The organism is Candidatus Zymogenaceae bacterium (genome assembly GCA_016931225.1).
GTDB lineage: Bacteria > Desulfobacterota > Zymogenia > Zymogenales > Zymogenaceae > JAFGFE01.
Genome location: JAFGFE010000004.1, coordinates 1 through 53,433, shown reverse-complemented (window position 1 = coordinate 53,433; position 53,433 = coordinate 1). Strand labels below are relative to the sequence as shown.

47 protein-coding genes are annotated in these 53,433 nt (G+C 52.4%); 22 read left to right on the top strand and 25 right to left on the bottom strand.

Going from position 1 to position 53,433, the window contains the following annotated elements; genetic code table 11:
* Positions 1-557: 557 nt before the first annotated feature.
* From JW885_01325 to JW885_01295, 7 genes are all read right to left on the bottom strand, one after another.
* Positions 558-1,865, bottom strand: a complete 1,308-nt coding sequence (locus JW885_01325; protein ID MBN1880787.1) for a 4-hydroxybutyrate CoA-transferase — start codon at positions 1,863-1,865, stop codon at positions 558-560.
* Between the two features lie 156 nt (positions 1,866-2,021).
* The gene (locus tag JW885_01320; GenBank protein MBN1880786.1) at positions 2,022-3,350 is read right to left on the bottom strand and encodes a 4-hydroxybutyrate CoA-transferase; all 1,329 of its coding nucleotides are present in this window, start codon (positions 3,348-3,350) and stop codon (positions 2,022-2,024) included.
* A gap of 22 nt (positions 3,351-3,372) precedes the next feature.
* A complete protein-coding gene (locus JW885_01315; protein MBN1880785.1) occupies positions 3,373-3,675 on the bottom strand; it encodes a hypothetical protein in 303 nt (100 codons plus the stop codon).
* A gap of 206 nt (positions 3,676-3,881) precedes the next feature.
* Positions 3,882-5,270: a sigma-54-dependent Fis family transcriptional regulator gene (locus JW885_01310; protein ID MBN1880784.1), complete on the bottom strand. Its 1,389-nt coding sequence runs from the start codon at positions 5,268-5,270 to the stop codon at positions 3,882-3,884.
* Positions 5,271-5,778: 508 nt separating this feature from the next.
* Positions 5,779-6,618, bottom strand: coding sequence for a sulfite exporter TauE/SafE family protein (locus tag JW885_01305; GenBank protein MBN1880783.1), 840 nt, complete (start codon positions 6,616-6,618; stop codon positions 5,779-5,781).
* Between the two features lie 85 nt (positions 6,619-6,703).
* Positions 6,704-7,105, bottom strand: coding sequence for an Rrf2 family transcriptional regulator (locus JW885_01300; GenBank protein ID MBN1880782.1), 402 nt, complete (start codon positions 7,103-7,105; stop codon positions 6,704-6,706).
* 255 nt (positions 7,106-7,360) lie between these two features.
* A complete protein-coding gene (locus JW885_01295) occupies positions 7,361-7,909 on the bottom strand; it encodes an ECF transporter S component (protein MBN1880781.1) in 549 nt (182 codons plus the stop codon).
* Between the two features lie 207 nt (positions 7,910-8,116).
* Between JW885_01295 and JW885_01290 the strand changes: the two genes are divergently transcribed.
* The 8 genes from JW885_01290 (at position 8,117) to JW885_01255 (ending at position 17,276) form a co-directional block, all read left to right on the top strand.
* A complete protein-coding gene (locus JW885_01290; protein ID MBN1880780.1) occupies positions 8,117-8,752 on the top strand; it encodes a redox-sensing transcriptional repressor Rex in 636 nt (211 codons plus the stop codon).
* Positions 8,736-9,230, top strand: coding sequence for an NADH-quinone oxidoreductase subunit NuoE (gene nuoE, locus JW885_01285; protein ID MBN1880779.1), 495 nt, complete (start codon positions 8,736-8,738; stop codon positions 9,228-9,230). The genes JW885_01290 and nuoE overlap by 17 nt, the downstream gene beginning before the upstream one ends.
* Positions 9,223-11,241 (top strand): NADH-quinone oxidoreductase subunit NuoF, encoded by a 2,019-nt coding sequence (gene nuoF / locus JW885_01280; GenBank protein ID MBN1880778.1) that lies wholly within the window; start codon positions 9,223-9,225, stop codon positions 11,239-11,241. Before nuoE ends, nuoF begins: the two co-directional genes overlap by 8 nt.
* The gene (locus JW885_01275; GenBank protein ID MBN1880777.1) at positions 11,234-12,949 is read left to right on the top strand and encodes an iron hydrogenase small subunit; all 1,716 of its coding nucleotides are present in this window, start codon (positions 11,234-11,236) and stop codon (positions 12,947-12,949) included. Before nuoF ends, JW885_01275 begins: the two co-directional genes overlap by 8 nt.
* 8 nt (positions 12,950-12,957) lie before the next feature.
* Positions 12,958-14,976 carry a 4Fe-4S binding protein gene (locus JW885_01270; protein MBN1880776.1) on the top strand — a complete coding sequence of 673 codons (2,019 nt, stop codon included), beginning with the start codon at positions 12,958-12,960 and terminating at the stop codon, positions 14,974-14,976.
* Between the two features lie 147 nt (positions 14,977-15,123).
* The gene (locus tag JW885_01265) at positions 15,124-15,513 is read left to right on the top strand and encodes a response regulator (GenBank protein ID MBN1880775.1); all 390 of its coding nucleotides are present in this window, start codon (positions 15,124-15,126) and stop codon (positions 15,511-15,513) included.
* Between the two features lie 11 nt (positions 15,514-15,524).
* Positions 15,525-16,691, top strand: a complete 1,167-nt coding sequence (locus tag JW885_01260; protein ID MBN1880774.1) for a response regulator — start codon at positions 15,525-15,527, stop codon at positions 16,689-16,691.
* 210 nt (positions 16,692-16,901) lie between these two features.
* Positions 16,902-17,276 carry a response regulator gene (locus tag JW885_01255; GenBank protein ID MBN1880773.1) on the top strand — a complete coding sequence of 125 codons (375 nt, stop codon included), beginning with the start codon at positions 16,902-16,904 and terminating at the stop codon, positions 17,274-17,276.
* Between the two features lie 163 nt (positions 17,277-17,439).
* On the opposite strand, the gene JW885_01250 is transcribed toward JW885_01255, so the two are convergent.
* Positions 17,440-18,507, bottom strand: a complete 1,068-nt coding sequence (locus JW885_01250) for a HAMP domain-containing histidine kinase (GenBank protein ID MBN1880772.1) — start codon at positions 18,505-18,507, stop codon at positions 17,440-17,442.
* Between the two features lie 436 nt (positions 18,508-18,943).
* Between JW885_01250 and JW885_01245 the strand changes: the two genes are divergently transcribed.
* Genes JW885_01245 through JW885_01235 form a run of 3 tightly spaced genes read left to right on the top strand, consistent with a single transcriptional unit; the run spans position 18,944 to position 22,036 of the window.
* Positions 18,944-19,483 (top strand): cytochrome c family protein, encoded by a 540-nt coding sequence (locus JW885_01245; GenBank protein MBN1880771.1) that lies wholly within the window; start codon positions 18,944-18,946, stop codon positions 19,481-19,483.
* Positions 19,484-19,523: 40 nt separating this feature from the next.
* Positions 19,524-20,423, top strand: coding sequence for an HlyD family secretion protein (locus JW885_01240; protein MBN1880770.1), 900 nt, complete (start codon positions 19,524-19,526; stop codon positions 20,421-20,423).
* Complete coding sequence (locus JW885_01235; protein ID MBN1880769.1) at positions 20,423-22,036, top strand: DHA2 family efflux MFS transporter permease subunit; 1,614 nt, start codon at positions 20,423-20,425, stop codon at positions 22,034-22,036. The genes JW885_01240 and JW885_01235 overlap by 1 nt, the downstream gene beginning before the upstream one ends.
* Positions 22,037-22,265: 229 nt before the next feature.
* On the opposite strand, the gene JW885_01230 is transcribed toward JW885_01235, so the two are convergent.
* The 3 genes from JW885_01230 to JW885_01220 form a co-directional block, all read right to left on the bottom strand.
* The gene (locus JW885_01230) at positions 22,266-22,802 is read right to left on the bottom strand and encodes a hypothetical protein (protein ID MBN1880768.1); all 537 of its coding nucleotides are present in this window, start codon (positions 22,800-22,802) and stop codon (positions 22,266-22,268) included.
* Positions 22,803-23,294: 492 nt separating this feature from the next.
* Entirely contained in the window at positions 23,295-25,688 is a 2,394-nt protein-coding gene (locus JW885_01225; GenBank protein ID MBN1880767.1) for a penicillin acylase family protein, read from the bottom strand.
* Between the two features lie 310 nt (positions 25,689-25,998).
* Complete coding sequence (locus JW885_01220) at positions 25,999-26,787, bottom strand: SDR family oxidoreductase (protein ID MBN1880766.1); 789 nt, start codon at positions 26,785-26,787, stop codon at positions 25,999-26,001.
* Between the two features lie 120 nt (positions 26,788-26,907).
* Between JW885_01220 and JW885_01215 the strand changes: the two genes are divergently transcribed.
* Positions 26,908-27,051 (top strand): hypothetical protein, encoded by a 144-nt coding sequence (locus JW885_01215; protein ID MBN1880765.1) that lies wholly within the window; start codon positions 26,908-26,910, stop codon positions 27,049-27,051.
* Positions 27,052-27,109: 58 nt separating this feature from the next.
* Here JW885_01215 and JW885_01210 read toward each other — a convergent pair whose 3' ends face one another.
* On the bottom strand, positions 27,110-27,559 hold the full coding sequence (locus tag JW885_01210) for a hypothetical protein (protein MBN1880764.1): 450 nt from the start codon (positions 27,557-27,559) through the stop codon (positions 27,110-27,112).
* A 250-nt stretch (positions 27,560-27,809) separates the two neighbouring features.
* Positions 27,810-28,448 (bottom strand): TetR/AcrR family transcriptional regulator, encoded by a 639-nt coding sequence (locus JW885_01205; GenBank protein MBN1880763.1) that lies wholly within the window; start codon positions 28,446-28,448, stop codon positions 27,810-27,812.
* 368 nt (positions 28,449-28,816) lie between these two features.
* Between JW885_01205 and JW885_01200 the strand changes: the two genes are divergently transcribed.
* Positions 28,817-30,019: an alpha/beta hydrolase gene (locus JW885_01200; protein MBN1880762.1), complete on the top strand. Its 1,203-nt coding sequence runs from the start codon at positions 28,817-28,819 to the stop codon at positions 30,017-30,019.
* Between the two features lie 661 nt (positions 30,020-30,680).
* The gene (locus JW885_01195; GenBank protein ID MBN1880761.1) at positions 30,681-31,955 is read left to right on the top strand and encodes an aspartate aminotransferase family protein; all 1,275 of its coding nucleotides are present in this window, start codon (positions 30,681-30,683) and stop codon (positions 31,953-31,955) included.
* A gap of 177 nt (positions 31,956-32,132) precedes the next feature.
* Here JW885_01195 and JW885_01190 read toward each other — a convergent pair whose 3' ends face one another.
* Entirely contained in the window at positions 32,133-32,375 is a 243-nt protein-coding gene (locus JW885_01190) for a DUF378 domain-containing protein (protein MBN1880760.1), read from the bottom strand.
* A gap of 387 nt (positions 32,376-32,762) precedes the next feature.
* On the opposite strand from JW885_01190, the gene JW885_01185 reads away from it, so the two are divergent.
* Positions 32,763-34,190: a PAS domain S-box protein gene (locus JW885_01185; protein MBN1880759.1), complete on the top strand. Its 1,428-nt coding sequence runs from the start codon at positions 32,763-32,765 to the stop codon at positions 34,188-34,190.
* Between the two features lie 314 nt (positions 34,191-34,504).
* Here JW885_01185 and JW885_01180 read toward each other — a convergent pair whose 3' ends face one another.
* Positions 34,505-34,705 (bottom strand): hypothetical protein, encoded by a 201-nt coding sequence (locus JW885_01180; GenBank protein ID MBN1880758.1) that lies wholly within the window; start codon positions 34,703-34,705, stop codon positions 34,505-34,507.
* A gap of 955 nt (positions 34,706-35,660) precedes the next feature.
* On the opposite strand from JW885_01180, the gene JW885_01175 reads away from it, so the two are divergent.
* On the top strand, positions 35,661-36,059 hold the full coding sequence (locus tag JW885_01175) for a hypothetical protein (GenBank protein ID MBN1880757.1): 399 nt from the start codon (positions 35,661-35,663) through the stop codon (positions 36,057-36,059).
* 561 nt (positions 36,060-36,620) lie between these two features.
* Here JW885_01175 and JW885_01170 read toward each other — a convergent pair.
* Positions 36,621-37,991 carry an MFS transporter gene (locus tag JW885_01170; GenBank protein MBN1880756.1) on the bottom strand — a complete coding sequence of 457 codons (1,371 nt, stop codon included), beginning with the start codon at positions 37,989-37,991 and terminating at the stop codon, positions 36,621-36,623.
* 324 nt (positions 37,992-38,315) lie between these two features.
* Here JW885_01170 and JW885_01165 point away from each other — a divergent pair, with 324 nt between their 5' ends.
* Complete coding sequence (locus JW885_01165; protein MBN1880755.1) at positions 38,316-38,801, top strand: hypothetical protein; 486 nt, start codon at positions 38,316-38,318, stop codon at positions 38,799-38,801.
* A gap of 137 nt (positions 38,802-38,938) precedes the next feature.
* Here the strand turns inward: JW885_01165 and JW885_01160 are convergent, their stop codons facing one another.
* Positions 38,939-39,514 (bottom strand): hypothetical protein, encoded by a 576-nt coding sequence (locus JW885_01160; GenBank protein ID MBN1880754.1) that lies wholly within the window; start codon positions 39,512-39,514, stop codon positions 38,939-38,941.
* Positions 39,515-39,856: 342 nt separating this feature from the next.
* On the opposite strand from JW885_01160, the gene JW885_01155 reads away from it, so the two are divergent.
* Complete coding sequence (locus tag JW885_01155) at positions 39,857-41,164, top strand: MFS transporter (GenBank protein MBN1880753.1); 1,308 nt, start codon at positions 39,857-39,859, stop codon at positions 41,162-41,164.
* A gap of 545 nt (positions 41,165-41,709) precedes the next feature.
* On the opposite strand, the gene JW885_01150 is transcribed toward JW885_01155, so the two are convergent.
* From JW885_01150 to JW885_01135, 4 genes are all read right to left on the bottom strand, one after another.
* Positions 41,710-41,859 carry a hypothetical protein gene (locus JW885_01150; protein ID MBN1880752.1) on the bottom strand — a complete coding sequence of 50 codons (150 nt, stop codon included), beginning with the start codon at positions 41,857-41,859 and terminating at the stop codon, positions 41,710-41,712.
* 13 nt (positions 41,860-41,872) lie between these two features.
* Positions 41,873-43,375: an NAD(P)/FAD-dependent oxidoreductase gene (locus JW885_01145; protein ID MBN1880751.1), complete on the bottom strand. Its 1,503-nt coding sequence runs from the start codon at positions 43,373-43,375 to the stop codon at positions 41,873-41,875.
* Positions 43,376-43,441: 66 nt separating this feature from the next.
* Positions 43,442-44,509 carry a homoserine kinase gene (locus JW885_01140; protein ID MBN1880750.1) on the bottom strand — a complete coding sequence of 356 codons (1,068 nt, stop codon included), beginning with the start codon at positions 44,507-44,509 and terminating at the stop codon, positions 43,442-43,444.
* Positions 44,510-44,640: 131 nt separating this feature from the next.
* The gene (locus tag JW885_01135; GenBank protein MBN1880749.1) at positions 44,641-45,357 is read right to left on the bottom strand and encodes a hypothetical protein; all 717 of its coding nucleotides are present in this window, start codon (positions 45,355-45,357) and stop codon (positions 44,641-44,643) included.
* A 106-nt stretch (positions 45,358-45,463) separates the two neighbouring features.
* Here JW885_01135 and JW885_01130 point away from each other — a divergent pair, with 106 nt between their 5' ends.
* The 3 genes from JW885_01130 to JW885_01120 all read left to right on the top strand — a co-directional run bounded on the left by JW885_01130 (position 45,464) and on the right by JW885_01120 (position 47,377).
* A complete protein-coding gene (locus JW885_01130; GenBank protein ID MBN1880748.1) occupies positions 45,464-45,844 on the top strand; it encodes a tautomerase family protein in 381 nt (126 codons plus the stop codon).
* A gap of 254 nt (positions 45,845-46,098) precedes the next feature.
* Positions 46,099-46,698 carry a hypothetical protein gene (locus JW885_01125; GenBank protein MBN1880747.1) on the top strand — a complete coding sequence of 200 codons (600 nt, stop codon included), beginning with the start codon at positions 46,099-46,101 and terminating at the stop codon, positions 46,696-46,698.
* Between the two features lie 205 nt (positions 46,699-46,903).
* The gene (locus JW885_01120) at positions 46,904-47,377 is read left to right on the top strand and encodes a methylglyoxal synthase (protein MBN1880746.1); all 474 of its coding nucleotides are present in this window, start codon (positions 46,904-46,906) and stop codon (positions 47,375-47,377) included.
* A gap of 133 nt (positions 47,378-47,510) precedes the next feature.
* On the opposite strand, the gene JW885_01115 is transcribed toward JW885_01120, so the two are convergent.
* The 3 genes from JW885_01115 to JW885_01105 form a co-directional block, all read right to left on the bottom strand.
* Positions 47,511-49,382 (bottom strand): acyl-CoA synthetase, encoded by a 1,872-nt coding sequence (locus JW885_01115; protein ID MBN1880745.1) that lies wholly within the window; start codon positions 49,380-49,382, stop codon positions 47,511-47,513.
* Between the two features lie 216 nt (positions 49,383-49,598).
* Positions 49,599-49,961: an HIT family protein gene (locus JW885_01110; GenBank protein ID MBN1880744.1), complete on the bottom strand. Its 363-nt coding sequence runs from the start codon at positions 49,959-49,961 to the stop codon at positions 49,599-49,601.
* 57 nt (positions 49,962-50,018) lie between these two features.
* Positions 50,019-50,990: a DUF523 and DUF1722 domain-containing protein gene (locus JW885_01105; protein ID MBN1880743.1), complete on the bottom strand. Its 972-nt coding sequence runs from the start codon at positions 50,988-50,990 to the stop codon at positions 50,019-50,021.
* A 114-nt stretch (positions 50,991-51,104) separates the two neighbouring features.
* On the opposite strand from JW885_01105, the gene phrB reads away from it, so the two are divergent.
* Entirely contained in the window at positions 51,105-52,463 is a 1,359-nt protein-coding gene (gene phrB / locus JW885_01100) for a deoxyribodipyrimidine photo-lyase (GenBank protein ID MBN1880742.1), read from the top strand.
* A 48-nt stretch (positions 52,464-52,511) separates the two neighbouring features.
* Here phrB and JW885_01095 read toward each other — a convergent pair whose 3' ends face one another.
* The gene (locus JW885_01095; GenBank protein ID MBN1880741.1) at positions 52,512-53,000 is read right to left on the bottom strand and encodes a tryptophan-rich sensory protein; all 489 of its coding nucleotides are present in this window, start codon (positions 52,998-53,000) and stop codon (positions 52,512-52,514) included.
* Positions 53,001-53,433: the final 433 nt, after the last annotated feature.

Genomic DNA, 53,433 nt, shown 5'->3' with positions numbered 1-53,433 from the left:
TCCGTCTGCTGGCTGTTGGAGATCCGGTCAGTGCTGAGTTATCCGGAGGGCAGGTCATGTTCTTCAATCCTCGGTGAATTGACCTGCCCTCGCCCATGTGTGTCCGTCTGCTGGCTGTTGGAGATCCGGTAAATGCTGAGTTATCCGGAGGGCAGGTCATGTTCTTCAATCCTCGAAAAAATATGTTGACCCGCCCTCGCTCATGTGTATCATTCCCTCACTCGTGTGTATCATCTGCTGGCTATTGGAGATCCGGTCAGTGCTGAGTCATCCGGAGGGCAGGTCATGTTTTTCAAACCCGGGAAAATGTAACCTGCCCTCGCTCATGTGTATCATTCCCTCACTCATGTGTATCATCTGCTGGCTATTGGAGGTCCGGTCAGTGCTGAGTCATCCGGAGGGCAGGTCATGTTCTTTAAATCCGGGAAAATGTAACCTGCCCTCACCCATGTGTATCATCCGTCTGCTGGCTGTTGGAGATCCGGTCAATGTTGAGTTGCAGTGCTAAGTTGCTGAGTCTTCCGGAGGGCAGGCCATTTTCTTTTTATTTTAGTTCCTTAGTCTTTTAGTAATCCAACCTCCCTTGCTTCTTTTTCAAGCTGATCGCGGAAATCGGGATGCGCGATACTGATCATCGCCTTGACCCGCTTGGGTATACTCTTGATCCACAGGTCCGCAACACCGAATTCGGTCACGATATATTGGACGTCGGATCGAGGCGTGGTGATGATAGTGCCCGGCTTGAAGGAAGACACGATACGGGAAATGGTGCCGCTCTTGGTCTCGGTTGTTGAGGGAAGCGTAATGAACGCCTTTCCACCCTTGGACTGAGTGGCTCCCCGAACGAAGTCGAGCTGTCCGCCGGTGCCGCTGTACATGGAGAATCCGAGGGACTCAGAGGCGCACTGGCCCGTCAGGTCAACCGTCATCGTGTTGTTGATGGATACCATGTTGTCGTTTTTCGCGATGTTGTTGACGTTGTTGACGTAGTAGATGGGAGCGAATTCGCAAACCGGGTTATGATCAACGAATTTGTACAGATCGGTGTTGCCGATGGCGAAACCGCACACCATCTTTCCGGGGTGGAACGTCTTCTTGCTGCAGTTGATGACTCCCTTGTTGGCGAGATGCATCATGGAGTTGGTCATCATTTCCGTATGGACGCCCAGGTCCTTTTTATCTTTCAGAAGGTTCCCGACCGCATCGGAAACGGCGCCGATGCCGATCTGGATAGTGGCCCCGTCGGGAATGCGTTCCACGACGAGCTCGCCGATCTTCTGTTCCACTTCGCCTATCGGAATTTCGGGTATTTCAGACAGCGGGTGGTGGTTTTCAACGATGTAATCCACCTCGCTGACATGAATCACCGTCTGGCTCCCATTCACAAACGGCGTATGCTCGTTGACCTGTGCGATGACGGTATCCGCCAATTTGGACATCATGTCACCGTTATACACACCCACGGGGCCGAAGCTCATATAACCCCGGGGATCAGGAGCCGAGACCTCGCACATATAGACGTTACACCCGGCGGCCACGCTCATCTGATCTCCAAGCGAAAAGTGATAGGAAATCGGCTCTACATTGCCGTCCTTTAAAAAGGGACGCTCCATCGGCCCGACGAACAGAGAGACGAAGTCTATGTGTCCCTTGAACTCGGCCTTGAAAATCTCATGGGGCCACATCGAGATGCCTGAGTAGACGGTTACCCCGGTCAGCTCGTCCTTGCGTTTTGCGAGTTCGGCGACAATGTCAATAGGCTGACTGCTGCCGCCGGGCATGCCCACGGTGTCCCCGGACTTGATGGACTTGACCGCAACTTCCGCAGAAACGAGTTTCTTCTTGTATTCATCCTCCCATTTCATAGTGTATTTCTCCTTCCTGTCTGTGGTGATGTATAACTTCTGTTGAGAGGAGTGCTCGTTCGTGCCTTGAAATCACGCTTCCAACCTGTTGCTGAGTTCATGAAGCGGTCATGCTGATTTTGTACTCCCCCTGAATAGCATACACGGGCAGGACTATTAGTCCAACAGCCCGTTCTCAACGGCCTCTTTTGTCAACTGATCACGAAAATCAGGATGCGCGATGGCAATCATCGCCTTCACCCGCTCCGGTATGGATCGCATCCTGAGATTTGCAACGCCGTACTCGGTAACGATGTAATGCACATCCGAACGGGGGGTGGTTATAACGGTGCCCGGCATCATGGTGGATACAATCCGGGAGACCGGACCATCCTTCGACTCCCGCACCGACGGCATCGCCAGAAAGCCCATTCCACCCTTAGACATATTGGCGCCGCGAACGAAGTCGAGCTGTCCGCCGGTCCCGCTTATCTGCTGGAACCCTATGGATTCGGACGCGCACTGCCCGGTCAGGTCGGCGTTGAGGATATTATTGACCGAAACAAAATTGTCGTTCTGTGCGATATTGAACACGTTGTTGATCTCGGCGATGGGAGAAAACTCGCACACCGGATTATTGTCAATAAAATCGTACAGGGCCTTCGAGCCGATGGCGAATCCGCACACGATCTTTCCGGGGCGATACGTCTTTTTCTTTCCGGTAACAACCCCCTTCTCGGTCAGATGCATCATGGAATTGGTCAGCATCTCGGAGTGGATCCCCAGGTCTTTTTTGCTTATAAGGAGCTCACCCACGGTGTCGGAAACACCCCCCACGCCGATCTGTATCGTGGCGCCGTTGGGAATGCGCTCGGCAATGAGTTCGCCGATTTTCTGTTCCACGTCGGATATTGGAATCTGCGGAATTTCCGGCAGTGGATGGGACTCCTCGACGATATAATCGACCTCACTGACATGGATGACATTTTTAATACCGTGGACAAAGGGCGTCTCCTTGTTGACCTGGACGGCGATCTTATCAGCGACCGGTACCACGGTATCGTTGTTATGCACGCCATTAGGGCCGTAGCTCATGTATCCCCTGGCATCCGGTTCCGAGACCTCGCACATCATGTAGTCGTATTTCTTCCTGTCGTGCATCTCCAGCATTTCATCGACAATCTCATCGGACTGTGACAAGTGAAACGAGACCGGCTCGATATTCGCCTTCATCTTCATGGCAATACGTTCGGCGGGACCCATAAACAGGCAGCGGAAATTGATATGACCCTTGAATTCCGACTTATAGAATTCGAATGGATAAACGGAGATGCCTGAAATCAGGGTGACATTTTTGAGTTCATCTTTACGTTTGCACAGAGCATCGACCAGGGCGGGCGGTGCACTGCATCCTCCAGACATCATGATGACGTTGTTGGAGGTAATACCGGCAACGGCCTTATCCGCGCTGACGAGTTTCTTTTGATACTCCTTTTCCCAGCTCATAGTTGAGTCCTCCATGGTAGTATTAAATCGCTTCTATTGGTTCAAACGAGATTACCGTTATAGTTCCTCTTTCATCGTCATCGAAATCAATCACCCCAAGTATCTTTACCGGCTCTCGCAAATGGGCGAGGAGTTGATCCCAATACTTGTTTTTGAGAATAAAGAATTCTTCCTCGTCATCTGTCATAATAGCAATCCGTATCACATCGCCTTCCTTATTCCAGTCCGATGCAATCATAATCCCCTGAATGGTCAACAGGTCATTGTGATGGTTTGTGTCGGACATCTCTTCACCTTCCTGCCCGAGAATAATAGCAATATCCATGCCAAAATTTTGTTTGTGTAAATTCAGTATGTTAACCGACCGTACGAATTATATCGGAAATTGAACTTCCGACACAATGTTTTGTGACGCTCTCAATTATGAAGACAAAGGCCTGAAATGATTGAAAAAAAATAATCGGAAAGTAAATTTCCGATATTTCTTAAAACGGAAATGGTATTTCTTCACGGGGGGATGTGGTGGGGGGATTATTTGAAATCTTCTTTTCTAATATTGTGTTTTTGCATGAGATTGAACAATTGACGTGTGGTTATTCCCGCCGTATCCGCGGTTTTCTGAATTGATCCATTGTGTGAGGACAGTGTCTCTATTAGATAACGCCTTTCGGCGTTTCGTACCACCCGTTCTCTGATGGAGGCCAGTTTCTCTCCGGGGTGTATGATCATGTCGTCTTCCAGCGTTGTTTTTTCCGAGAAGAACTCCCTGGGAAAGTGTTCGGGAGAAATCATATCAGTCGTTTCCATCAGATACGCCCGCTCTATGAAGTTTTCCAGCTCTCTTATGTTACCGGGCCACGAATACTGGGTGAACGCTTCAAGCACATCCGGGTGTACGTCGGTAATACTTTTTTCATGAAATCGGTTAAGACGCTCGAGAATGGTGTGCACCATGGTGGGGATGTCTTCGGTTCTGTATTTAAGGGAGGGAATCTCTATCGGAAATACATTGAGGCGATAATAGAGGTCATAGCGAAACAGGTCCTGTTCACAGAGCGTAATGAGGTCGATATTGGTGGCGGCGATGACCCGCGCGGATGAAGACAAGGGCTCCTCGCCGCCGACGCGATAGTACGTGCCGTCCTGGAGAACCTGTAACAGCCGGATCTGGACATGGGGCGAGACGGTTTCTATTTCATCAAGAAATATGGTTCCGTCTGAGGCAAGCTCGAACTTTCCCAATTTCCTGCGAATGGCGCCGGTAAATGAGCCCTTTTCATGTCCAAAGAGCTCGCTTTCGACAAGGGTATCCGGAATCGCCCCCAGGTGTACCTGAATGAACGGCGCGTCTCTGCGGTGGCTGTGCTTATGAATGAGTTGGGACAAAACACCCTTACCGGTTCCGGTCTCACCGATAAGGAGAACGGTGCTCTTGGTTGGGGCCACCGCCTTGATTTTCTTGATCACCTCGATGACGGGGGGGCTTTTCGTGTTGAGAAACGGCTGAGAGGAGATATCCCAGAAGGTATCAGACAGGTAGTCGAGCTTGGATTTTTCCATTGCCGTATCATATATGGACTGTATTACCGTATTCAGCTCATCCTTCTGTATCGGGATGGAGATGTAGTTATCCGCCCCGGCCTTTATTGCCATGATTCCACGGCGGTTATGCTCAATTCTCGTCATAATGGCGATTATTGTGGATCTGGAAATCTCTCGAAACTGGTTGATTACGCTCTTGATGGTTCTTTCCGTCGATAACGTTTCAAGGAGTGTGACATCCAAGAAAAGCAGGTCGTATTTCTTCTTTTCAAACTGGACAAGGCTTTTCGGGATATCCGGGGCGATATCAACGGAAAACTTGTTTTGGAGCAGGGTGACTATTTCCTGGGACGTTATGTGATCTGAAGAAACAACCAGAATATTATAATTCATCGGACTCAACTCCGAGAGAGATTCGAGATGACATCAAGGTTACAACATTACTATTGAATTATATAAAGCCGTGGTATGAATTGTCAATGTCGGCGCAATGGCAACAGGATTTTTTTTCAGTGCGTGTCGGAAGAGGTTGCGGCTTACAATTTCAGTGGGGGCAGGGCGCGGCCATATCCAAAAAACGGGGATATCCCCGGTAGTTGACGGTACGGCATACAAGTATCTATTCCCCGGTTTTCCTTTCTGTATAAAAGCGTGAGAGAGAAACGGGGCCGTGTCACCGGCCCCTATGTGGTATCTTCGGATTCTCGATCTTCGGTATGATTCTCGGCCTTGGAAGATGTCGATGTGTCTCAAAACACACATCAATCCCCCGTGAAAGTCGTCTTGAATGTCAAATCCGATGTCGTATTACGCCGAATACGGATATGACACCGTGAAAACCAAAGAGAGACGCCGTCGGACCCCGATTGTACGACGTCACATGACGTCATATAATTATTTTCAGAATGGTAAAAGCGCCGAGGAAGATCGTGAAAACGCTAATGGCGGTTTTCATTGTCTTCATATTCAGGGATTTCACCGTTATACCGGAAATCGGAACCGAAATGACGGCTCCGATGACAAGATAGGGGGCAAGCGACCAATCTATTATGCTCTTCGTGACGAGGTATGCCGTAACACCGACAAGACACGTACACCCTTCCGCTATCGATGTGATGGCGATGGCGCTTTTTCCGTCGACGCCGGAGATGAGCTGTCCGCCGACGACGACCGGTCCGTAGCCTCCGCCGGAGATGCCCTTGTTGAAAGATGCCACCAATCCAAGGAGTGTGATTTTTTTCCAGGAAAAACCGAACTCCCTGTTGATCGTGCAGAGAAGGACAATGCCGACGACAAAGATTATCGTGCCGATGAAAAGCTTCAGGTAAAATGTGGGAAGGCTCAACGCAACGAATACGGCGAATACGGCCCCGATAATACTCAACACGCTCAGGAGAAAAACCACCTTGAGGCTGCGGGGGAAGTTCGTCCTGAGACTTGTGACAATACCATTACTTTTAAACGCACGAGCAATTTCAACGACATTCATTGTCTTCGGCCTGAAATCCACATTGCCGAGTGCATGGTGTGTGAAGCCCGCGAGAAATCCTGTGATAAGTTCCGATAAAAGGACAGCCGGCACAACCTGAAGAGGTTCAAAGCCAAGCAGGAGAAGAATCGGGGTCAGAGAGGTGCCGTATCCCATACCGAGGGAGGAGTCAAGATATTCCGCGAAGAAGGCAATCACAACGATCAACAGTCCCATTTCAATTCCTAGTTGAAACATGTCGATATCCTTTTCATTCTGTGAGTGAGTAGTCGTAATGCATATATAGCCTATGGATATAGTATGATATCACGGATAAAAAAATCTATATTATATCCGCGAATGTTGTCGTCTCGAGTTTGTTTGAAACATAATCCCGGATCTCCTTGAATATATCAAGCAACGGCTTGTGCTGATTGAGGGGGGTTTCTTCGTGGAAATAGACGCTCACGGATTTGATGGCCGCCAACGGTCCGTCCATCAGCCTGATTACCTCCGCGATGGTGATCTCCGCTGGTGATTTACTGATCCTGTAACCTCCCTCCGATCCACGTTTGCTCCTGATGTAACCGGCTCCCTTCAAGACAAGCAAAATCTGTTCAAGGTACTTCTTCGGAATGTTGAATTCCTCGGAGATCCTTTCGGTGCTGATATAGCCGGAACCATACTTTCTGGAAAGTACGATGAGGGCCAAACATGCGTATTCGCTTTTTGTGGAAAGTTTCATGATACGGCAATGCCCACTATTCAGGTAGAGTATATAGGATAATATGTCGATTGTCAACAAGAAAACGTTTTTACCGGATACTGTATGTTCGATTTCACCCGTCTCGTTTTCGAAAATCGGTGAGGTTGGTATGTTCCGGTATTCGATCAAGGACTGCATACGGATGATAGACATCATCGCTTCCCGGAGAGGGTGTTGAGAATTGAGATCCCTTTGGTACACGGGCGGGGTCAGGAGAAGAGACGTCGCGTGGGATCAGTCGTCGTGTGGAGTTTGTCTTTTGAGAATCCGTATAGCGGCGATATATACAATGCCGCCGGCACATGCCGTGACAAGCTGTGGCCAGGAAAACAAGAAATAGAGAATGCCGGCGGCCTTGGTTTCGACGGTACTGATGTGCAAAAATATGTACACGGAGGCATAGAGGAAGAGAAATTTGGACACCGCACCGAGAATGATTCCCGACACACGTTTTCCCGTAATGTAAAACAATATCACATACATGGCATTGCCGATGGCGATGACCGGAACAAATGGAATCGGTATCGGTGCGCCGGATAACACGGCCGTTATTGGAGCCGCACACGCGATTGCTATCGCTCCCCCTCTGCCGGAATATTCAACGGATATGAGAAGCAGGGCATTTACGAGGGTGCCTATAACGAAAATATTCACGGGTCCGAAAAGGCCGGTCGTATATCTGCCAAGGAATTGAACAAGGATTGTGAGAGAGAGGAGTAGGGCGGTGATTGCGACTTTCCTGTTCCTTGATATTATCGTTTCACTGTTCGTCGGTTGGATCATGTTATCGTTTTATCGTATGTGATGGTGTTAGTGACATTATCTTAAAACTCTCCAAAAACATCCAGAAAAAAAAGTAACAGTCATGGAAGATTTTGTCTGTATTTTCTTGACAGGGGTTTTAAAAAAAAATATACTGTTAGCGCTGTAACAGTGAGGGTGAAAATTATTTCAGTAGTGTTATGTATTTAACGGGCTTATACGTTTTATATGGAAAGAACAGTTGAAAGATTAATTCTATTCAAGCGATACCTGAAAGAAGTGAGTAGAAGAAGGGTAGAGAAAATTCGCTCCCACGAGCTTGCCGAGATAGCCGGTGTGAGTGCGGCACAGGTGAGGCAGGATATAATGAACATAGGTTATTCGGGAAATCAGCAGGGCTATGCTGTGAAACCGTTGACCGAATCAATCGAACACTTTCTCGCCACCTATGAAGTACAGAATGTGGCAATTATCGGTATCGGTAATCTGGGCAGGGCAATTATCGGATATTTTTCCGGATACAGGTCCATGTTCAGGATCATCGCGGGATTCGACAGTAATCAGAATAGGACCGGCAGGGTCATTCATGGATGCAAGTGCTATTTGGTAGAGGATTTCGGACGTGTTGTGGGTGAGGAGGAAATCAGTATCGCTATTATCGCGGTACCCGCCTCTTCCGCTCAATCAGTCGCCGATCTCTGTATACAGTCGGGCATAAAGGGAATCGTCAACTTCACTCCGACGCGCCTGCACGTACCCAAACATATATATGTGTCAGATATGGATATCGCAGTTTCGTTGGAAAAAGTGGCGTTTTTTGTAAAAAATACAGGAAACGAGGCAACATATGGATCCGATAAATGAGACAATCGATCGCGTTCTAGCCGGATACAAAACCGCCGAGCGGAGTGATCTGATTCCGATCCTCCAGGACATACAAGATTCTATTGGGTATGTCCACAAAGATGCCGTAAGTAAAATCGGCACGAAACTCAACCTTCCCCCCAGTAAAATATTCGGGGTACTCACCTTTTACAACCAATTTCGAACCGAACCGCCCGGCAGGTATCATATTATGGTCTGTCGGGGTACAGCGTGTCATGTCAAGGGTTCGGAAAAAATCCTCAAGACCGTCCAGAATACCCTCAAGATTGAACCAGGGCAGACCACGCGCGACGGGTTGTTCAGCCTTGAAATCGTGGCCTGCGTCGGCGCATGCGGCCTTTCACCGGTTATAAATATTTCCGGCGAATTCTATGCCAGGGTTACGCCGGACAGTGTTCGTGAAATTCTCAAGACACTGAAATCCGAGGCGAAAGAGGAGGCAAAGAGAGATGTTTGAAAAATGCTGCGATAAATGTTCACATTCCCCCGACAGTCCGTGTCCAGACCTGATCGCCTGTATCCAGGACGGCCCCCTCTGCCACACGGATGAGCGGTGTAATGATTTCATTCATCAACGGGTGGAACGTCTCAAGAGAAAGAATATTGAAACGCCCGTTATTTTTGTCGGGACCGCAACCTGCGGACTCGGAGCGGGAGCGGAAAAAACAATCACGGAAATTGAAAAATGGTTGTCGGAATCGAAAACGAGCGCGGATATCGTCAGGGTTGGATGCCTGGGTATTTGTGCCCTTGAGCCTCTCGTGGATGTGCAACTCCCGAAGAAATCCCGGATCAGTTTTTATTCCGTGACGGCAGAGAAAGTCCGGGATATACTCCCGGCCGTATTTGACGGCAAACCGCCTGTGGAACATGTTTTGGGCCAGTACCCCCAGGAGGATACCGAAGCATGGAAAAATATACCCCTCATAGGTGATCACCCGTTTTTCAAGCATCAAAAACGCTGGGTGCTGGAAAACTGCGGAATTATCAACCCGGAAGACATCGACGAATACATTGTATGGGGTGGATACTCGTCCCTCTCTCGTGTGTTGAAAAACATGACTCCCCTGGAAGTGGCGGATGTCGTGGAAGACAGCGGCTTGCGGGGACGGGGTGGAGCCGGATTTCCCGCCGGGAAAAAATGGAAATTCGCCCAGCAAGCTGAGGGAGATCAGCGGTATATGATATGCAACGCCGACGAGGGAGACCCGGGCGCGTTCATGGACAGGGCCGTGATCGAAGGGGATCCGCACAGGCTCGTCGAAGGAATCATCATCGCGGCGTATGCCATTCATGCGGATCACGCGTATATCTATATTCGGGCGGAATACCCGCTGGCTATCCGAAGACTTGAGAAAGCCATTGATCAGGCTCATGAGCTGGGACTGCTTGGAAGAAACATCCTTGACAGCGGATTCAGCCTTGATATAAAGCTGAAAAAGGGAGCGGGGGCGTTTGTCTGCGGTGAGGAAACGGCGCTTATCGCAAGTATTGAGGGAAAACGCGGCATGCCGCGTCCACGTCCCCCCTTTCCCGCTGTGAGCGGTTTATACGGGAAACCGACCATCATCAACAATGTGGAAACGCTCGCGAACGTACCTGGAATTATTAAAAATGGGGCGGACTGGTTTTCGTCCGTCGGTACCGAGCGTTCAAAAGGAACAAAGGTTTTCGCCCTTTCCGGGAACGTCGTGAGAACAGGGCTCGTCGAGGTTCCGATGGGAATCACCTTGCGGCAGATCGTGTTCGATATCGGCGGCGGCATCGAGGGAGGCCTGGCGTTCAAGGCGGCGCAAATCGGCGGCCCGTCGGGAGGATGTATACCGGTCGAACATCTCGATACGGAAATCGACTATGAATCTCTCAAGGAGATCGGCGCCATCGTTGGATCCGGCGGGCTTGTGGTGATGGATGAAAACACCTGCATGGTTGATGTCGCCAAGTTCTTCATGGATTTTATCCAGAAGGAGAGCTGCGGTAAATGTATTCCCTGCCGGGAAGGCACGAGGCTGATGCTTGAAATATTGACTTCTCTGACCAAAAGACGAAGCCACGAAACGATGGAGGAGACCTTCACTCGATTTCAGGGAGTCATTCAGCTCAAACGCCTCGCCGAGGTGATCCAGGATGCAAGCCTCTGCGCCCTGGGGCAGACTGCTCCGAACCCGGTACTCAGTACCATGCGGTGGTTTAAGGATGAATACGAAGCCCATGTCTATGAGCGATACTGTCCCGCCGGTGCCTGTACCGAGCTTCTCAATTACTACATCGATTCGGAAAAATGCAAGGGATGTGGATTGTGCGCTAAAAACTGCCCATCAGATGCGATCATGGGCGCGCCGAAAAGTCCGCATTATATCGTACCGGATAAGTGTATCGGATGCGGGACGTGCGTGGAAACGTGTAAATTCGATGCGATCGTGATATCTCGACAAGATGTCCCTACAGAGGGGGTTGCGAATGCTTAACATAGAAATCAATGGAAAGCCAGCCAAGGCAAAAAAAGGCGAAACTATTCTCAACATCTTGAAACAATACGGTATTTCCGTACCTACGCTCTGTAATTTGGAGAATCTTTCTCCGACCGGGGCGTGCCGCCTGTGTGTGGTGGAAGCGGACGGAAGACTTGTGCCCAGTTGTGCCTTCCCCGTTTCAGAGGGAATGAAGATTGGAACCCATACGCCCCGTGTCATGCGGGCGAGAAAAACGATCGTTGAGATGTTGTTATCCGCGCACCCGGATGACTGCCTGTATTGTGCGAGGAACAACGAATGTGATCTTCAGTCTCTCGCCCGGGAGTTGGGGGTGACTTCACGAACATTTCGAAGCACCAAGAAGACATTCAAGGCGGATGCTTCCAGCCCCGCGATCGTACGCGATCCGGCAAAATGCATTTTGTGCGGCAAGTGCGTCCGAGTATGTGAGGAGATACAGGGTGTTTCGGCCATCGATTTCATCAAGCGGGGGTCAAAAACATCCGTTGGGACGGTTTTCAACCAGGGGTTGAATGTTTCAACCTGTATTAATTGCGGGCAGTGTATTATGGTTTGTCCGACAGGGGCGCTTACGGAGACGGACTATACCAAACAGGTTTTCGACGCCCTGGACAATCCTGAATTGCATGTCGTTATCCAGCACGCCCCCAGTATTTCCGTGACCATCGCCGAAGAGTTTGGAATGAGGCCGGGCCTGGATGCCGACGGAACCATGACGGCGGCCTTGAGGCGGATGGGATTTGACAGGGTCTTCGAGACGTCGTTCAGCGCGGATCTCACCATCATGGAAGAGGCGTCGGAGTTGGTTCATCGTCTGACGACGGGGGGGCCGCTGCCGCTGTTGACAAGCTGTTCGCCGGGATGGGTGAAGTATCTTGAGCAGTTTTTCCCGGATTTCATCGACAACATCTCGACCTGTAAGAGCCCGCAGCAGATGCTCGGTGCGGTTATTAAGAGTTATTATGCCGGGAGTCAGGGGATAAATCCGAGAAAAATTTTCAGCGTTTCGATTATGCCGTGCACGGCCAAGAAATTTGAATGCAATCGACCGGAAATGTCAAAAAGCGGGATCCCGGATGTGGATGCCGTTCTCACGACCCGCGAGATAGCGAAGATGATTCGCATGAGAGGTTTGAACCTGGCCACCCTTGAACCGGAATTGCCCGATTCCCCATTCGGTGAGAGAACAACCGCCGGGAAGATCTTCGGTGCAACCGGCGGTGTGGCGGAGGCGGCGGTACGCACGGCCTATTACCTGGTTACGGGAAAAGAGCTTGAAAAGCTTGAGGTCAAAAAGCTACGGGGACTCTCGAATCGAAAGGAAGCCTTTCTTGATATCAATGGTATAGAGGTGGGCGTCGCCGTGGTCAGCGGTCTTGCACAGGCGCGGGACATCCTCAATGAGGTCAGAAACGGCAGAAAAGACATTCATTTCATCGAGGTCATGACCTGCCCCGGAGGATGTATCGCCGGGGGCGGTCAGCCGTTGAATAGCGATCCGAAACGCATCGCTGAGCGCATGAAGGCGCTGTATCATATCGATCGAACGGAAGAGGTCAGGGTTTCACACAAGAATACAGAACTCCAACGGCTGTACGACGAGTTCCTGGGGAAACCGCTGGGTGAAATGTCTCATCATCTGCTCCACACCACGTACAAGGATCGAAGCAAAGCGGGGTAGGGTGGGTTATGGAAACCTACACACAAGAGTCGTTTGTAGAGACTATCGGTGATCGATGCCGAGTCTGCTACACATGCGTGCGGGAATGCCCGGCAAAGGCCATACGGATATCCGGGGGCCAGGCTGAAATTCTCCCGGAACGATGCATCAGCTGCGGCCATTGTGTGAGCGTCTGTTCGCAGGGTGCGAAACGAGTCATCAGCTCACTGGATAGTTTTCATCAGCTTCTGGACTCGAATGAAATAAAGATCGCATGTATTGCACCCAGCGCTCCCGCGGAGTTTTCAGATATCGGCATAGAGCATTTCATCGGCATGGTGCGGGCCCTGGGATTTGACAAGGTATGCGAAGTGGCGTTCGGCGCCGACCTTGTCTCGGATCGATATCGCAGACTGATCGAAGAAGGAAAGGAGAAGGAATACATTTCCACTACCTGTCCGGCATTGATCGGTTTTGTTGAGAGGTATCATCCGGGTATCGCGGCGTCTCTTGCGCCCATAGTGTCTCCCATGATCGCCGTAGCCAGGGCATTACGGATGTTTCATGGTCAGGATATACAAATCGCTTTTATCGGTCCCTGTGTCGCGAAGAAGAAGGAGGCTGTTTCGAGGGTTCTGAATGGAGAGGTGAATGTCGTTATCACCTTCAATGAGATGCGGGAGATATTCGACATGCACAATCTTACCCCCGACAGTTGTGAGCCGTCCGACTTTGATCCCCCCCGATCGGGCCTGGGAATGCTGTTTCCGATAACCAGAGGGTTGTTCCAGGCTGCCGATATTCGTGACGACATCTTGGAAAATAGGTTTGTCGCCACAGGTGGGAGTGATTTCGTTGAAGTCATCAAGGAGTATGAAGAGGGTATCATCCAGACGAAAATACTGGAAGTCCTCTGCTGCGATGGCTGCATCATGGGGCCGGGGATGAGCGTGAAGACGTACAAACATGAGCGTCAATCGCTGATTAGTCAATACGCGAGAAAAAAACTTGCGGAACATAATAGAGAAGAGTGGCAGGAGGTGATGCGTCAATGCCAAGATCTTGATCTTTCCAGAACCTTTGAACCGCAAGATGATACGGAAACTCAGCCGATCTGCGAGGCAAAGATTGAAAAGGTTCTGGCGGATCTTGGAAAATACACCCCACAGGACGAACTCAATTGCGGGGCGTGTGGTTATGAGACCTGTCGAGATCATGCAATCGCCATCATCATGGGACTTGCTGAAAATGAAATGTGTCTGCCGCATACCATCGATATGCTTAAAAATGCATATGAGACGCTGCACTATTCACATGAACAGCTGGCACAAACCAGGGCGGCGTTGGAACAGGCGGAGAAAATGGCGAGTCTGGGAAAGCTGGCGGCGGGTATCGCCCACGAAATCAACAACCCGTTGGGTATCGTGCTGATGTATGCCCATACACTTCTCGAAGAAGTGTCGGATGAAGCTCTCAATGAGGATCTGACAATGATCGCGCAACAGGCGGATAGATGCAAACGGATCGTGTCGGATCTTTTGCAGTTTGCACGGAAGAACAGAGTGGAGCTGCAGAGCCAGAATCTCTATTCTTTGGTTGAACGGACAATCAACCAGATGAACATAAGTAGCGGGATCGGCATCGAGCTGGAATGCACCTGTGATAATCCCGTTGCCGAAGTGGACACTACTCAGATCATTCAGGTGATTACAAATATCGTTGACAATGCGGTTCATGCCATGTCGGGACATGGCAAATTGAACATACGGGTAGATGGAACCGATGATGAGGTATTCATCGCTATAACGGACAGTGGGATCGGTATCGCACAGGAATATTTGAAGAAAATTTTCGAACCATTCTATACGACCAAACAGATGGGAAAAGGTACCGGGCTGGGTCTGGCCGTGAGTTACGGAATCATCAAGATGCACCGAGGCGGTATTGATGTACAGTCGAACACGGATCCGGATGCAGGGCCCACCGGAACGACGTTTACCATACGGTTGCCGCGAAACAGCCAATTGGAAAACGATGAACACCCATGAGAACACGGAAATCCCAGTATATGATATATTTCACTATAGTGGGGATATACCTTCGATCGATAGGGAGCACCAAATGTCTTAAGAGGCTTTACAAAGACCCGGATTAGTTGATAATATTCTTTCTCAGACGTTACAGGTGGTTTATAAATGAAAAAAACGATACTCGTGGTGGATGATGACCAGGATCTGCGTGAGCAATTACGCATTAATCTGGAGGCTGCCGGCTATCGAGTCGATACCGCAGATGGTGTCACAACGGCGAGTGAATATCTCGCTGAAAAAAATCCGGACATCGCGATTGTGGATCTGATGCTGGAACACGTTGACAGCGGATTCTCTCTCTGTTACCATATTAAGAAGAAAAAGCCGGAATTGCCGATAATTATGATTTCAGCCGTTGTAACCGAGACCGGCTTTTCCTTCGATGCCGCAACTGATGAAGAACGCTCATGGGTTCGAGCGGACGTGTTTCTGAACAAGCCGGTGAGGACCGAGCAGCTTCTCTATGAAATTGAGCGGCTCTTGGAGCAAAAATAGCGGAAGGTGAAATGGAGCGACTGCGAGTTCTGGTAATTGATGATGAAGAGGGGATGTGTCGTGCCATTGAGCGGGCGCTTCGACGATACAGTTTTATCGTAAATGAGATCGATGAAGAAATATCATTTGATATTTCACTGGCGCATACCGGCACGGATGGTCTTGCGGCGATAGAGGCCGAAAAACCGCATCTCGTACTTCTTGATTACAAGCTTCCGGATATGCTCGGGTCGGATATCCTTGAACGTATGCAGTTGAACAAGGATTCCGATGTGCTTGTTATCATGATTACCGCGTTTGCTACCATAGAAACCGCTGTCGTTACCATAAAACGCGGCGCCTATGATTTTCTCGCGAAACCTTTTACACCGGACGAGCTCAAAAGCGTTGTTCAGAAGGCAGCGACGAGATTAATACTTCAGCAGCAGGCCCAGCGTTACCTGGAGGAAAAACGGCAGATACGGTTCCAGTTCATCTCGGTTTTAGCCCATGAGCTCAAATCTCCCCTCAACGCCATAGATGGATATCTCCAGATTATCCATGATAAGACGCTCGGAGATGAAGTAGAATCCTATTCCAAAATGGTTGAGAGATGTGTCATCCGTATAGAGGGCATGAGGAAACTCATCAGGGATCTTCTGGATCTGACACGGATCGAGTCGGGACAGAAAATACGCACTCTCGAGCGGCTTACGCTGAGAGAGATCGCTGTGGAGTCCATGGAAAACATGATGGCCGAGGCCGCGGAACGGGACATTTCTCTCAATCTTTTATGTGATGCCGATGTTGAAATCACGGGGGACCGTGATGAATTCGTCATTATTTTCAACAATTTGATCTCGAATGCGGTAAAGTATAACAAAGACGGCGGCAGCGTTGATATTCTCATCAAACGGACGGACGATACCATTTACGTTACCGTAAAGGACACCGGCATTGGGATGTCGGACGAGGACGCCGGCAGGATTTTCAATGATTTTGTTCGCATCAAAAATTCCGCGACTAAAAACATACAGGGCAGCGGTCTCGGCCTTTCAATTGTAAAAAAGCTGGTCACACTCTATGGGGGAGATATTGGAGTGGAAAGTACTCCGGATATCGGAACCACATTCACCATTACGCTGAAAGAACAGACGGAAATCGACCAGGATAAAATGATTGAAGGGAATATCGCATAAGTATTGGAGAGAATTGTTGACAAACGGTTTTTTTAAGATAGTATTTTTATATTGGTTTGTGGTATAAATAAAGGATATTTCGTGTTACCCGACCGGAACGAAAGGGCATCAGAATATGTCATGAACGGAATGGATGGGTGACCAATATGCAATTCACACACATTTTCAATATCATTAGGATAGAAACATTTAAGGTGAAGGAGGATGCATATGAAAGATGGCAAGCATGTCATTCTTGTAATTGATGACGATCAGGATATCCTGGATGCGGCTCGTGCTGTGTTGGAGTCGGGTGGCTATATCATGATTGAAGCCCCCAGCGCCCATGAAGGGAAGGATGTATTCAACAAGGAAAAACCGGATCTCCTGATCGTTGATATAATGATGGAAGAAATTGATGCCGGAATCGCGTTTGTGGAGGAAATCAGAAGCACCGGATTTGAGGGTCCAATATTTTTTCTCAGCTCCATCGGCGATGAGCTTTCCAAGCAGATAAGCACGGCAAAGCTCGGCGTTACCGGCATTCTGCAAAAACCTTTGAAGAAGGAGCTGGTGCTGGAACTTATCAATAATCAATTAAAATAAAAAAAACTCGTTGACGATCTTCATTTCATGACTGCAGGTGAAGATTGTCGCCGGGGTGAGCAATTCTAAAGGGGATATCCGCTTGTGATAAAAAAAGCGGTATCCCCTGTTTTTTTGACGATCGATTTCACATTCGAGACCGGTCGGTAGTTATAATCATGTTTCAGACCATCGTTTTTTTCACACCTTCCTGTATCGGTTTGTCTACATGTTTCGGAAGCAGCACTGTTACGTTTGTTCCCGTGGGGCCGTTCATGGGATCGGCGTTTGAATCGACGGAAATGTCGCCTTCGTGCATTTTGACCATTCCATAGCTTACCGCAAGCCCCAATCCGGTCCCTTTTCCCGAACGCTTTGTCGTATAAAACGGCTCAAAAATACGGCCCATTGCATCGGGTGGAATCCCGATGCCTGAATCGCGTATGGTAATCCAGGCGTTTTCCTCGTCGTCATCAATAGACAGACGTAATGCTCCGCCGGCATCCATCGCCTCTATTGCGTTTTGTATGATATTTCTAAACGCCTGTCTGAGTTGTTCTTTATCTGCATGTATGGTGATGTTTTCCCGACGGGGCTCGAACGTCACATCGATCCCGGCGCCTATCTTCATCCTCCGTAATACGTTACGCAGAAGAGTATTAAGGTTGACCGGTCGAAAGGAAAGGGTATACGCCCTTGAGAATCTTAACAGGTCGGCCACGATGGTTTTGCAGCGATCCGCCTCGTTGATTATCGTATCGAGTTGTTCGTGAATGGTATCGCTTTCTGAATTTTCATCCCGCAGCAGATGTGCATACATCACTATGATGCCGAGGGGATTGTTGAGTTCGTGAGCAACCCCCGCAGCCAGTTGTCCGAGTCCGGCGATTTTTTCGGATTGTGCCAATGCAATTTCGGTTTGATTCAGTCTTTCATTTATTTTTTCAATTCTTTCTGCAGCGATCACTGCAACAAGGCTGACGATAAGAAACATGCCCGCCCTGATATAATCTTCAATATTAGAAGAATAGTTTTGCAACAGCAATCCGCTCAGGATGATCAACAGCGAGAGTAGCAGGGCGACCACGATACCGCGTCTTTTCCACCAATACGCGGAGAGTATTATAGGAATGTAGAACAGATGAGTGAAGACCGTGCCGGAGTGACGAACTTGATGAAAATAATAGGTTATCCCTCCGAGCAATATCAGTAAGATACCCATCAGGACGATTCTGATTTTCTCTCTCTTCATATGTCGTCAATCTGTATGAAGAACCTGTAAAAAATCCATACCGGCCCTCGCCGGGATGGTGTCACGTTATGAGGCCGGCATGATTCCGAATAAAACGGAAAGCATGATGAAAACCAAGGCACCATTGTAACACCAAACATGCCGTTCAATCAATCATCTATATAGATTGGAGGATGAAAGAGACTGCGCTCTAACGGGAAGGGAGCAGATACAACATTCTCACCCTTCGGGAAACAACATGTGTCGACACAGTACGGTATCGAGTCTGACCCTTCTCAGGTGTTATCGGTAAGAGTATCCCGCGGCCCGGAGTGGCCGATTGGCTTCTTCAGAGATTTGGCTCTCAAGGGGGCTGTGGTGTAAATTTATTGTATTTCACTCAAACGAAGTTGCATTGTATTGACAAAACAGAGCCGATGGGTTATAAATCCGTTTCATGAAAAGTAAAGCCGACATCGTAACCCTCTGTACGCTTTTTGTGTGTATCGCGGTCGCCGCCGCCTTTACCTACAACAAAGAGTATAAATTTGAGGGCGCGTCTCACTGCGCCGTCTGTCATTCGTCATCGGATATCGGCGATCAGTATGGTATCTGGAAGACCTCTCCCCACAGCGGCGCCTATGAATCTCTTTTCTCCGAGGAGTCCCTCGAATATGCCGAAGAAAGAGAGATGGCTGATCCTTCGAAAAATGAACAATGTCTCACATGTCACCTCACGGGGTATGACGCCTCCTTTGAACTCATGGGGCCCCTATATCGAAGGGACGACGGAGTGAGCTGCGAGGGATGCCATGGGAGCGGCGGCGGGTATGCATATTTTTCCATCATGATGGATCGTGAGCTCGCCGTAAAAAAGGGCCTTGTTGCATCGCCCGAAAACACCTGCGTGTCATGTCATTCCGGGGAGTGCCCCTTCGATGTCCCGTTCGAATTCGAGCCATTCATGGAAAGGATCGAACACCCCCGTCCAGACTAAGAAGACTCCAAAGAGTTGATTGGATATTAGGTAAACCATAATGAGAAGAGAGATAGCGATCCCGCTCGTTTTTATCGGTATGGGCGTCGTTGCCGCCGTGATCTGGTGGCTTGTGACGGCGGGAACCGTTCGGACCGATAACGCGAAGATCGACGGGGATATTCTTTATGTTACCAGCGATACCGCCGGCATCGTTGTGGATATCCCGGTTATGGAATACCACGAAGTATCCGAGGGGGAAACCATTGTCGAAATAGACCCGCTCATCGGTACCGTTGAGCGAATAAAGAGCGAGGAAAACCTCGAAGCGTTTTCGACCCTTTCGGAGATCAAGCAGCAGATGGATACTCTACAGGACAGGGTATCCCTGGCGGAGAAGGAGTACCTGCGAAATAAGGCCCTCTTTGATTCGGGGGGTATTTCCAGGATGACCCTCGATGACAAGTGGACCACGCTCTCCGTTCTCGAATCTCAGCTTTTGACTTATGAAAACCTCTATGACATGGCGCAGAACATCCTGAACATAACGGAGGCGGACACACCCTATATCCCCCTCAAATCTCCGATAGACGGATATCTGGCACAGAAGCTGGTCTCCGACGGTGAATTGATCGTCCCCGGGGAGCCGGTTTGCGCGGTCGTCAATCTCGACGAGACCTGGGTCACCGCCCGCATTGATGAGGACGATATCGCCGAAATTGCTCAGGGTCAGCCCGTTAAGATAAAGATCGACTCGTACCCGGGGGAAACCTTCTCTGGAGAGGTTACCGACATCGGTGTCGCGGCGTCTTCGGTGTTCTCCATCATCCCCCAGGACAACGCCTCGGGGAATTTCATTAAAATCACCCAGACCATCCCGATAAAAATATCCATCGACGCCCGAGGCTTTATACTCCGACCCGGCAGTAATGTCGTCGTTATCATTAATACGAAGAAATAGTGGATCACAAACCTCACACCGCATCCCCTGCGGACGCTAATGATCGCTATAAATGGCTGGTGCTGTTCATTGTGATTATGGGCTCCTTCATGGCGATTCTCGACAACTCGATCGTCAATGTGGCCCTGCCGCACCTCATGGTGACATTTTCCTCAAACCTCGAAGAGATCGAATGGGTCGTCACCGGCTACATGCTGGCGTTCGCAATACTGATGCCGGTAACGGTGTGGCTGCGCGACGCCCTCGGGCTGAAAAACGCCTTCATCCTCGCCCTCATGTTTTTCATCATCGGTTCCGCACTCTGCGGTGTCTCCTGGAACCGGGAGACACTGATTTTCTTCCGGATTATCCAGGCCATCGGCGGCGGCGCCCTCATGCCCACGGGACTCACCATGGTCGCCGAGGTGTTCCCTCCGGAGGAAAGGGGCATGGCTATGGGTATCTGGGGGGCGGGGGCCACCATCGCCCCGGCGGTTGGGCCGACGCTGGGAGGATATCTGGTTGATTTCGTGAGCTGGCGCTCCATTTTTTATATCAATATTCCCATAGGCGTCGCAGTTATCGCCCTGGCGATGGTTATCCTCAGGCAGGATCGCGGGCACGGCGGAAGTGTGCGTTTCGATTTTCCCGGATTCCTTTTTCTTTCGCTCACCCTCGCAGGCCTGCTGTTGGGTTTTACTCAGGGTGAACGGGAGGGGTGGCACTCTTCGTATATCCTGACGCTGTTCGGTGCCGCGTATTTTTCCTTTTTCATTTTCCTGATCATCGAGCGGCTGATAAAAAATCCCATCGTGGAGCTCTCCATCTTCAACAGTCGCAACTTTTCTCTTGGATGTGTCCTGGGGGTTGTTCGTTCCATTGGTCTCTTCGCATCGGTCTTTCTGATGCCCCTCTTTTTGCAGAACCTTATGGGATATACCGCTTTCAGTACCGGGCTTCTCATGATGCCTTCCGCGCTGGCCGTCGCCGTGAGCATGCCGCTGGCGGGAAATATCAGCGATCGCATCGGCCCCAAAATACCTGTGGTCCTCGGCGGTCTTATCACCGCATATTCGCTGTATCTTTACAGCAAGCTGTCACTCCACTCCAGTTATGGTTTTTTACTGTATGGATTTATCACTCGTGGAATCGGGCTGGGATTTTTGATGGCGCCATTGATGGTGGCCACCATCAACGCGGTACCCAAGCGACACGTAAGCCTGGCATCGGGACTCCTCAATGTGATCATGCAGGTATCGGGGGCCTTCGGTGTCGCCATATTCAGCTCGATGCTTACAAGACGACAGGCCTTTCACAGCGCCGAATATTATACCCACTTGACACCCGACAACACCCCGCTTGCCGTTCTCCTTTCGAAAATCGGTGAAAATCTCAACGGACTGGGCAGCTCGCTTGCCGGAAGCTCCGAGATCGCCCGGGCATACCTCTTTCAGTACCTGGGAAGCTGGTCTGCCGTCAACGCCTTTAATGATGTGTTCCTGGTTTCCGCATTTGTGGTCGGTATCGGGGCGTTGATGGTGTTGTTTTTCGAGGACATCTACCCCCAGAAGGGCATTTTCGGATATTTCAAGAAGGAAGGGAAGCTGGGCGGGGAAGATTTAATCGATGAGTGATGTCCGTTGACCGATTGTGAGGAAAAAATCTCCCGTGTCTTGCGGACGGATGATATAAAAAATCCCCGAACGCCCCACATGTAGATCTTCCGTCACATAGACAGTAATGGGCGGGAATACGGAAAAAACACGCCCGGAGGGAACATACAACCCCCCGGGCGCTCTTTCATGCGGTTTCCCCGTCAATCAACCTGCGTGTCGGTGAACGAAGGGGAAGCATCATCGGCGGTTATTCGGATGTCGATGTCTCATCTCCTTTTGGAAATGTTTCATTGTAGACATCTTCCAACGCCTGTATCTCCTCCTCAAGAGCCTCCCTCTTTTTATCGAGCTCAGAGAAGAATGTGTCCTCCGCCTCGCCGATCGTTTCCGTCCCCTCGTCCTTGAGGGTGATGATCAATTCGTCGAGGTCGGACCGCATTTCACCCAGAAGGAGATCCACATTATCCCGTTTCTCCTGGATCAATTGCAGGTGCTCTTCCATCATGATGCGGGCGTCTTCTTCCAGCTGATCCGCCTCCTCCCTCTTCTCGTTGATCCTTTCATCAAGCTTCGAGAGCATCTCCTCCGAAGAATCGAGGTACGCCTTCATCAGGTCCAGCTTCGTATCCGTACCTGATTCCAAAGCCCCTTCTTCATCCTGGGAGATCGATTCTTCGTGAATGCCGTTGTTTTCCTCCGGTTGTGTTGCCGGTCCCCCGCAGCCGATCATGAGACCGAAAACCATGAGCATCAAAGCGGCGTAGATCATACGTTTGATAAGCATATTTCCTCCTTTCCTTGTTGCTGATCACGGTCGATACGAACGGTGCCTTTGTTCGCATCGGCGGGATCGTACGTTTTGGTCACAGAGAGAATCCCAAAAAGCACGGCACCATTCCCGCACATATTTTCCGTATGGGATCATGACATATCTTCGTATGCACCGTAACCATGTGAAAGACATCTTCTTCATCTCACATAAAACAATATATTGAAATTGTTAGTGTGTCATTAAAATAATGTTAAAATTATATTTGCCTTTTCGTCCGGCATACACATCTTCTTATGTGTTAAGGCTTCGGACAATTTGTAATCACATATATGGATTACCGCATATGACACTCTGCTGTTTTCCTGCTTTCCAATGTTACGAAAAACACCGGGGGAAACGCGATCCCTGTTGCACGTGTGGTATCGATGCGCACCGTGCAGCGGTCATAAAAAAACGCCGACCCCGCGTATAAACACGGGGACGGCGTGTCTTGATGTTATTTTGTTATTCCGACTTCAGGACCAGGGTATGCACTGCGTCTTCTTCCACCTTTTCCCGCTCAAGGACGAAGGGGCGGTATTCATAGTCCACCCACATTTTCGCCTGGTCGTCGTAATGCGGGCTCATGAAATTTCCGTTCACGCCGCCCGGAATGATGCGGTATGAGTCGCCGTTCTCGGAAAGGTCGATGATGTGCCTCATTCCCGAGCTGCTGGTCACCTCCCAGGATCGCTCCACGCGATAAACCGTGGGGGCGACGGTGAAGATACTCCCCCCGATCGGAAACGGACCGATGTTCATGAATCGACCCAACAGCGCCGACTTCTTCCCGAAGGAGTGATACAGGGTCACTGTGTGCAGGTCTCCCCATTTCCAGTCCTTGGGGTTGGGCGACAGCTCCTCCTCCAGATACGCTACGCCCTCGTGAAAGCTCTTTACGAATACGGCGTTCATGTCCTCGATTTCTTCGGTGGTCGGATCGTCGAACCAGGGGGATTTGCCTCTATCGATCATCGTCCTGAGGGAGTTGAAGGGGATGTTTTTATTGTTGCCGACGTACGCCTTGTAGAGGTCCTCACCCAGTCGCTCCATGAAGATATTCTCAACCAGGTTGTTCAAGAAGGCGTGAAACACCGCCGCGGCGGCGGAGTCCGGGGGTGAGGTGTAGTCCCATTCCTCAAGAAGCTCCACGGCCCGATTCTCCGTCTCGGTGAGCTCCATTCCGTCGAGGGCTTCCAGCAGCAGCGGGACCCAGTCCCTGGCCAGCAGCACCTTTGTGTCGGACTGCATCCTTTTAAAGTCGTCAACGCCCAGTTTCTCCTTCTCTTCCATCATCTCGCTGATTCGGATGTAGCGATCGGGTGTGGCGAAGTTGGCGGAGATGTAGTAGGGGTATTCGTCCCCCACCGTCTTGTTGTTGGCGGTGGCGATCCAGCCTGAGGGGGGATTTTTCATGTGGGGCTGCAGCTCCGTGGGAAGATAGCCGTTCCACTCGTGCTCGCCGTCCCAGCCGGGCAGGGGGAGACCGCCGGTGAAGCCGTCCCGCACAGGTATCCCCATGCCCATCCAGTATCCGATGTTGCCCTGATCGTCGGCGTAGACAAAATTGAAACCGAAGCACTTGTAAAATCCGACCGCTTTCTCGATGTCTTCAATGTCTTCGGCCCTGTTTGCATAGTAGAAGAATTGTGGGGAATTGGGAAAATCAACGGCGACCCATCTGAGGGAAATGGAGTATCCCTCCGGCTCGTCGTACTTGTTCATATCGTCTATGATAGGCCCGTGGCGGGTCATCCTGATGTCGAACGTGACGTCCTCTGAATCCTTGACGGAGATGGTCTCGGTTTTGACCACCATGTCCTCCCACCTCCCCAGATATTCATACTGGTTCGGATCATCCGGGTTGATGCGCTCGAGATAAAAATCGGCGTCGTCGGCGCTGACGTTGGTGACGCCCCAGGCCACGTGTTCATTGGCCCCGGCGACGATGGCGGGCAGGCCCGATATGACTGAGCCGGAGACGTTCATTGTCGGTGTGACAAGGTGCGCCTCGTAGAACATTGAGGGGGCTCCCACCCCCACATGTGGATCGTTGGCGAAGATGGGGGTGCCGGTTTCCGACTTTTCAGGGGAAATCGCCCAGTTATTACTGGCGGGAAGCCCCGTAATACCTGCAGTCTCCCTGACGACGGTCATGGCGTCTAAAATGTCCTCGGTTACACTTGAGAAGTAGAGCGCCCCCTTGGGGATGATGGTCGGGCAGCCGGGGGGGAAATCGACGAAGAGCTCATCGGCCATCTCCTCCCCCACCGCCTCAATCACGGAAGCGTGGACCAGTTCGCTTTCAATCGGGTAGTTTTGATCCCAGGCCAAGAAAAAGTAAATAGCCATGATGTCTTCCGGGGTAAAGGGGTCAGGTTCATATCCCAGAATCAGGAACTCCGGAGGATACGGCCCCTCATGGTGTTCGATATAAAAATTGACCCCCGCAACGAATGATTCTATCGTCGCCTGGACTTCCGTGTCATACGCCTCGAAAGCCTCCTCCAGTGTTGTTTCGGCCCGGATGGTGCGAAAGAGCTTGTCCGCAGGCACCAGGGATTCCCCCAGGACCTCGGAGAGCCGTCCCCCGCCGGCCCTGCGGGCCATGTCCATCTGGAAGAGCCGATCCTGGGCGGTAGCGTAGCCGAAGGCAAAAGAGAGATCAGCATCGTTCGACGCATAAATGTGTGCCATTCCGTATGAATCCCTGATGATTTCCACATCGTCACTCAGCACCGGAGCGGCGATTTCTCCATCGTATTCAGGCAGTGTTGACTTGAAAAATCCGAAAGTGACGACGCAGATAATGAGGATTAACACGACGAGTATCCCGAGGAACCATTTCAAAAATTTCATACCAGACTCCAATAAAATGATAGAGAAATTAACCGATCATATACCAGTACCGGGAGAAAGTCAAAAAGTGTTGAGATGGGAAAGGGGGTATTTTTGCGTCGGGCGTCCCGATGCCGTTTCCAATGAAAAAAGGGTGCGAAAGCTCGCACCCCGCCGTCGGGCTGTACAGACCCGCTTTCTATTCGAAACAGCCCCCGGTTTCCGGGGCGTCGACCTGGTACGGGTCTCTTTTCGCCGTCGTCCTTTCAATCGTCGGTTTTTCCCCTCAGAATTATAATTATATCATTACGATACATATCGACGATTCCCCCTACACCTCATGCATTCTCCTGACCCGCTTCAGCCTGACCTTTTTGGGCACAAACAGGGCAAGGGCCAGCATCACCCGCTCGGTAATGGCTACGCCTGAGATGACATCGAGTTTCCCGGCGATCATGCCGTCGTACCCATCCTGTGCCACACTCCGTGGGTTCGCCGGCTTGTCGAACATCTTCATTTTTTGCACATCGGCGATCCGGGGGAACTCCGTATCGGTGGCTCCGGGCATGAGGGTCGTTACGGTCACATGTGTGTCGTGGAGCTCCTCGGCGACGGCGTTGCTGAAAAACGCCACGAACGCCTTTGTCGCGTAGTATACCGCCATGAGAGGACCCGGCACGAGGCTTGCCGTTGACGATACATTGAGAATCCTGCCGCTGTTTCGTTTTACGAAGTCCGGCAGGAAAAACCGTGTCAAGGCGACAAGGGCGATGACGTTCAACTTGATCATGTTGAGATCGGTCTCCCAGTCTCTCTCGCAAAATTTCCCTCGTCCGCCGAAACCGGCGTTATTGATGAGGTAGTCGACCCGCATGCCTGAGTCCCGTACCGCATTGTACACCTCTTGTGGCGCATCCGGGTGTGTCAGGTCTTTCGCAATAGCCAGGACGTTTGTGGAATACTTTTTTTCAAGCTCCGTTTTCAGCTCATCGAGCAGCTCCTTTTCCAGCGCCACGATCACCAGGTCGCCGCCTCGTTCGGCATGGATGCGGGCCATTTCCTTTCCGATCCCCGAGGAGGCACCCGTAACCAAGGCCGTCTTTCTGTTCTGGTTTGTCATTGTCGTTCTCCTTTTTGATCGTATAAATTATAGTTTTCTGGCAGCCCCCTCGGCAGGGTTCGGGATCGGGAGGAAAACCGCGGCGTCACATTCCTTGAGCTGTTTCATGACCCGATATATATGGTGCTCATCTTTGAGATCGTACATACCCTGTCGAAACAGGTTAACCCCGCTCGTATCGGTGAATTCGTCTTCCTGTTCGTGGTGGTGTGGTGGGCGTGGTTCAATGGTTCAATATATTACGGGGATTATGAGCTATCATAATCCCCGAATATAGCGATAACGGCTATTCGAATGTATGCCGGCGTCGATGTCGGTGCGGCTATTTTTCCGGTTCCAGATAGAGGTCCCCCTGTTCGCCGGTGCTCGTCGTTGTCCAGAGCGCCTCGATGACATCGAGGTCTTCATTGATCTCTCCCACGTGGGATCCGCCGGTCTCCAGGTCTTCCGTCGACATGGGAGCACTTTCCCACATTTCGAAATTCAGGGTTTCGGGGTTGATGCTCCACTTGAAAGTGAACTCGACGATGTGCCCCTTGTCGTACTCACCGTCGCCCATGGCGAAGATATTACCGTCTGGATCGATGCTGACCTCGTTGACGGTGATCGTTGTGGGCTGAACCGGGCGGGACTCATCGTGCCAGGTAAACGTTCCCTCCCAGTCGCGTGGAAGGTTGTTGAGGATGTAATCTGCATCCAGCGCAACGGTGTTTCCTGAGATCAGAAACACGCCGCACAGCAATAAAAAAATTGGAATCAAGAGACGTTTCATTCGGAAACCTCCTTTGCATTTATATGAAGGGTACACTATACAGAAGATGTACCAGAGTACCGAGTATGCGTGGAAAATACAAGAAAATAGTCGCAAAGGTACATGGTTTGTCCGGAGGTGGCGAAAAACGTCGACAGCGCATACGTCACCGCTCCGTAATGTCACCGACGCGTTTCAGAATGAACAGAAGCGATCACAACGTATCGGGGGAGGGTGTGGGAGGCGTACAATGCAGATTGAAACGTTCCAATCACCGTTTCGGTGTTTTTATTAGGTATTTGAGGATCATCGAGCTCATTTCCCGGAGTACCGCTTCGACATCCATTTTGTTTTCGCAATCCAGAAGCCGGTTAAGGACACCGTCAACGGCGAATTTTAGTACGAACATCGCGGCTGCGGGATTGTTCACCTCTATCCGATCGTTGAACCGGATCAATAATTCCCGAATCGTCTCATACAGACGCTTCTCGTTGGCGGAAAACGCCGCATCGACCTCCGGATCTCTCATGGAGAGGATGACAATCTCGTTGTGAAGTCGTTTTTCGTGAATGTGGGCATGCCACAAGGCATGAAGGACGGCATCGATGGTTTCTTCGAGGGAGAGGTTATCTGCCGTATTTTCACTGATGCCCGATTGAAAGTGGTTGTATATATCATCGTTGAATGCGGCCACCACTTCCATGAGAATATCCTTTTTATCGCTGAAATATGCATAGAGGGTACCGATGGAGACGCCGGCTCGTTGAGCGATACTGCTGGTCGTAATCGCGTCGTATCCCTTTTTGTTTATCAGCTCCCGGGCGCTTTGGACGATCCTTGTCTTTTTTTCTCGGCTTCTCGCCTGTACCGGTTCTCTGATTGCGCCGGATGAATCGTGTGAACGTTTCATGGATGTTCCTGCTCAAATCTGACTGCGGTTCTCCTTGTTACCTATGGTACCCAGAGAAAAATAGGGAGTCAAGATAATATGAAATTAAATTCACATTTCTCTTGACAATACGAATATGAATTCATATTCTTAATGTGTGTCGCCTCAGGGAGGCGAATAAAAACACGTCCGGAACAAGCAAAGACGAGCCCTGTCGTGAATAGTCCAGTAGGAGGTGAGTGATCATGTACGAGAAAATCGGAAGAAGAGGTTTTTTAAGAAACGCCGCCGTGTCCGTTACCGCGGTGACCCTGGCGGCCTGCTCGGGACGCCCCGCGGGTGATGAGGCGCTGCTCAAGCCGAATGAAATATCCACCGGCGGGGACACCATTTCAAACAGGGTTATATTTGATGACGAAGCGTACTACTTCGAGCTGCTTCGAGCCCTGGGACATACTTACAGCGGCGGTGCGGATGTCAACGAATGTCTGACGACGGCCCACCGGATAACCGAGGGCGACGATGAGAGCTGGTACGAGGAGTGGAGCAACACTGCCGAGCGGGTGCTGGCCATCGCCGAGAAGTCGGAGAAAGGAGGACACCCGGTCAGCGCCCGGGAGGCGTATCTGAGGGCGTCGAACTATTTCCGCACGGCGGAGTTTTTCCTCCACGCAGATTTTTCCGACAACCGGGCGTATGAGGCATGGAAGATGAGCCGGGAGTGTTTTATGAGGGCGATTCCATATCTCTCATCCGACGTGGAAGCGGTGGAGGTTCCATTCGAAGGGACGACGCTTCCCGGTTATTTTATCAGGGGTGAGGGTGACGGAAAGACGGCCCCCCTCGTCATTATATTTACCGGCTTCGACGGCACCGCCGAGGAGGTGGCCATGGACACTGGATTTCCCGGAGCCGTGCGGGGGTATCACTGCCTGGTCATGGAGGGTCCGGGGCAGGGAAAAGTCATTCGAGATCAGAATATCCCGTTTCGTCCCGATTGGGAGACGGTTGTGTCCCCGGTGGTTGACTATGCCCTGGGGATTCCCGGGGTTGACGGGAATCGGATTGTGCTCATGGGCATCAGCATGGCGGGTCTCCTGGCTCCCCGGGCGTGTGCGTTCGAGCACCGCATCCACACCTGCGTGGCCAACAGCGGGCTTTTCAGCTTCTACGAGCCGGTGGCCGGCGAGGTACCCGAACGGGTGATGAAACTGAAGCACGAAAATCCCAAGGGGTTTGAGACCGCCGTGAAGATGATGACCGCGGTCAATGCTGAGGCGAGGTGGTTCGTGAACGACGGCATGTGGAAATTCGGCGCCGCGTCTCCCACGGAGCTGTTCGTCAAGCTGGAAGACTACACCCTTGAGGGAGTGGTGGATAAAATTACATGCAACATGCTCATCTGTGACGGCGAGGAGGAGCATTTCTTTGAGGGACAGGCGAAGAAGCTGTACGATCTCCTTGAGTGTCCAAAGGAGTTCATGGTCTTCACCGTTGAAGATATGGCGGCGTCCCACTGCCAGAGCGGCGCCGAGGCGATCTCCGCACAGCGCATCTACGACTGGCTGGACGACACGGTGATGAGAGGCTGACGGCTGTGTGCTGTATGGAGGAGCGGCGGCTTCCGGATGCGGGAGCGGACGTTTTTATGGATTTTGATAGAGAGAACGGGGCCTTTTGGGGTCCCGTTCTCGCGTATGGACTGTTTCTCACGTGCCGGTTGCTGATCTCCTTATTTCGTCGAGGGTGGGGAGAACGGGGCGACCATCTTGTTTGATCACGGAAATAACGGGCATGAGCTTGCACCCCGGCTGATATGCGACGGGTGCGGGGAGGACATCGTCCCCAGAGACGTCCGAATCCGTCCGGGTCCCGGCGTGACAAATCCAAAAGGATTGCCGAAACCTCTCAGGCCGAAGGGGGATGAAGACTGACGAAGAATGATGACATACCACTGAATATTGTAAATTAAGACCTTTCCGAGTACAGCTTTCTCCACCAGAAAAAAGTCTTTCACAATCGCCGCCGTATGCTCTATACTACCGGGTGTGTGTGGCGGGGGAGGGGAGGCGCCTGGAGATCTCATCAGAAAGCGGGCGGGAGAGGGAGGCATAAATACTATCGTGTTGGGCTTCGACCACAAGAAACATCCGCCGCACACGGCACATGATGAAACGGCCTTCGATGAATGGATGACGGACGGTATATATAAAAATATATCCACATGATACATACATTAAAGGAGCCATGAATATGGACAGCGCCCTGATACCGGAAAATCTCGTCAAGGACGAGCTTGTGGAGCACGCCGCGAAGTACGTCTGCCCCAACCGGGTGGAGACCTTCAGGATGCTCGGGTCTGTGCCGGTGATGGCCCGGCGGGAGGGGAATTATTTCTGGGACCTGGACGGCAGAAAGCTCTTCGACGTCCACATCAACGGCGGCACCTACAACCTGGGTCACCGCAACCCGGAGATTCTTGCCGCCCTCACCGAGGGCGCCGGCCTCTACGACATCGGGAACCACCATTTCCCCAGCATCCCCCGCACCCGGCTGGCCGAGGTCCTCACCTCCATCGTGCCGGGAAACATGCAGTACGTCGTCTTTACCACCTGCGGTGCCGAGGCCATAGACGTCACCATCCGTACCGCCCGCAAACGTACCGGCCGCCGAAAGATCATCGCCTTCAAGGAGGCGTATCACGGCCACGGCGGCCTGGGCCTTCAGGCCGGGGGATACGCGGACCTGGCGAGCTATTTTCTCTCCGACGGGCCCAAGGGGGAATTCATGCTGGTCCCCTTCGACGACATAGACGTGATGGAGGAGGCGCTGGCGGCCGGGGATGCGGCGGCGGTGCTGGCGGAGATGATTCCCGCAACCAGCGGGTTCATGATGCCGTCCGACGGCTATTACCCGCAGGTGAAGGAGTTGTGTGAAAAGAACGGGACGCTCTTCATCGCGGACGAGGTGCAGACCGGCCTGGGACGCACAGGGCGCATGTGGGCGTGTGAGGGTTACGGCGTGTCACCCGACATGCTGGTGACCGGAAAGGGACTTTCCGGCGGGGTATATCCCATCGCCGCGGCGGTATTGAGTGAAGACGTGGCGGGCTGGCTTTTCGAGGACGGCTGGGGCTATTCCTCCACCTTCGGCGGCGCGGAGCTGGGGTGCGTGGTGGCCCTGAAGGTGCTGGAGATTGTGGGACGGCCGGGGACCCTGGAAAACGTCCGGGAAGTCTCCGCGTTTCTCGCGGGCGAATTGGAGGCGATACGAAAGCGCCATCCCTTCCTCGTCGAGGTGCGCCAGAACGGTCTGGTCATCGGCCTCAGGTTCGACGACCCCTACGGCGGCGTCATGATGGCCGCCTGTACCTATGAAACCGGCCTGTGGGCGTTTCCCGCCGGATTCAATCGCTCGGTCCTCCAATTCAAGCCGAATCTCCTGGTGACGAAGGACGACTGCCGGGAGGCCCTGGGGCTTCTGGAGGATTCCCTGAAGCTGTGCGAAAAGAGAATGCTCAATCAATAGGGGGCGGATCACGCCGCGTTCCGCGGACGGATCGGTGGGGACGGGCGTTCGGGATATGTACGAAAAAGAATCGGGCCGGAAGACACATTTCTTCCAGCCCGGTTTTTAGCTGTACCATTCATCGGTATCCAAGGAACCCCGTCGGGATGGATCGTCGGGAATGAGTCGCGTATCGCCTCACGGTTGCCCGGGGTTGAGCGCCGGTTTTTTGATCGGTTTTTTCCTGAGGCTGATCGAAAGCCTGATCATCCATATGGCGGCAAGGCCGAAGAAAAAGAAGATAACCCTGGGGAGCCACCACATTTCACCGCTGAACGTTTCGACGAGATTGAGACCGGATACACCATAAACGCCCCAGTTCAGACCGCCGATCACGGACAGTAGCAGAGCCAACCAGTCTATCGGGTTAAGCTGTCTCATGAATGCTCCTTTCGGTATGAATTAATACACATGCGGGCTACAGCTCCTTTTACATGTATATATGATTTATTTTACTCGTTTATTTGAGTAAGGTCAATTATCCAATAGTAGTCTGAAAAATATAGAAAAGTACTAAAAGAATTTTGATTCATAACAAATTATGAATATATATATGGACAAGATATGTGAGAAAGACGTATAATCACAAATAATTTTTATAATGATATTAATATACTGTTTTTTTGCGTTTCGGGAAAGAGATCGAAACGTTTTGTAGTTTTATTACCTCTTACTTTTATCTCGTCACCACCTGTACACAAATACTATGTGTCGCGACAATGGAAATGAAAGACATCGCACCATTGATACCGTTTGAATGTACACCTCATGGATGACAAGACAAAGACTCCCCAGATTACTCAAGACGTGGTTCGCGCCCTTATAGAGGAATCGGGCGATGGTATCGCGGTTATACAGGATCAGAAGATTGTTTTCAGCAACCGCAATGTTCAGGAACGTCTGGGATATACCAAAGATGAGCTGGAAAGCATGTTCATCCATGAAATTATTCACCCGGAGGATATCGAGAGGGTGGCGAACTATTATATCCGATTGCGCGAGAACAGGGGGCCGGTCTATACCGTTGATTTCAGGGCGATCTGTAAAGACGGTTCTCTCATATTTACCGAAGCCAATACTTCGATCATCAAGTGGGATGGAGACATCGCCGGCCTGTGCATTTTTCGGGACGTAGCCAAACGGAAACACCTGGAGGAAACACTCCTTTCCGAAATGCAGCGTCGTTCGGATATACTTGACAGCCTGTCCGAGCGGTTGATCTATACCGATACGAACATGTGCATCTCATGGGCGAATAAGGCGGCGGCGGATTCCGTTTCCCTTTCACAGAGTGACCTGGTGGGAAACTACTGCTACGAAATATTCAGGGCTAAAAGCAGGGTGTGTGATGAGTGCCCCGGCATCGAAACCCTCAGGACCGGGCGCTACGCGGAAGCCGATATTTCATACCCGGACAAGACCATATGGGTAGTTCGCACGTATCCGAATATAAAAAAAGAAAACAAACTCGTCGGCTTGACTATCAAATCGATGGACGTGACCAAGATCAGGGAGTGGGAGACGGAAAACGGAAAACGGAAAAAAACGCCACGAACCGGAACCGGAAAGGGAAAAGAAAAACCGTTTCTGAATGCTCCCGCCGACCCCCAGTACATGTACCCGTTTTCCCTGCGGTTCGAAGTGAAACGGGATAAAATCGCCCTGATCCTCAGGTGGGACGAAAACGATGTAGAACATGATCTTGCCCTGATTTCCCGTTCGGAGATGAACACGGTCAGGCTTTTGTACCTTGCCGCACGAATGAAGACCGATGGAAGCGGCTGGGTGGAGAAGGGGGATATCAAAGCGGGCAGGATGGACTATAACCTGTATGAACTGAGAAAGGCCATTGTGCGGTGCCAGATACCGTGGCTTGATGATCTATCGGCCCGGATGATGATCAGGAGCAGCGGTGTGGGCAACAAAGCGATCAGGCTGGCAATTGCCCCGGAGCGGATTGATATCTCCGGCGAGGTCCGAAGTTTTCGCTCAAAAAAATATGATCAGGTAGATAAGCTCACCCTTATGATTAGTGAGATTCGTGAAGAGATCAGTAAAAACGGTAAAAACGAGTATCTGGACAGAGAACTGGAGATACAGGAAAGGAACCTTGAAAATACCAGAAAGAGCATCCAAACCATCGAGTTTTTGATTGAAGAGGCATTCATCCTCCTTGGAGGCGCTAAAAAAATTTAACCTGTTTGTCAACCCCCCTTAATTAACCCCCTTTTATACACCCCTTTAATAACATCACACTAATTTTTTTTCTGAGACGGCGACTCAAAAACCATCAATAGAGGGTCGTATGAAATAAAATTTTCACAGGTCCATAGTACGGCGTTATTAACGCTTGAAGTGATGCATATTCGGCTACACAGAAATTTTGAGTCCCTTGATCCTTGATGATTTATTCGTAATTCCGCATAACGTCAATACGGATATCTCGATGAATAAAAAAAGCCCAAAGTGCTTGCTTCGGGCTTTTTTTTCATCCGGGAGAAATGTCGGTATCACACGTCGGGCCGTCTCCGACAGTTCTGGCACCAGAGGATTTCCACAACATTTCCCTTTGCGGAATGTGATTCCTGTCCGGTGCCGTTTTTCGGGAACTCCACCTTCATGGAGAGGCTGTGTCCGCAATCAGGACAGATGGTAGATGTCCGTTTTTTAAAGTCGCGATAAAAACTGGTGTCGTACCGGATGTCTGACATATACGAGATCCCCTGGTTGGGTGAACAAAACGGTAAAATATACAATAACATATAGAGTATGTCAAGATATTTCATGATATCTTTTTACATCATAATCATGTGTATTATTCGTATGTGCGGCGTTCGTATGTGTGTCATTGAATCACCGGATTGAACATCGGAAAGAGGCACATGAGGTCCGACCTTTTATCCCGAAGTGTGTGACGAGATGGGACGGTTGATAGGGTATGTATCCTTGCCTTTTTATATCGGCGCACACAGGGCCTCGAAGTGATCATTATATTGGCCGGGGGGAGGTGTCGTGTAGTATGGATGCGTTCACGTGATCTGACGCCTTATTATTTCGTGGCCTTCGTCATCTTGGGAGGGGGCGCGTAAAATGGTTTTATCGCGGTGAAACGGAGAAAGGGAGACGGCATACCGATTATCATTGGATACCGCTCCGTATTGAAGTCGTATCCCGGGAGATGTCCGGTTCGATATGTATATCTATATTGACAATTGACAATAATCATGAGTTAAGTTATACTGTTTACATATATAGACGAAAACAGTAACGATTCCAGGAGATCCATTCGGCCCATTGAAATCTTGAAGGGGGGAGGTGACGACAAAAAAAAGGAAAAAGAGATTTTCTATAACATGATACGGGATAGTAAGTACATAAGAGAAATTGTAGTGGCGAAGGATACCATCTAATACCGCTTCGGGAATGGGACATACGTATAAGGTGTCGGGGTGAAAGCGTAATTGGAATATGTTGATGGAAATGATTTTCTCGTGTACCTATTGAAAGACCTTCACTCCCTGGGGTAATCCGCTCCTCACACAATCCACCGGAAGACGCACACAAGCTGTGCACACGCTTCATTTACGCCACGCAATTGAACGACGAATAATGAAAATAAAGCGAATCTGAATTGTAGGCGATAACGCTTTATAGGAGGGAATTAAGATGATACAGGACGTTGCCCTGAGAGACAAATATGATATGCAAGTGGATCTTGCCAAAAACCGTATCTATTTCTATCCGAAGGGAACCTGGAACAAGGTATCGGAGGTTCCCGATTACATCAATGATTTTAAGGTATGTGCAAGAAAACTGCGTCCCGGCTTCACTTCCTTGTCCGATGCAAAGCACTTTGGTGCGCCGACCCAGGAGATCGCCGATCTTATCCTGAAAGGAACCGCGATGCTGCGGGAAAGCGGCATGAAGAAGTCGGCCATCATCGTAAACACTTCAATTATCAAGTTGTATCTCGACAAGTACAAGGATGAAATGACGAAGGATACATTGACAACCATGTACTTTGAAAGTATGGATGAAGCGGAAGAGTGGCTGGACGCACAGTGATATGTTTTCGTCTTGATTTCGGAGAGTGTATATAAGCCGCTTAACCGGTCTTTTTAGATACCCCAATCCTTCACCTGATATACACGATTTCTGTGGTGTACAGACATCATTCCCCGTACGAGGAGGGGGAGCGCGGTCTTCCACCCCGGGCTGAAGCGGCGCCTGAGTCCAAAAACGGCGATTGATATCCATTCACACCGTCGCCTTTGAGGATGTGTCCACCAAAAAAAACCCCGTCCCAGCGGACGGGGTTTTTTCTCTGAGCCTTTTTACGTCCTGCTCAGGACATCGGTGGGCAGCCCTCAGAACAATGGGCAACCCTGGGGACCATAAAACGCTTCATGCAAACCTCCTTGGAAAAGGTGTAACGAGCGTCCGATCATTTCGGTGACGAACGGCCGCGGCACTGTGTGCGAGACCTCGTCACGTGTACCGTCTTATGCCGATCGCCCTCACCAAATTACTACAATAATTATAGCCATTATTTTCCGATATGTCAAGGGTACCGGTGTGTCGTTTCGACGTAAGGACCGGACACATGAACGGGTCAGCGTGAGAGTATCAGGATTCGGAGGCCTTTCTTAAGGCGATGTCGGAAACCATACGCTTGTGGAATTGATCATCGATGGGATAGCGGGAGATCAGGTACATGCCGATGAATACGAACATCAGCGGAATGAAGGTGAGGAGCAGCTTGATTCCCAGGAGCGCCAAATCCGTCTGCTCTTCATTCGGGACGTATCCCACAATTCGAAGCACGAGGCCCGCCATTGCGCCGGGAATCGCCACAGAGAGTTTGAATGCGAACTGAAAGAATCCGTAATGCATCCCCTCTCGGCGGTGTCCGGTCTTCCATTCCAGATATTCCACCGTGTCCGGAATCATGGACCAGGGAGAGAGGTATACCGTGGCAACGCCTATGCCCACGATTACGAATATCACCAGGGACACTGCGATGTTATTTTCGCCGAAGAAAAAGAGGGGCACGGACATGGCCGCCATGATCCCCATGCCGAAGTTATAGGCGAATCTTTTCCCCCGCTTTTTTGATATGTACAAAAACAGCGGGATGGAACATGCGGATGTTCCCAGCATGGTGATGAACGCCACCGGGACCAGGTGCTCCGCGTGCAGGTTGTACTTGAAATAGTAGACGACGACGCCGCTCATGGTGTTGATGGCTATCTGGTACATCATCACCCCGGCTGCGAGGATGAGAAAGGGTTTGTTCTTCCGGATGAGAGAGAGGGTCTCCCTGAAGGACGAGCGTTGGATTTCTGTCTGTATGCGTTCTTTTACCGTGGCGAAGGTGATGAGGACGATCGTTAGAACTATCGCACCGAACAGGAATCCGACTCTTCGAAATCCAAGATTGACAGAACCCGCCCCCAGAAGTCCCACCAGGGGCATGGTGGCCCCGGCCCCCACCAGCGTTCCCACGACGGCGAAGACCATTCGGTATGCGCTCAGGACCGCCCTCTGGTGTGAGTCTGTGGTCAGGGCCGGTGTCAGGGCGCCGTAGGGGACGGTGATCATGGTCATGAGGGTGCAAAACAGCATGAATGTGATCAGCGCATAGGCGGTCCGGGCAAAAGACCCGCCGATATCCGGGCAGTAAAAGAGAAGCACGATGGATATCGCCACCGGCAGGGGGCCAAAGAGGAGATACGGGCGCTTGTTGCCCCAGCGGCTCTTGGTATGATCGACCAGGTAGCCCATCGTCGGGGAAACGCCCGCGTCCCAGAGCTTTGCGATGAAGACAACCAGTCCCGCAGCCGCCGCCGGCAGGTGAAACACGTCGGTATAAAAATAAATCAGGTAAAAGGCGGGCAGATTGAAGGCCAGGCTGTGGGCGAAATCTCCCACGCCGTATCCGATCTTCATTCCCGTGGGGACGATTTCTGTATCGGACGGGGTTGTGTAATCACTCATCGGAATGTTCGTCTGACCTCTCAAAAGATGTTCGCACAAAGCGGGATCGTTCGACCGTTTCACGATATCATGCGCCCGGATGCATCCGGAGCGGTGATATGTCTCTTTCACAATGCGGTCGGCAGTGCAGAGCCACCTGGTGGCGGGGTGGGGGGCGTGGACGATATACATAACTGCGCATCACAACACATTTCGGCCCCTCGCTTCCCCCCCTGACGAGAGCATTATGTATCAGACTTTTGGAAGAAAGACAATCGAAAAAGTGTCGCGGCGGTAAAGTATGGTATGATATTCGGATCCAATTTGGGGGAGATTTTAGGGGCGATGACACGAACGGATGGAAAGACAATTCGACAGCGATTGAATGAGAGCAAGCTCAACGCGGCCAGCGTCGTGACCTATCATATCATTGCTGCGGGGACCTTCTACGCACTCTGGCATCACAAAATATGGTGGCTGTTTCTGCTGTCGGCGGCGACGGCGCTGGTTCCCTGGATCATTCCCCCACCCCGAAACGAGAACAGCGTCTTCATCCGGGCGGCCCGGGGGAGGTATTACTGGCTGGCCGCCGCCGGATGTCTCGGCCGCGGCGTGTTCCAGTTGATTCGGGTGCTCATGGCTGGGATCTTCGTCTGGTGTTTGTGGAAGAACGATATCTGGTGGTCGATCGCCCTGGGGATTGTGCTGTTTCTGGGAAAGACGGTCTTTTTTTACGCCATGCTTCAGTACGATCGAGATCGTCTTCCTGATGGGCGGGAGACGTCTCCGGATTCCCTCTCGACATCACAAAAGGCTGACGCGGTCCCATAGCTCGTTACGGCATCGCACATCCTCCTGGATGGCCGGCGATCCGTCGTGCTGCGGTGCAGCCGGGGAACCGGCCCCGTGTTTTAAGTCCGGAATAGTCATGGAAAAAAATCACATAAAGACGTGCACAGAAGGTCCGGTCACTGATCCTGGTCCGTGGGGAGAGACAGGAACACCTCGGTCACGGTGATTACCGTCTTGCGGATAGAAAAGCTTCGCGGTGTATCGATGCGGGCCGTACCCGATATCTCCTTCGTGAACCTGCCGGAGACCTCTCCAGTGCCGTAGGCGGAGACGATATCGAAATCGGACGCATCCATGGAGAACATCAGGGCGTTCTCCCGCATGATGAAGAAATCTTCATCGTTGAAGAATATCGTCTCATGGGTGGTGGTTTCGTTGTCCCCGTCCCGGGGGTCGATGACCGCGGCCGGTATGACCGCCGCCGGGGTGCCGTCCCGTTCAAAAAGCCGAACCTCGTACAGTACCGTGACGATTGCGTCTTCCATGGCCTCCCGGGTCAGTCTGAGGGATTCCGTCTCGGCCGTAAATTCCCATGATACAACAAGCCGGTCAGACCCGGTTATTTCTATTCGCTCATTGGAAATAGTAATGAAATCCGTCGGCGCTCGTTCCGCACGAGCGGCCGTCCCCCAAAGGCCGGCCGCCGCGATGAGCGCCGGGATGAGCCATCTGGTGTTGATTCGTCTCTTCATCGTCATATCCGTATCGTCGTCTTCTCCTTTGTATCATACGGAGAGGACATCTGCAAGGTATGGACGTCGGCAGCGTATGAGATGACGGTGAAAAGACGGCATATCGGTGCGAAAACGAATATTTATCTTGATTGAGGATATCGGATACTGTATTATTTCTTCACTCCTGGGGATACTTTCTCTCATTATGCGACTGTCGCTTCGGTTTCGTAAACGGCTTCCACTCGAATCCCTCACATTGTAATCCCTCACATCACGATACACCGCATCGAAATACGGGCACGGCACACCGGCCTGAATCGATGTCGATAATACATGTTATTTCTTTATTGGAGGAGTCATATGTCCGAACACCTCAATGCAGACGGCAAAGATTTTCAGGTAACGAAAAAATACGCCTACTACGTCTTCGTGTTGCTGTTTGTACTGTATGTATTCAACTATGTGGATCGCATGGTCGTGGCGTCTCTCTTTCCGTTTCTCAAGGCGGAATGGGGGCTGACCGATACCCAGTGCGGGTGGTTTGCGTCCATCGTGACGTTGATGATGACCGTATTCGTCTTTCCAGTGTCGATCATGGTGGATCGCTGGAGCAGAAAGAAGACCATCGGCCTGATGGGGGTGCTCTGGAGCTTCGCCACGGCGGCGTGCGCCTTCACGAAGAATTTCAAGCAGCTTTTCGTCATGCGCTCTCTCGTGGGCATGGGAGAGGCCGCCTATACCTCCGGCGGACACGCGATGATCGCCGCATACTTCCCCGAGGAAAAGCGGGCGTCGATGAACGGCTTTTTTACCGCCGCCATCCCCCTGGGCACCGCGGTGGGTGTGGTGGTGGGGGGGGTGATCGCCGAGAGCCTGGGCTGGCGCTACGCCTTCGGCTTCATGGCCGTACCGGGGCTCTTTATCGCGCTTCTCTTCTTTTTCGTCAAGGATTACAAGACCGTCAGGATGGTCAAGGAATCCCACGAAGCACAGGGGAGAGTCGTCAAATCGATGGGATTCGGTGACATCGCCAAGGAATTCCTGGGAAATCCGACGGTTCTCTTGACCTACGTCGGATACGTGGGCAATACGTTCGTCACAACCGGGCTGATGAACTGGCTCCCGTCCTACTATAACCGCACCGAGGATCTTCCCATGGACGAGGCGGGCCTCAAGACGTCCATCGTCTTTCTTCTGGCCATCATCGGCGCGCCGGTGGGAGGGATCGTCATCGACAAGATCAGAAAGCGGATGATCCACGCCCGGATGAGCATTCCCGCCCTCACGTCGCTCCTTGCGGGCCTGTGCGTGTTCATCGCGTTTTCATTCCTAGATGGGAAGCCCCAGTATTTTTTTCTGCTGGCGTTCGGGTTCTTCGCGCCCATGTTCGCCGCCGGCGGCTCCGCCGTCACCCAGGACGTGGTGCATCCGGGGCTCAGGTCGTTCTCTTACGGCCTTGCCCAGTTCTTTATGATGGCCCTGGGCTATTCTCTGAGCCCGCTGTTCATCGGTGCTGTCTCGGATAAACACGGCGGCGATCTGCTCCCGGCGTTCCAGATGCTTCCGATATTCGCCCTCTTGGGTGCGATCGTCTTCTTTATCGGCTCGTTCTATTACAAGCGAGACCTGGACAAGGTCGCCAAGGTTACCCTGAAAGAAGCGGAATAATCGGACGGAATAGACCGCAAGGAATCGATTCGCCGTTTCCATAAAACGAATTTCGCCCCGGCACCGGTTGTGTCGGGGCGTTTTTTCGATACGATGTTTTGAGTATCTATGTACGCTGCGCCTGAACAACACCACTTCTGCTGAAGCCGGGCGAGGCCACCGGACAAACATCATCGAGTCGATTGAAGCCGTCTCGGTTGGGTGGTGACGTTGTACGAGCGCCATCAGGGTGGTCGAGAATAACAGAATGCGCCATCGGCTCGGAATCGCAGGCAATACTATATGACCCAGCCGATAAACATCGGCAATAGGCCACAATACGATCTGCAATCACCGAGGGTGGTGAGAGTGACGTGCTATTTGGTTACCGAAAACAATCCGCGCCCCTCACTGCAATCGCCGATAATGACGCTCGATCCAACCGGCCATCACCGGATGTAACCGATAACCCGGCGGGCGACTATTGGCGATAACACACCGCCGTACAGATAGTCATCGGGGAGTTTTCACGCCCCGTCGACACGAAATGCCGGCAGGGCGTCTCTCTATACAAAGTAGCGGGGCAGCATATAGCGCGACTGGCTGATCTGTTCCCTCAGAAAGCGTCTTCTCCCTTTGTTGAGGGTGAGATAATAGATCGCGCCCAGGAGGATGATCCCCCCCACAATACATGCGATGATAACGAGTGCTTTCATATCGTGTGTCTCTTTATATCTTTTCGTATTTTTCGATCAGTCCCGCGGCGATCATACCCGATGCCATGACCGACGGGATGCCGCCGCCGGGGTGGGTGGACGCACCGGTCAGGTACAGCCCCTTGATGCTCTTCGATCGGGACGCCGGGCGAAACACCGTGGACGTGGCGACGTCCTGGTGGAACATGTATATGGCCCCCTTGGGTGCGAGGAGGTTTCTCTCGTAGTCCAGAGGGGTGCCCAGGATGGCGGTCTTCACCTGGTTTTTCAGCCCGGGGACGTAGGTTTTCGACATGAAATCTATTGTTTCATCGATTACCCGCTCCCGTACGGCGTCCCAGCTGTCTGTGGCCAGATCGTTGGGACAGGCCAGGGTCATCACCACCGTATGGTTCCCCTTCGGGGCGTTGTTCGAGTCCGAGAGCGACGTCCAGCTGATGAGGCCGAACTGCTCGTCCGGGAGTTTCCCCTGCTTGTACACGTCCCAGTAGTAGTCGTTCAGGGCCTCCACGGGGAGGGTACACAGGGTATGATGAGCGGACAGCTCCGGCTTTGAATCCAGGCCGAGGTAGAGCATCAGGGCCGCCGTGGAGGGCTGGAGGCTCTGCAGACCCTTTCGGACCATTGAGCCCAGGTGTTCCTCTCCCACCAGGTCGAAGTAGAGGCTTTTTGCGTTGATGTTCGAGACCACCACCTCGGCGGATATCTGCTCCCCGGACGCGAGGGATACACCCTCGGCCCTGCCGTTCCGTATCATGAGGCTCTTCACCTCGGTATCGAGCATGACCTCCATCCCGTGTCGTTCACCGACCCTTCTGAGGGCCTCGGGAATGGCGATCATGCCTCCCTTGCTGTAGAAGAAGCCGTTGTGTTCCGCCCAGGGGAGCATGGTCATGTGACCGGGGCAAAGCTCCGGGGGGAGGCCCATGAAGTTCGATTGGAAGGCCAGGGCCTCCTGTACCTTCGGGTGTGTGAAATATTTCCTGAGAACGTCCTGATAGTTCATGTTGAACAGCGGCATGTACGAGAATAGCTTCGGCGTCTTCAGGAACATCTTGAGCATGTCGGTCAGGGTATTCGCCGGCTCCAGGAAAAATCCCGTCAGGGCCGTGTCCAAAAAACCCTGCATGTAGTCGGCGAACTTCAGCCATCCCTCGGCGTCTTTTGGGGATATCTTACTGAATTCCTCGGCGGTCTCCTCCTTGGAAGTCGGATACCTCATCTGTGTGCCGTCCTTGAACTTGATGGTGTAGATCGGTTCAAGGGGCACCATTTCCACCTCGTTGAATACCGACGTTCCCAGCTCCTTGAAGCATACGTCGATAACGTCGATGATCTCGATGATGGATGCGCCGATGTCGAAACGAAACCCGTCCCGCTCAAAGGTGGAGCAGTATCCGCCCACCCGGGGACTCTGTTCGACAACCAGCGTCTTCCTGCCTCGTTTTGCCATTACAGCCCCGAGGCTCAAACCGCCCAGCCCCGCTCCAATAACAATTACGTCATAGTCTGCCATAGTCTGTGTCCTTCGCATTCACTTGAAGAAAATATTGTATTGTAGCGCATTTCAGTCTCAACATTTTCATGTCGGCAGCATATCGGTATGGGGTCGGCAGTCGGCGAGGAATGTCTCGATATCATCGACAATGACCGCCCCTTCGTTGTTAACCGGTGAGATGAGCCATCGGGAGGGGACCTCGCCGAAGGCATCCTGCATGGCGTCCCTGATGGCGACGGCTTTTGTCTCGTCGTCGGTAATGGCGACCATCGACGGGCCGGAACCGGCGATGGAACAGCCGTACGCCCCGGCGGACAGGGCCGCCCCTTTGACCTCCCTGAATCGGGGGATCAAAGACCCCCTGGGTATCTCAAGAAGATCGTTGTTTCGCATAATGGCCCCTAATCGTCGGATGTCGTCTGACTGGTAGGAGAGCACTGCCTCGGCGGCCTTGATGGACTGCTGCCTGACCAGTGAGAGGATATCCACCGGCTCGAATCCCCGCATCTCCAAAAACGAGCGGCGTATGTGATTATTCAGGGCGGCCCGGGATTCGCTGGTGTTCAGCGAAACATCCGGCTTGACGATGATGGAGACGAGGTTCTCTCCCCCCTTGATACGGTGAAATCGCTTTTCACCGGCGGGGAGGTCGTCGTAGTTTTCGCTCATCATCAGGAAAAATCCACCGAAGTACGACGGGATGACGTTGTCCGGGTGGCCGGTGCCGCATGCGGTTTCCTCCCCCAAAAGGAGGGCGTCGATAATGTCGTTTTGGGGGAGTTCCCTTTCGGCCGCCGCCAGCACCCCCTTTACCGCCGCAACGGTGCTGGCCGATGATGATCCCAAGCCGGAGCCGATGGGCATGTATTTGTGGAGCGTCAGTGAGAGATTGAAGTCCAGATCGTAATGTTCTCTCAGACGCATGAAGGCGTAGCGAGCCGCCGCGAACGCGGCGTTTCTTTCGGGTTTGAGGTTTTGAAGAAACGGGGACATAGGGCCGGCAACGCCGCGCCACAGGATGGGATCGCCCTGCTGTTCTACCTTCTCGACCAGGCAGAAATCACCCAGCCACATCAACGCGTATCCCATGATATCGTATCCGGGGCCGACATTAGCCGTGGTGGCCGGGGCGAAGCTGATGCAATCGACCATGTAAGACACAAAAACAATATGATAAGGGAGATACGTCGTTCGCTGTTCGGGCGACGAGACGATCAGATATATAATGCACCGATATACCGGTCGAGTCAAGGACTTTTCCATATAGAGGGAAAAGCGCCGTTTTACGCCTCGCAGTCCCGGGGATCGTCGATGAAGGGCTGAAAGGGAAGGCCGGGAACAGACAAAACTCCGTCAATGGAGAGCTCCAGGGAGAATCTCCTGCGTCCCGAGAGAGGATCGTCAAGGACTATTTCCATCCCGGTATCGGATACGCTGTATAATCCCGTATGCTCGATGCGCTTGACCTTTGCGGTCGTCACATCCAGCTCCCAGAGGGTCAATGTGCCGTCTTCGTGAAAATCAATCCCGCCGACCGGGCCGTAGGCCCCGGCGTTGAACGCGTACCACGATACTTCTTTGAGGATCAACAGGGCGTCCTCGGGATCATCCGGGTTTAGGCCCAGAAGCCGCTGGTAGCGAAAGGTATCGTGCACACACGCAAGGTCGGGATCATCCTTCATCCGATCCAGACGGCCGGGATCCAATCGTATCGACTCCTCCAGGTAATCGAGGATACGCCATTTATAGGTGTCATACCGGCAGACAAATTCCGGACCTATATCTCTGAGAACACCCAGGGTGCAGGCGTAGTTGTACTGGGCCAGGACGTATGAGGGATCAGCCTCGATGGCTTTCCCGAAATAGTCCAGCGCCTCCACATAGCGTCCCTCCGTGTAGAGGCGGAATCCCGTGGTGTTCAGATCCCGGGCGGACTGCGCGTATGCCGCGTACACACAAAGACCGGCACAGAAGAGAAGAAGGATCAAGATTCGTCTCATAGGTGGTGAGCCCTTTTTTGTTTCCGATGAAACAATGAAGATGAAAGGGTGTCCTATCGTCAGTATAGCCGATATCGCATAAGAAAAAAAGAAAAAGGAGAATATCATGCCGCTGGTGAAGCTCCACGTCTCCGACGACCTCTCCCGGGAGTCGGGAGAGAGACTCTTATCAGATGTTCTCTCGATACTTAGGGACACCCTTGCCATCGACCCGAAACACGGCCACGCGATTCTCTATTCCACAGGGCTGTCAAATAGAGCCTGCCACGAGTGTAGGGACGGGCGGTTCGTGTTCGTGGAGGTCGCGCTGTTTTCGGGAAGAACGGATGAGATGAAGGCGGAGTTGTTTCGGAAGATAAGCGGTGCGGTCCATCGCCGTACCGGCGTGGATGAATCCGATATCATCATCTATCTTATCGAGGCGGACCGCGGCAACTGGGCGGGGCGGGGCGGTATCCCGCTCTCGACGGTACGGCTTGGGTACTGAATGAAGAGAGCTTTCGGCATACACACGGGGTTTCGCCTGCGGGTGGGGTGTGTGGGGGAAGGGGGTTGGAACGAGATCCGTGTGTGATCGAGAACGCATATATTTTTTGCCCCACATGTGAGACTCTTTGTTATAATAAGAGCTTCAGAGAAGAAATCCGGACCGGACGAAGCGGCGGGACCGGTATCGAAAAAAAATGATTATCCCGCTCGATACGTGATACCGTTGTTTACCCGTATCGGAGAGATGTATATATGAGAAGGAATTGGAGAATCGCACGCGGTATCGTGTCGATACCGTTGATTCTTTTATGCGCCGCCTGTGCCGGGATCGACGGTGGAGGGGGGCTTCTGAATGTGCCGGTCGCTTCCGAAGAGCCGCCGTTTGTCCCCTTCATCAGTCCAAAATACGAATACCAAATCGACATCCCCCGGGGATTCGAAATGGAGGGAATGGAGGGAAAGCTCACCTCCTGGAGCTATATCCCGCCGGTGGAAGAGGAGACTGAGACAACCGGCCCGATAGCACCCCGCATCAGCGTAGTCGTCACCGACATCCCGAAAGGATATTCCTCTCGATCGTTGTTCGATACCAAGACAGCACTGATCACGGAGGGGATGAATGAGCCGGATTCGAATCTGAAAAATCTTCAGGTTGTGGAGTATCCGAAGGGATACGCACTCATGGTAGATGCCGTCGATAAATCAAATAAATACGCGGAAAATCATCGTTTCTACTATATTTATATAGATGATACGTCCTACCTTGTTGATATTTCCGGTACCGCCTCGGACCTGAAGCGATGGGAGACGTATTTTAACCATGTACTTGAATCGTTTCAGATTATTCAGTAACGGCGCGTAACAGGTATCGATCAAATTGTTTATTTCCGTCCTGTCGTTTCGGGACACTTACAGTTCCAGTACGGCCTGTCCGGCTCCGCTGGGGCTTGTCCAGTTCTGCTGGGCTTGTCCAGCTTGGCTGGGCTTTTATTGTCAGACGAAATCGTGCATAGTGATGTGAAAGAGACCCTTTATAAATCCAACGTGAGGAACACAGATGAAGGATGTGGATGTCCCGGTCATTGTCACGGGAAAACAGAAAAAGATCGCCCTTGTGGCCCACGACGCCCGGAAACGGGATCTGCTCGAATGGGCGGAGTTCAACAAGCTCACTCTCTCAAAACATATTCTGTTCGGCACCGGCACCACCGGCACATTGATCAGGGATAAACTGGGCCTGGACGTGACGGTGTTCAAAAGCGGTCCCCTGGGCGGGGATCAACAGATCGGGGCGAAGATCGTCGACGGGGAGATAGATTTCCTCATGTTCTTCTGGGATCCGATGTCCACCCATCCCCACGACCCGGACGTAAAGGCGCTTCTTCGGATCTCGGTGCTGAGCAACATCCCGGTGGCGTGCAATCGCGCGTCGGCGGATTTTATCATCTCGTCACACCTGATGGACGAGAAGTATAAGCGACGGCTTATCGATTTTGAAACGAGACTGCACCGGGATATTCCCGGTCTGTAATCGGGATGTGACAATAGGGATGGAGCCTCTCCCGTTTGAAGATCGACGGGAATACACGGGCCTTTGGATGGTATCCAAAGGCCCGTATTTCGTGCTTCTTTCACCGGAGTGGATGATGTTTCATGTAAGGAGATTACTGAAATTCCACCCGGTACTGTACCGTGTACCTGGTCAGTAGTTCGTTGATCTTCGTGAGGATCTTGTCTGTGGAGACGCCCGGATTCGGCGTTACGGTTATCACCGCGCTCTTCCCGTGCACCACATCTTCTCCCACTTTCACCGAAACCGACGCCGCCATGTCGCCCAGGGCCGAAAGCTCCCGCTCGTAGGCCCTCCGTGCGGCGTCCCATGTGAGGGCGGGCTTGAAGATTTTTCCAATGGGAGTCAGGGGGATCTCGTCCATGATGATGACCTCCTTGGGTACGGCGGCGCGCTCTCCGATATGCTCCCCGGCATAGGCCATGATATCTTCGGGAGTCATGTTCGATCCCGGGACCAACTCCACATACACCACCGGCACCTCACCGGCGTGGGCGTCGGGCCGACCCACGGCGGCGACGGTCTTTATGTCATCAAGACCGTAGAGCGGCTCCTCTATGCTCAAAGGATCGATGTTGTGACCGCCCCGGATGATCATCTCCTTTTTTCGTCCCGTCAGCCAAAAGTAGCCGTCCCCATCCATCCGGCCCAGGTCACCGGTGTTGAACCAGCCGTCTCCCAGCCAGACGCCCCGGTTGTGCAACTCCTCCCGATATCCGAGAAAGACGTTCGGCCCCCGGATGGCGATCACGCCGATCTCCCCGATGTCGGCGTCTCTCACGTAGCCGCCGTCGTCATCGGTGATGACGACCTTCATCTCGGTATAGGGCATTCTCAGGCCGATGGAGCCGACCCGCCGCTCGCCGTCCTTCGGGTTGATGGAGGCGCCTGCGGTGGATTCGGTCAGGCCGTATCCCTCCAGTATTTTCAGACCGGTGTATTCCTCGAACCTGCGAAACAGCTCCACCGACAGGGGGGCCGCCCCGCAGATGGCGTATTTCAGGCACGAAAGGTCCGCATCTTCCTTGGGTGTGTCCAACAGGATCGAGAGGATCGTGGGAACGCTGGAGAAGAACGTGCCCCGGTATGTATTGATAATCTTGAAGAAGTTCGGGAGCACTCCCGGATCCCGGTATCCCTGGGGCGTTAAAAGCAGCACCTGGGCGCCGCCCCAGAAGGGGGCAAGGCCCGTGACGATCGTACCGTTGACATGGAACAGCGGCAAACCGCACATGACGGTATTGGAGGGATCCAGTCCCGCCAGAATCGACATGACGTGGGCGTTTGCCAGTTCGTTGAAATGACTTCTCATGGCGAGCTTCGGGGTGCCGGTGGTGCCGCCGGTATGATACATGGATGCGATGTCTTCGGGCCCGATGGAGCGTGTGAAGGTCAGTGCGTCCCCCGGATATTCCTGGAGCTTTTCATCCAGGCTGAAAATGTTTTTATCCTCCTCGGTGGGACCCATGAGGCGGAGGATGTATTTGAGGGTGGGGATGTCGTCTCTGATTTTTTCCACCTTACCCCATATTTCCGAGCCGGGCACCTCTCCCAGGGCCACGAGCACCTTCGTTCCCGCCGATATGCAGATATCCCGGATTGTCGGGGCGTCGAGGAGGGGATTGATGGGGTTGGCGATGCCGGCGGCCTCCGCGCCCCACAGGACGGAGTGGGTCTGAGGTGCGTTGGGCAAAAGATAGGTAACCACATCGTCAGGCCCCACGCCCAGATCATGGAAACAGTTCGCCGCCTGGTTGACACTCTCCATGAAACGACGATAGGTGACCTGGATTGGGTGTTCGTACTGGTCGCCGGTCATGATGAAGCTGATGGCGACGGCGTCCGGATCGATGGCGCTCCCCGCCACGAGGGCGTCATAGGTATTGCGCACCGAAAATCGATCCTCCAGGGGGGTTTTTTCGATCTGTTCGATATCTGCCATATTTCTCACCAGGATTTCTTCCATCTGTACGACTCCTTTATAGATAACGATGGGATGGAATGACCGGGGTGATACGTCAGAGTCGATTGACCAATCGGTCAGTAATACACTCTATACTATAGATTGACCGGTCAGTCAATAATAAAATCGCGATATGTGTATACTCTCTGTCATATCGGGGAGTGATTATCGTACGCGGTCTGTTTCAGGCGTCGTGTCGGGAAAGGCCGGGGGCGGGCATCAATCGTCGGAGAGCCGGTCCGGATAGAGCTGTTTTCCCGGAATGACGCCCCGTATGCCGCCCAGGGGATTCTCAACGTCGTGAACGTACCGCGGTATCAGGTGAAGGTGGACGTGAAATATCGTCTGGCCGGCGGCGGCCCCCTCGTTTACGCCGATGGTATACCCGTCCGGGGAGAAACGGTCGTCCAGATAGCCTTTCGCCCGGTCGAGCGTTTCAAGCATCGCCGCCCGTTCTTTCCGATTCAATCCAAACCAGCTTGCCACATGCCGGACGGGGATGACGAGGATGTGTCCCTGTGCGACCGGGTGTCGGTCGAGGCAGCTGAAGGCGTGTTTTGTTGTGAAGAGCCGCTCGTCCATCGGCTTTTCGCAGAAGATGCAGCCCGGTTTCCCATTAACGTGTGTCATGGGTTCTCCTCAGCTCAACTCCCGGCCCTTGCCGGAGTCGGAAACGGATACCAGTGCCTGGGGGTAGGGGGAGAGAAAAGCCTGGTTCAGGAGAAATTCGTCCTCGAAGCGGACGGCCCAGGAGTTGATAAGGCGAATTGGGACGCTCAGGGGGATACGCTCGTCCCGGTATTCCTCGATGGTCTGGAGGAAGAGCTCCCGCTCGTTTTCTGTCAGATGACGTGAGACGCCGCCGAAAGCGTGAAGGAGCATGTTGACGGTGCGCCCCGGCCTCGGGAGGGCGGCGAACATCCTCCCCAGTTCACGCCCGTAGGATATGAAGACCTCACCGGGCGGGAGCTTTTCGTGATTGGCGACGATCTTCCCGAGGATTTTCAGACGGGACTGGTTCAGCGCCATGAACTGGTATTTGTACCTGGTGTGGAAATCGACGAGGGCCCGCATGGAGCCTTCCTTTTCGATCCGGCGAAACGCCGCACGACAGAAGAGGTGCGTCAGGAAGTACTCACGGATGGAAAAATTCTTGAGTCGTCCCTCGTCTTCCACCGGGAGGCCGCCGAAACGCTTCAAGACGGCGGCGGCGAAGAATCCGCTCCCGATACCCGCCCCTCCCTTCGGGTCCATTCCCTTGTAGATCTTCACCTGGCCGGGGCCGCAGGAGGGGGAGCGGAACTTGAGGATGAAGCCGTCGACGGCCGTAAGCGAGTCCAGAAACAGTGATGTGAATGACCTCATCGATTCGGTCAGGTCCCGGCCGGTCGCCGGTTGGTAGAGCATCAAACCGCCGTCCGCCTCGACGATGCGGATGGGATCCCTGGGGACACCCAGACCGATCTCCACCTCGGGACACACCGGGATGAAGTCCACGAAGTCCGAAAGACGCGCCACGAATGGGTCGGGAATCATCTGGCCGTTGTAGCGGCAGTGATCGAACTCGATGCACCGACTGACGACCACGATCGGTTTGTGATCCGTATCCATGAAGACACCGTATCACGACTTTTTCCCCCAGGCAAACAAAGAATTTTTCATGTTTCACCGTCCCGTCTTTCACGGTATACTGTTTGTGAGCACATCATTCGGTTTAAGGCGGTCATGACGGTTCATCCCGACAGGATTCATGCCCTCAATGATGCGGCGTTCCGGGCAAAAGGCCCGGTCGTCTACTGGATGAGCAGGGATCAGCGCGCAGACGACAACTGGGCCCTGCTGTTCGCCCAGAATATCGCCCTGGAGCGAAGGGAAGGGGTGTGTGTGCTCTTCGTCCTCGCGGACGCATTTCTGGGAGCGGCCCTGCGGCAGTATCGCTTCATGCTGTCGGGCCTTTCCGAGACAGCCCGGGATCTCGCATCCCGCAATATCCCCTTCTATCTGGTACGGGGGGAGCCGGGCGTTGTCGTGCCGGCGTTCGTCGAAAAGCTGGGGGCTTCTTGTGTCATCACCGATTTCGATCCGCTGAGAATCAAGAGGCGGTGGAAAGAAGAGACGGCCGAAGAGCTCACTGTCTCGTTCCTGGAAGTGGACGCCCACAACATCGTCCCCTGTCGGGCGGCGTCCGTCAAGGGGGAGTACTCGGCGGGGACATATCGCCCCAGGCTCACCCGAAGGCTCGGTGGATTTCTCGTCGACATACCGGCCGTCGTCCCGCATCCCCATTCGGCGCCCCCGGCGCCCGAGGTGCAATGGGACGAGGTCCTGGGATCGCTCACTGTTTCGGACGCGGGAGGCACCGTCGATTGGATACCGCCCGGACCCCAGGCGGCCTTAACCCGGATGCACCGTTTTATCGACGGGGGCCTTTCCCGCTACGATGCCGAGAGAAACGACCCCACGAAACACGCCCAATCGGAGTTGTCCCCCTATCTCCATTTCGGACAGCTCTCCGCCCAGCGGCTCGCCCGGGAGGTCGGGGCTTCGTCCGCGCCCCGGGGGGCGAAGGACGCTTTTCTGGAGGAATTGATCGTGCGCCGGGAGCTGTCGGATAATTTCTGCCTGTGGCATCACGACTATGATTCATCGGCGTGCTTCCCCGATTGGGCGAAGAAAACCCTGAAGGAGCACGGAGACGACCACAGAGAGCACGTCTATACGTACGAGCGGTTTCGAGACGCCGAGACCCACGATCCCCTCTGGAACGCCGCACAGAAGGAGCTGGTCGTGCGGGGGACGATGCCCGGATATCTGAGGATGTACTGGGCGAAGAAGATACTGGAGTGGACCGAGAGCCCCGAGGCGGCGATGGAATATGCCGTTAATCTCAACGACACGTATCAGCTCGACGGCAGGGACCCCAACGGCTATGCGGGCGTCGCCTGGTCCATCGGCGGGGTGCACGATCGCGCCTGGGGGGAGCGGGAGATATTCGGAAAGGTTCGCTATATGAGCCATGCCGGCTGTCGCCGGAAGTTCAACGTGGATGCCTATATAAAAAGTGTGGAGGAACTCTCGGGTTAGTCCGGCCGTATCGTCTCTCCGTCAACAATGATGATATATTATAAACAGTCAGTTGAGGAGGGCGATGGCCAGGTTCAGGGCCGACGCGTACCCCACCCAGAGGAAATAGGGGACGAGGAGGTATGCCGCAGGGGGGGACACCCGCCGAAACAGCACCATCGTCACTGCGATGAATAGCAACAAGGTTGCGATGACCGCGAAACCGGGCCACAGTGCGTGCAGGCCGAAAAACACCGGTGTCCAGAGAAAATTGAGGGCAAGCTGGGCAATAAATGCGCCCGCGGCGTCTTTTACTTCCTTTCCCGTCAGCCCCCCTCTGATGACCAGAAACAGGGAGACCCCCATCAGGAGGTAGAGGGTCGTCCAGACAGGGGCGAACACCCAATCGGGAGGGGTGAACCCCGGTTTCGCCAGGGCGGCGTACCAGCCGGGTATGTTGGGTGCGGTGAAAAACGATCCAAATACCCCCACGAGCTCGCAGAGCACGATGCAGCCGATGAGAAGCAATGTATCTTTTTTCGTCATTGTCGCCTCCATGAATGTATCGGATGACACTGTGGTGTATCCTATCACGCATATCACGACGGGTACGGTGGATGGAAACGTGTTTCCAAGGAAACCGTCTCGGTATGATTGACAATCCCGTTTACCCGTCTTCAGACTATTGTATATCGTGACGGGGATAATTCAACCCCTAAAATTAATAATTTTTCAATGAATTATTAACATGCTTGATAAATCGAGTCAGGAAATGGGCCGGTATCATGGTATTTTCGGGAATATGACCGTCCTTTCAGACGGGGGCACGGTCCGAATATGAAGGGTGAAAAAGACGTTGCGGCCGACACGCAGACCTACCCGTTACGGGCATGAATTGACCTGTTGATGAAAATATGATAAGAAATATTTGATCAGAGCAAATTTCATGGAGAAAACACATGAGATATCGGGCAATAGTAGTCGGTATAGT

Coding starts and splice junctions, on each gene's coding strand:
- JW885_01205 (MBN1880763.1), bottom strand. CDS start 28,448: ATGAAACGTTCACACGATTCATCCGGCGCAATCAGAGAACCGGTACAG.
- JW885_01160 (MBN1880754.1), bottom strand. CDS start 39,514: ATGAAGAGACGAATCAACACCAGATGGCTCATCCCGGCGCTCATCGCG.
- JW885_01185 (MBN1880759.1), top strand. CDS start 32,763: ATGGATGACAAGACAAAGACTCCCCAGATTACTCAAGACGTGGTTCGC.
- phrB (MBN1880742.1), top strand. CDS start 51,105: ATGACGGTTCATCCCGACAGGATTCATGCCCTCAATGATGCGGCGTTC.
- JW885_01295 (MBN1880781.1), bottom strand. CDS start 7,909: ATGATCCAACCGACGAACAGTGAAACGATAATATCAAGGAACAGGAAA.
- JW885_01105 (MBN1880743.1), bottom strand. CDS start 50,990: ATGGATACGGATCACAAACCGATCGTGGTCGTCAGTCGGTGCATCGAG.
- JW885_01125 (MBN1880747.1), top strand. CDS start 46,099: ATGAGAAGGAATTGGAGAATCGCACGCGGTATCGTGTCGATACCGTTG.
- JW885_01250 (MBN1880772.1), bottom strand. CDS start 18,507: ATGAAGAGAGAGAAAATCAGAATCGTCCTGATGGGTATCTTACTGATA.
- JW885_01120 (MBN1880746.1), top strand. CDS start 46,904: ATGAAGGATGTGGATGTCCCGGTCATTGTCACGGGAAAACAGAAAAAG.
- JW885_01260 (MBN1880774.1), top strand. CDS start 15,525: ATGGAGCGACTGCGAGTTCTGGTAATTGATGATGAAGAGGGGATGTGT.
- JW885_01155 (MBN1880753.1), top strand. CDS start 39,857: ATGTCCGAACACCTCAATGCAGACGGCAAAGATTTTCAGGTAACGAAA.
- JW885_01135 (MBN1880749.1), bottom strand. CDS start 45,357: ATGAGACGAATCTTGATCCTTCTTCTCTTCTGTGCCGGTCTTTGTGTG.
- JW885_01320 (MBN1880786.1), bottom strand. CDS start 3,350: ATGAGCTGGGAAAAGGAGTATCAAAAGAAACTCGTCAGCGCGGATAAG.
- JW885_01245 (MBN1880771.1), top strand. CDS start 18,944: ATGAAAAGTAAAGCCGACATCGTAACCCTCTGTACGCTTTTTGTGTGT.
- JW885_01300 (MBN1880782.1), bottom strand. CDS start 7,105: ATGAAACTTTCCACAAAAAGCGAATACGCATGTTTGGCCCTCATCGTA.
- JW885_01145 (MBN1880751.1), bottom strand. CDS start 43,375: ATGGCAGACTATGACGTAATTGTTATTGGAGCGGGGCTGGGCGGTTTG.
- nuoF (MBN1880778.1), top strand. CDS start 9,223: ATGTTTGAAAAATGCTGCGATAAATGTTCACATTCCCCCGACAGTCCG.
- nuoE (MBN1880779.1), top strand. CDS start 8,736: ATGGATCCGATAAATGAGACAATCGATCGCGTTCTAGCCGGATACAAA.
- JW885_01095 (MBN1880741.1), bottom strand. CDS start 53,000: ATGGAGGCGACAATGACGAAAAAAGATACATTGCTTCTCATCGGCTGC.
- JW885_01180 (MBN1880758.1), bottom strand. CDS start 34,705: ATGTCAGACATCCGGTACGACACCAGTTTTTATCGCGACTTTAAAAAA.
- JW885_01215 (MBN1880765.1), top strand. CDS start 26,908: ATGGTGCTCATCTTTGAGATCGTACATACCCTGTCGAAACAGGTTAAC.
- JW885_01240 (MBN1880770.1), top strand. CDS start 19,524: ATGAGAAGAGAGATAGCGATCCCGCTCGTTTTTATCGGTATGGGCGTC.
- JW885_01195 (MBN1880761.1), top strand. CDS start 30,681: ATGGACAGCGCCCTGATACCGGAAAATCTCGTCAAGGACGAGCTTGTG.
- JW885_01270 (MBN1880776.1), top strand. CDS start 12,958: ATGGAAACCTACACACAAGAGTCGTTTGTAGAGACTATCGGTGATCGA.
- JW885_01230 (MBN1880768.1), bottom strand. CDS start 22,802: ATGCTTATCAAACGTATGATCTACGCCGCTTTGATGCTCATGGTTTTC.
- JW885_01175 (MBN1880757.1), top strand. CDS start 35,661: ATGATACAGGACGTTGCCCTGAGAGACAAATATGATATGCAAGTGGAT.
- JW885_01225 (MBN1880767.1), bottom strand. CDS start 25,688: ATGAAATTTTTGAAATGGTTCCTCGGGATACTCGTCGTGTTAATCCTC.
- JW885_01110 (MBN1880744.1), bottom strand. CDS start 49,961: ATGGACGAGCGGCTCTTCACAACAAAACACGCCTTCAGCTGCCTCGAC.
- JW885_01220 (MBN1880766.1), bottom strand. CDS start 26,787: ATGACAAACCAGAACAGAAAGACGGCCTTGGTTACGGGTGCCTCCTCG.
- JW885_01305 (MBN1880783.1), bottom strand. CDS start 6,618: ATGTTTCAACTAGGAATTGAAATGGGACTGTTGATCGTTGTGATTGCC.
- JW885_01115 (MBN1880745.1), bottom strand. CDS start 49,382: ATGGAAGAAATCCTGGTGAGAAATATGGCAGATATCGAACAGATCGAA.
- JW885_01140 (MBN1880750.1), bottom strand. CDS start 44,509: ATGGTCGATTGCATCAGCTTCGCCCCGGCCACCACGGCTAATGTCGGC.
- JW885_01130 (MBN1880748.1), top strand. CDS start 45,464: ATGCCGCTGGTGAAGCTCCACGTCTCCGACGACCTCTCCCGGGAGTCG.
- JW885_01265 (MBN1880775.1), top strand. CDS start 15,124: ATGAAAAAAACGATACTCGTGGTGGATGATGACCAGGATCTGCGTGAG.
- JW885_01170 (MBN1880756.1), bottom strand. CDS start 37,991: ATGAGTGATTACACAACCCCGTCCGATACAGAAATCGTCCCCACGGGA.
- JW885_01255 (MBN1880773.1), top strand. CDS start 16,902: ATGAAAGATGGCAAGCATGTCATTCTTGTAATTGATGACGATCAGGAT.
- JW885_01165 (MBN1880755.1), top strand. CDS start 38,316: ATGACACGAACGGATGGAAAGACAATTCGACAGCGATTGAATGAGAGC.
- JW885_01190 (MBN1880760.1), bottom strand. CDS start 32,375: ATGAGACAGCTTAACCCGATAGACTGGTTGGCTCTGCTACTGTCCGTG.
- JW885_01210 (MBN1880764.1), bottom strand. CDS start 27,559: ATGAAACGTCTCTTGATTCCAATTTTTTTATTGCTGTGCGGCGTGTTT.
- JW885_01275 (MBN1880777.1), top strand. CDS start 11,234: ATGCTTAACATAGAAATCAATGGAAAGCCAGCCAAGGCAAAAAAAGGC.
- JW885_01150 (MBN1880752.1), bottom strand. CDS start 41,859: ATGAAAGCACTCGTTATCATCGCATGTATTGTGGGGGGGATCATCCTC.
- JW885_01325 (MBN1880787.1), bottom strand. CDS start 1,865: ATGAAATGGGAGGATGAATACAAGAAGAAACTCGTTTCTGCGGAAGTT.
- JW885_01290 (MBN1880780.1), top strand. CDS start 8,117: ATGGAAAGAACAGTTGAAAGATTAATTCTATTCAAGCGATACCTGAAA.
- JW885_01315 (MBN1880785.1), bottom strand. CDS start 3,675: ATGGATATTGCTATTATTCTCGGGCAGGAAGGTGAAGAGATGTCCGAC.